The sequence below is a fragment of the Allobosea sp. LC85 genome, assembly GCF_000735605.1.
GTDB lineage: Bacteria > Pseudomonadota > Alphaproteobacteria > Rhizobiales > Beijerinckiaceae > Allobosea.
Genome location: NZ_JPKG01000055.1, coordinates 1 through 57,671, shown reverse-complemented (window position 1 = coordinate 57,671; position 57,671 = coordinate 1). Strand labels below are relative to the sequence as shown.

Sequence of the window (57,671 nt, the reverse complement as noted above, 5' to 3'; positions counted from 1 at the left end):
AGGCAGAAGATCCAGTCGGCGTGCTGCCCCAGCGTGGTCCAGGTCTTCTGGCCGTTGACGATGTAATGATCGCCATCGCGCACCGCCCGTGTCTTGAGCGAGGCGAGATCCGAACCCGCGCCGGGCTCGGAAAAGCCCTGGCACCACCATTCGTCGAGATTGGCGATGCGCGCGAGATGCTTCTCCTTCTGGCTCTGGGAGCCGAAGGCCGCGATCACCGGCCCGACCATGTAGCAGTTGAACTGCTGCGGCAGCGGCACGGCGGCGAGCAGCATCTCCTCGGTGAAGATATAGCGCTGGATCGGGCTCCAATCCTGCCCGCCCCATTCCCTGGGCCAATGCGGCACGGCCCAGCCGCGCGCGTTCATGATCCGCTGTGAGGTGACATAGTCCTCCCGCGCCAGCCCGAGCCCCTCGGAGACCTTCCTGCGGATCGAAGCCGGGATCTCCGTGCGGAAGAACTGTCTCACCTCGTCGCGGAAGGCGATTTCCTCGGGCGTGAAGCGCAGGTCCATGATGGCTAGCCCTGGTTGATCTCGAACAGCCCCGCGCAACCCATGCCGCCGGCGACGCACATGGTGACGACGGCATAGCGCGCCTTGCGGCGGCGCCCTTCCAGCAATGCATGGCCAACCAGCCGCGCCCCGCTCATCCCGAAGGGATGGCCGACCGAGATCGCGCCGCCATTGACGTTGACCTTCTCGGGATCGATGCCGAGCGTATCGCGGCAGTAGATCGACTGGGAGGCGAAGGCCTCGTTGAGCTCCCAGAGATCGATATCCGAGACCTTCAGGCCATTGCGCTCCAGGAGCCGCGGCACCGCGAAGACCGGGCCGATGCCCATCTCGTCCGGCTCGCAGCCAGCCGATGCGAAGCCGCGGAAGATGCCGAGCGGCGACAGACCGCGCCGTGCGGCCTCCTTCGCCGACATCACGACGCTCGCAGCCGCACCGTCGGATAGCTGGCTGGCATTGCCGGCGGTGATGAACTTGTCTTCGCCGCGCACCGGCTTCAGCTTCGCGAGCCCCTCCAGCGTAGTGTCCGGCCGGTTGCCCTCGTCCTTGGCGAGCGTGACCTGCTCGTTCCGCGTCTCGCCGCTCGCCTTGTCGGTGACCGACATCATTGCGCTCATCGGCACGATCTCGTCGTCGAACAGCCGGCGCTGCTGGGCCGCTGCGGTGCGGCGCTGGCTTTCCAGCGAGAACACGTCCTGCGCCTCGCGCGAGATGCCGTAGCGCTCGGCGACATTGTCCGCGGTCTCGATCATCGTCGTGTAGATCTCGGGCTTGTGCTTCATCAGCCAGTCGTTCTGGGTGAGGTCGCGCCGCACCACCGGCTGCACGAGGCTGATCGACTCGACGCCCCCGCCGATCGCGACCGGCACGCCGTCCATGACGATGCGCCGGGCCGCATGCGCGATCGCCTCGAGGCCCGAAGCGCAGAAGCGGCTGACCGTGACACCGGCGGAAGCGACCGGGATGCCGGCGACGAGCGCGGCATGACGGGCGACATTGCCGCCGGTCGCAGCCTCCGGATAGCCGCAGCCGAGCACGATCTCCTCGATCGCCGTCGGCTCTACCCCCGCCTTCTCATAGGCTGCCTTGATGGCATGCGCGGCAAGATCGGCGCCGCGGGTCTGGTTGAAGGCACCGCGATAGGCCTTGCCGATCGGCGTGCGGGCGGTGGAGACGATGACGGCTTCGGTCATGGATTTTCTCAGGTCCTATGCAGCGGAATCGGGTGAAGCGGGTCTGCCCCGCTTCTCTTGTTCTTCGGCAATCAACACCTTCGCCAGCAGCTTCCCGGCAGCGCTGCGGGGCAGGCTGTCGCGAAATTCCAGCGCGCGCGGCATCTCGTGGCGGCCGAGGCGATCCTTCAGGAAGAGCAGCAATTCGTCGAGCGCGAAGGCGGGCATACCCGCCTTGAGCACGACGAAGGCCTTTGCCGCCTGGCCGCGATAATCGTCGTCGATGCCGATCACGAGCACTTCCTGCACGGCCGGATGCTCGTAGATCGCATTCTCGATCGCCACTGGATAGACGTTGAAGCCGCTCGAAATGATCATGTTCTTGCGCCGGTCGACGATCTGGAACAGCCCGTCTGCATCCATCCGGCCGAGATCCCCGGTCAGGAACCAGCCCTCGTGGAAGGCATCGCGCGTCGCCTCCGCATCCTTCCAGTAACCCTTGAAGACAGTGGGACCGCGAATGGCGATCTCGCCGATCTCGTCAGCCGGACAATCGGCACGCCCGGCATCGAGCGAGACGATCTTCATCTCGAGGCCTGGCAAAGGCACGCCGATCACTCCCGGTCGAGGCTTCGCCTGCTTCGGCAGGCGCGAGCCGGCGGGTGCGGTCTCGGTCATGCCCCAGCCATTGTTCAGCCTGACACCCAATATGCCTTCGAGCCGGGTCTGGACCTCGAAGGGCAGCGGCGCCCCACCCGAGACGCAGGAGCGCAGCGACGAAAAATCGACCGTCTCGACGCCCTTGCGGTTGAGCAGGGCAAACCACATCGTCGGCACGCCGGAGAACATCGTCGCCCGGCGGAACGCGATATCCTCGATCAGGGTTTCGACATCGAAGCGCTGGCGCAGCAGGATGCGATTGCCGTCTCGCAAATGGCGCAGCAGGATCGTGGTCAGCGCGTAGATGTGGAACAGCGGCAGGACCGCGATCGCGGTCTGCGCTCCGGCTTCCAGCGGTTCGCCATCCGTCCAGAGCCGGTAGATATTCACCGCCGAGACGAGATTGCCATGCGTCAGCATCGCCGCCTTTGGCAACCCTGTGGTGCCGCCGGTGAACTGCAGCAGCATCACATCCTCGGGCGAAAGCACCGGCCAGTTCGCCGGGTTTGGCGCCATCATCAGGTCGTCGAGCCAGACGAAATCGCCACCGGGCGGCAGATCCTGCGGCTCGGCCTCCCCCGGTCCACAGCGCGCATCGTCCCCCACCAGCACGCGTTCGATAAAGCCCACCGCATGCAGCGCTTGCACCTGCGGCAGGAAGCCCGGAAGGTTCGTGGTGATCAGGCGGACGGGCTGCGTTGCCTCGAGCTTGTGCTCGAGTTCTCGCAGGGCATCGAGAGCGCTCAGGTGCACGACGGTCGCGCCGCAGCGCGCGACCGCGAAGAAGGCGACCGGATGCCAGGGCGTGTTCGGAAGGAACAGCGCCACCCGGTCGCCCGGCCTGACACCATCGGCGATCAATCCTGCAGCGAGCCGGGTGGCCAGCCGGTCGAGGTCGCCATAGCTCAGCTCGCTCTCGCGGAACGCGATGGCAACCGCCTCCGGGCGCGCCGCGACGGCCGGTGCGAGCAGGTCCGGCACCGTGCCGGTTTCCACCGCCGCGTCCCAGTCGCAGGTCTGCGGAAAGCGCTCCTGCCAGATCGGGCGCGGTGCCCGGCTCACGCCACCCTGGCCTTCAGGTCCGCAAAACCCTTGCGCTCGGCCGTGAGTTTGCGCAGCAGCGGCGCCGGCTCGAGCGTGGCATCGCCGCTTTCCGCAGCGAGCCCTTCCAGCCGCTCGACGATGACATCGAGGCCGACCGAGTCGGCCCAGTGCATCGGCCCACCGCGCCAGGCCGGCCAGTTATAGCCGTTGATCCAGATCGTATCGATATCGCCCGGCCGCGCAGCAATCCCCTCCGCGAGGATCTTCGCGCCCTCATTGACCATCGGGTCGAGCAGGCGCGCCAGGATTTCGTCGGGTTTCATCGCCCGGCGTTCGACGCCCTGCTCCTTGGAAACCTGCGCGATCAGCGCCTCGACCTCCGGGTCGCGCTGCCCGGCGCGGGCACCGTCCGGATAGAGGTAGTAGCCGCGCCCCGTCTTCTGACCAAACCAGCCGCGTTCGCAGATTGCGTCCGCGACCGCTGCGGTCCTGCCGCGCGACTTGCGCGTGCGCCAGCCGATATCGTTGCCGGCGAGATCCGACATCGCGAAGGGCCCCATCTTGAAGCCGAAACCGGTCAACGCCGCATCGACCTCGTGCGGCAGCGCACCGGCGATCAGCAGCCGTTCGGCCGCGCGCGTGCGCTGTTCCAGCATGCGGTTGCCCACGAAGCCGAAGCAGTTCCCGACCACGACCGGTACCTTGCCGAGCCGGCGCCCGAGCGAGATCGCAGTGGCCACCGCATCATCCGCGACGCCCGCCGGCCGCACGATTTCGAGCAGCTTCATGACATTGGCCGGGCTGAAGAAATGTGTCCCGATCACATCCTGCGGCCGCTTCGTCGCCATGGCGATGGTCGCGAGGTCGAGATAGGAGGTGTTCGAGGCCAGGATTGCGCCTTGCTTTGCAATCCCATCGAGCGCGCCGAAGATCTCCTGTTTGACACTCATCTCCTCGAAGGCGGCTTCGATCACGATATCCGCCTCGGCCGCGGCTTCGAGCCCGAGCTTCGGCGTGATCAGCGCCATGCGCTGGTCGCGCGCGGCTTCCGTCAGCGAACCACGCTTGACCGAGAAGCCGTAGGTGTCGCGGATGCGGGCATAGCCCTTGTCGAGCTGCTCCTGCGTCGTCTCGATCACGGTCACCGGAATGCCGGCATTGGCGAAGCACATCGCGATGCCGCCGCCCATCGTGCCGGCGCCGATGACGGCCGCCTGCTTGATCTGGCGCGCCGCCTTGCCCTCGTCGATGCCCGGGACCTTGGCCGCCTCGCGCTCGGCGAAGAAGGCGTAGCGCAGGGCCTTGGAACGGTCATCGGCAACCAGCTTGAGGAACAGCGCGCGCTCGGCAGCAAGCCCTTCGCCGAAGGGCAGGGTGAAGACACCGCGCACCGCCTCGATCAGCGCCAGCGCATTCGGCATGTCGCCGGACCTGGCTGCCGCGTCCCTGGCCAGAACCTCGAACGTCTCGCGGTCGGATTGCGTGAGCATGTCCGCGCGCTCGGCGGTCTTCACTGGCGCACCCTTGGCTGCCAGTTCCTGCGCCAGCGCAATGGCCGCAGCAACGAGGTCGCCCTCGACGATCCGGTCTGCGAGGCCGAACGCGGCCGCCTTCTCCGCAGAGATCGGCTCTCCACCCAGCATCATCGGAAAGGCCTTCGCCGCGCCGATCACGCGTGGCAGGCGTTGCGTGCCGCCGGCACCGGGAATGATGCCGAGCTTGATCTCCGGCAGCCCGAGCTTTGCACCCGGTGCCGCCACGCGGCCATGGCAGGCCAGCGCGAGCTCGAGCCCGCCGCCCAGCGCGACGCCCTGGATGGCAGCCACCACCGGCTTCGCGGAGCCTTCGATGATTGCGAGCACATCGGGCAAGGTCGGCTCGACCGGCGGCCTGCCGAACTCGCTGATATCGGCGCCGGCGATGAAGGCCCGTCCGGCAGCGGCGATCACGATAGCCTCGACCGCGGGGTCGGCAGCCGCGCGCGAAAGCGCATCGACGAGAGCGGCCCGCAGGCTCGCGCTCAGGGCATTTACGGGAGGATTGTCGATGGTCGCGATCGCCACCGAGCCGCGCTGCGAGAGCCGGACGGTCTCCATGGGCATGTTCCTCACGCTTTTAGTCTGCATTGCAGAATTGAGTGCTGCATTTCCTGGACTAGAGAGGCGACTGGCCACAGCTTGTCAAGAATTGAGTGGGGCGCCTCGACAGTGTCATAAAAAGAAAACTGCATTGCAGAATCAACACCCGCAACTTGACCACCGCAGAAGCTGCATGTCATGCCTTGCAGCCATCGACGCTAGGACGGATCGCTCCCGCGAATCCAGTCTTGCCGCGCAGCCTTCCAACAGGCGGAACGCGCTGCTGGGATCGCGTGAAGATGGACAAGGGACAGGCAGGGAATGACCGCGACCGTTCTGACGCAAACCACCGCTCCCGGCGTCCTGCAGATCACCATCAACCGTCCCGATCGACGCAACGCGCTCGACCGCGCCACCTATGGCGGATTGATCGCAGCCATCGCCGCCGGCGAAGCCGATGAGAGCGTCCGCGCGCTGGTGCTCACCGGGGCGGCCGGGTGCTTCACCAGCGGCAACGACATCAAGGATTTCGCCGCGGCCTCCGGCGATGGTGCGCGCATCGCGATCGATTTCCTGACGACGATCTCGACAGCGAAGAAGCCGATCGTCGCCGCCGTCGAAGGCTTTGCCGTCGGCATCGGCACCACCATGCTGTTGCATTGCGACCTCGCCTTTGCCGGGCGCAGCGCCAGCTTCCGCCTGCCCTTCGTCACGCTCGGGCTCTGCCCCGAAGGCGGATCGAGCCATCTCCTGCCGATGATTGCCGGCAGCAAGCGCGCCGCGGAACTGCTGATGCTGGGTGAGGCCTTCCCTCCGGAGGCGGCAGCGGAAGCGGGCCTCGTCAATGCCGTGGTGGCGGAAGGCGAAGCGCTCTCGATCGCGCTCGACAAGGCCCGCGCGCTCGCCGCCCTGCCGCCGCAATCGGTCGCCCTGACAAAGATGCTGCTGAAGCGCGGCAATGCCGCCGTCGTGGCCGAAACGATCGCGCTCGAAGCCAGGCATTTCGGCGAGCGCCTGGTCTCGGCCGAGGCGCAGGCCGCCTTCGCCGCGTTCCTGATGAAACGTTGAGGCTATGGCTGCGGAACTGTCGGACGCCCCCGAACGCGGCGAACTTGCCGGCCCGAAGGAGGACCGGCATTTCGTCACCGCCCTGGCGCGCGGGCTCGATGTGCTCGCCTGCTTCAAGCGCAACGAGGATGCGCTCGCCAACTCGGAAATCGCAGCACGCTGCGGGCTTGCCCGCTCCACCGTTTCGCGGCTGACCTATACGCTGACCAAGCTCGGCTATCTCCATCATGTCCCGCACAGTGGAGCATACCGGCTTGGCACCGCGCTGATCGCGCTCGGCGCCACCGCACTTGCCGGGCTCGATGTCCGCCAGATCGCCCGGCCCGGCATGCAGGAACTCGCCGATTTCGCCAAGGCCTCGGTCGGCCTCGGCGTCCGCGACCGGCTGAGCATGCGCTATATCGAGTGCTGCCGCGGCGAGGTCGCAATCGCGCTCAACATCGATACCGGCTCGCGCATCTCGATGGCGCGCAGCGCCATGGGCCGGGCCTATCTCGCGGCCTGCGACCCGGCCGAGCGCCAGGCCATCCTGGACGACTTCCGCTCTGTCGACGACGCCGCCTGGCCGAGCCTGCGCGAGGGCATTGAACAGGCGCTCGAGGAGTATCGCCTGACAGGCTGCGTCCGCTCCTTCGGCGACTGGCAACCGACGGTGAACGCGATTGCGGTGGCCTTCCGCCCCGGTGGCGGCCTGCCGCCGATGACGATCAACTGCGGCGCGCCGACCGTCATCCTCGATCCCGGCTTCCTGCTCGAGGACGTCCGGCCGCGCCTGATCGCGCTGGCGGCCAGCCTTGAAGGAGTGATGGGTCCGTGACCGCCTCCGACCTTCCGCTCGCCGGCATTCGTGTGCTCGATCTCTCGCGCATCCTCGCCGGCCCCTGGTGCGGCCAGGTCCTGGCCGATCTCGGAGCCGATGTCATCAAGGTCGAGCATCCCCAACGCGGCGACGATACGCGCGACTGGGGCATGCGGCTCGGCGAGCGCAACACCTGCTATTTCAACAGCGTCAACCGCAACAAGCGTTCGATCGGCATCGATCTCGGTCAGCCCGAAGGCCTCGCCATCATCCTCGATCTCGCGCGCAAGAGCGACGTGCTGATCCAGAATTTCAAGACCGGCGGCGCCGACAAGCTCGGCCTTGGCTATGCCGCGCTCAGCGCCGAAAACCCCGGCCTGATCTACTGCTCCATTGCCGGCTACGGCTCCGAGGGACCTGAGGCCGCACGACCCGGCTACGATCTCGTCATCCAGGGCGAGTCCGGCCTCATGGCCATGAACGGCAATGACGACCAGCCCCCGCTGAAGTTCGGTGTGGCGATCGCCGATCTCTTCACCGGCCAATATGCAGCGCAGGCCGTGCTCGCGGCGCTCGTCCAGCGCGGGCGCACCGGCAAGGGCAGGCATGTCGAGATGGCGCTGTTCGATTGCGGCCTCTCGGTCACCTCCTATTACGGCCTGGAGGCCCTGGCGCTCGGCGAGGATCCGCCGCGCTACGGCAACGCCCATCCCTCGATCGTGCCCTATGGCGTCTTCGATGCAGCGGATGGCGCACTCGTCCTCACCGTCGGAAACAACGCTCAGTATGATCGCTTCTGCCGCATGGTGATCGACCGGACCGACCTCGCCGAGAACCCCTGCTACGCCACGAATCTCCAGCGCACCATCCACCGTTCCGAATTGCTGCCACTCATCGAGGCGGAGCTGCGCGCCCGCCCGCGCGCCGAACTGCTCGCGAAACTGGCGGCGAACGGCATTCCCTGCGGCGAGGTGCTCGGCCTCAACCGCGCCTTGCGCTCGGAGCGGGCCGGACGGGCCGGCATGCTGGTGGAGGACAGGGACAATGCCGGCGCACCCGCCGTACTCGCCCCGCCCTACCGCCTCGACGGTGAACGGCTGCCGATCCGCCATATGCCGCCAGCACTGGGCCATGACACGAGGGCGGTACTCGAGGAAGAGCTCGGCCTGCCGGCCGAGCGCCTGGACGCGCTAAAGGCACGTGATGTTATCGCCTGACGCCGCGCCCGGCCTTACGCGGCGACCGCCCGCCTCGTCCGCAGCTTCTCCATCGACCACATGAAGACCGGCCAGAGCAGGGCGGCAATTGTCATCGAGGAAAGCACGATCGAGACCGGCCGGCTGAAGAAGGGCAGGATGCTGCCATCCGACTTGATCAGCGAGGTCACGAAACTCTGCTCGACCATCGTGCCCATGACGATGCCGAGCACCAGGGCCGCAACCGGATAGCCGTTCTTTTCCATCACGAAGCCGATCAGGCCGAAGACCGCGACGCACCAGACCGCAAACAGATTATTGCCTGCCGTGGCGAAAGCGCCGACCGCGCAGAAGATCATGATCACCGGCATCACCGCCGAGCGCGGAGCGCCGACGACGCGGCTCGCGAGCCGGATCATGATGATGCCGAGCGGAATCATGATGATGTTGCCGAGCAGGAAGATGATGTAGAGCGCATACATGCTCGAGGCCTGTTCGGTGAACAGGGTCGGACCGGGGTTGAGCCCCTTCATGTAGAGCACGCCGATGGCGATCGCCGTGATCGTGTCACCGGGAATGCCGAAAAGCAGCGCCGGCACCCAGCCTGAAGCCAGGCTTGCATTGTTGCTGGCGCCAGCCTCGATCAGCCCTTCGGGATGGCCGGTCCCAAATTTCTCCGGGGTCTTGGAAAAGCGCTTCGCCATCGCATAGCTGACCCAGGCAGCCATGTCGGCACCCGCGCCCGGCAGGACGCCGATGATGATGCCGACGATGTTTCCGCGCGCCTGCTGCTTCGGATATTTCCTGGTGAGCTCGATCTGGCCCTTGAGGATGCTGCCGAGACGCCGGTGCTCGAGCTTCGGCGGTTCGCGCTCGCTGAGGGCGCGCATGACCTCCGCCAGCGCGAAGACGCCGACAAGCGCCGGAATCGGCTCGATGCCACCGAGAAGATCCGTCGAGCCGAAGGTGAAGCGCGCGACGCCACCGGGATTGTCGATGCCGATACAGGTGATCAGCAGCCCGAGCAGCATTGCCGCGATCGCCTTGATCGGCGAGGAGCGCGCGACCAGCGTCGCACACATCAGGCCGAGCATCGCGAGCCAGAAATTCTCGTAGGTCGAGAAGGACAGTGCGAACTCGGCCAGGATGGGCGCAAGCACCATCAGCGAGAGCGTGCCGGCGATGCCGCCGAGCGCCGAAAACCACAGGCAGATGCCGAGCGCTGTTTCCGCCTGCCCCTTGCGCGTCATCGCATAGGCTTCGTCGGTATAGGCCGCCGAAGCCGGAGTGCCGGGAATACGCAGCAGGCAGCCCGGAATATCGCCGGAGAAGATCGCCATCGCCGAGGCGGTGATGATCGTCGCAACCGCGGCGATCGGCGAGAGATAGAAGGTCACGGGCACCAGCAGCGCCGTCGCCATTGTGGCGGAAAGGCCGGGCAAGGAACCGACGACCAGCCCGTAGATCGCCGATGCGAAGATCGCGATGAGAACGTCCGGCGCAAAGACGAGCCCGAAGGCCTGGATGATCGTGTTCATCGGCTCACCACGGGAACGGCAGCAGACCGGCAGGCAAGGGCACCCGCAGCAGCTTCAGGAAGATCAGGTTGATGACGAAGGGTGCGATCACTGCGAGCGGGATCGAGAGCTTCGGCTTCGCACCGAAGGCCGTCGACATGATCACGACCATGATCGCCGCCGTCGGCAGGAAGCCGAGCGTCTCGGAGAACAGCGCGTAGAACATCAGCAGGGCGGGCGGCAGCAGGGCGAGCCATGCGCGCCAGGCCGGCGGCTGAACCAGGTCTTCGGGTGCGGAATGGCTGGCAACGTCAGCCTCCGCCACCTCCTCGAAATGGCGCCCGACGCCGAGCACGATCAGCGCGCCGCACAGCGCGAGCCCGGTGCCAACCACCATGGGAAAGGCGGACGGGCCGACCTGCTGCCCGGGAACCGGGGGCAGTTTCGATCCATAGAAGAATGCGCAGGCTCCGAGAAAGGCGATGGCGGAGCCCGACAGGCGATCGGCAAGTGGCGTCACAACGAATTCTCGACGACAAGGAGGATCGGGACAGCGAAAGCCGGAGCCGCCATGCGGCGACCCCGACATCTCGCGCAGGCAGATCAGGCCTTGGCCAGACCGGCCGCCTTCATCGCGGACGCCATGGCCTTGTCTCCTTCCGCCATGAAGCTGGCGAAGCCTGCCGGATCGGCGAACTTCATGCCGAAGCCACGGGCGTTCATGAAGTCCTTGTATTCCTTGGAATCGAAGGCCTTCTTCAGCGCGGCGGCGAGCTTGCCCTGGATATCGGCCGGAAGCCCCTTGGGCGCGCCGATGCCGCGCCAGGCGCCGACCGAGTAGTTGATGCCGAGCGTCTCGTTCAGCGTCGGGACGTCCTTGAACTGGGGATTGCGCTCGGTCGCCATGATGGCAAGCGACCTAGCCTTGCCGGCATCGATCATGGCCCGGGCTTCAGGCACCGAGCAGGTGACGATGTCGATGCCGCCGGCCGCAAGGTCCTGCATGCCGGGGGCAGCACCGTTCGACGGCACCCAGGCAACGTGATCGGGCTTCAGCCCCATCGCGACCAGCCAGCCGACCAACGCCAGATGCCAGATGCCGCCCTGGCCAGTTCCCGAGGCCTTGAGCTTGCCGGGAGGCGCAGCCTTGATGGCCTCGGCAAGGGCCTTGATGTCCTTGTACGGGCTCGAGGCGCTGACCTGGACGCCTGGCGGATCCTCGTTCATCAGGGCCAGCGCGGTGTAGCTTGCCGGCGTGAGATCGGTGAGCCCTTGATGATGCATCATCGAGATCTCGACCGTCAGCATACCGATAGTGTAGCCGTCGGGAGCCGCCGTCGCGATCGCCGAATGACCGACGACACCCGAGCCGCCGGTGCGGTTGACGACATTGCAGGGCTGGCCAAGATCCTTCTCGAGGAGCGAGGCGACGATGCGCGCCGTTGCGTCCGTGCCGCCGCCTGCGCCCCATGGGCAGATCATCGTCAGGGGGCGGCTTGGCCATTGCGCCTGCGCGATCGCCGGCTTGGCGATCAGGCCCGCCGCGCCCGCGGCTGCCGCGCCCTTCAAAAGCTTACGTCTGCTGATGCTGTCGGTCATTCCCACATTCCCTCCGCTTAATCGATTTAGTTCCGGGATGCTTCTCCGCGGATGCGGGGTTCCCTTGTCAGTCCGACGCTATCTGAGCCGATTGTCACGGCGGAAACAACTGCTCTTTGAAGGCCAGTTCACAGTCCGCATGCGACGGGCAATGCGGCCTTTCCGACTTTCTCGACCACCGCTCCGGTGCTGATTTCCGGCCCGGACGGCACGGCCTGAAGCGTCACGCCTGCCTTGCCCAGGAACGACTGCATGGCAGTCCCGGCGGCAATCGCATAGGTACGCTGCGGCGCGACGCCTGCAATCAGCACCTTGTCCGAGGGGTTGGCCGTCACCAGAGCGGCAAGACGGCCCTGGCGATCGAAGACCGGGCTGCCGGCCTGGCCGGGTTGCAATGGCGCGAACACGGTCTCGCCAGCGCCGCCCAGGCGCACAGATAGTCCCGGCAGCGCCATCGCCGTGCGCTGGCCGCCGGAATCGCCGAAGGCCATCAGCACGACACTCTCCTGTGCGCCCAACGCCTCGCCCCTGAGGCCTGGAGGAGCTCCGGCTACGGCGCCATCGACATCCAGCAAGGCAAGGCCGCTCGAATCATCCTTGATGCGCAGCCGCGCCGGCCGACCGGAAACCTTGAGCGATTTGCAGGGGTCGATCACCGCTGCCGCCGTCAGGACGAGCTTGTCCGAGACAGCGAGGCCGACACCGAAGCGCTCCGTCGGCCTTGCCGCGACCGCGACCGAAGGTGCCGCGCCTGGCGTCGCCGCGTTCGCGACAGCAGGACCCGCCGTCGCAGGCGCAGGCCCGGTCGGGAAGGGTTCGAAGCTGCTGGCAATGGCGATGACAAGCTTGTCGATACTCGGTGCCAGGGCCTTGTCGTAGCCGATCGAGAATCCGCGCAGGCCGCCGGGCCCGGACGACAGGCGCCGGTAGAACCGTCCCGACGGCGTCTCGCCGGTGACCACGAAGAAATCCGGCCGCAGCAGCTTGTAGGTGATTTTTCGCCCGGGAACGGCTGCGCTTGTTGCCTTCTCGAACAGCGCCTCGATGGTATCTCCTGACGGTGCCGTGCTCGTGTCGAGCGTTACCCTGCCGTCCTCGCTCTGCCAGCGACCACCGCCGGTCGAGGTCGCATCGCGGCGCGGCAGCAGCTTGGTCGGAATGCCGATGCGTATACCGGTGCGTTCGTCGGTGATGACGCGAAAGCCCGCCGCCTCTCGCGCCGCCCCCGCCGCCTGCGCCAGTGCCCGGCGCTCGACGGGCGTCAGGATGCCGTCCGGAGCCCCGCGCGAACCGGCCTTCAGCGCGTTGATGCCACGAAAGGTCAACGGCCCGAAGGAGCCGCTCACCGCGCCGTTGAAATGCCCCGCCCAGATCAGGTCGTTCTGGATCGCCTTGCGTTCGACCTCGGGCAGGGCATCGAAGGCGACCTGCGCCGCGGCCAGCTGCGGATTCGCCGCAGGTTGCGGCTGGGCTTGCGCGAACACCGGCAAGAACAGCAGCCCGGCAGCGACGAACAGCCCCCTTGTCCCAAGCGAAGACCTCAACCCTGTCGCCATCGCGCGCTCCCCTGCAGTCGGCAGCATTGAAGCGTCATTGCCGGCGCATCCGCAACTGGTCTCGTCAGGCGAGCATTTCGCGGACCAGCGGCATGACCCGGCGTCCATAGAGCTCGACGCAGTGCATGAGCTTGTCATGGCCGAGAGGCCCGGCGCTGTATTTCATCTGGAAGCGCGCCACATCGAGCGCCTTGACCGTCGCAGCGATCTTGCGCGCGACCGTCTCCGGCGACCCGACATAGAGCGAGCCGAAGTTGATCTCCTGATCGAACTCGGCGCGGTTCATCGGCGGCCAGCCGCGTTCGCCGCCGATCCGGTCTCGCATCCGCTTGTAGTCCGTGAAGAACTCCTCGCGCGCCTGCTCATCCGTTTCGGCCACATAGCCCGGCGAATGCACCCCGACCGGCGGCACGGGTTTCTCCAGCTGTGCAAAGGCACGATGGTAGAGATCGACATAGGGCCGGAACCGTTTCGGATCGCCGCCAATGATCGCGAGCATCAGCGGCAGGCCGTAGCGGGCCGCGCGAACGACTGATTCAGGGCTCCCGCCAACCCCGATCCAGGTCTTCAGCACCCCGGTTTCCAGCGTGGGAAAGACGCTCTGGTTCTTGAGCGGCGGCCGCGTCGTGCCGGACCAGGTCACCGTATCCCGGCTGATCAGCGCCGCGAAGAGATCGAGCTTCTCCTCGAACAGGGTTTCGTAGTCGCGCAGCTCATACCCGAACAGCGGGAAGGACTCGGTGAAGGAGCCACGGCCGAGAATGACCTCCGCCCGTCCACCTGACGCCGCGTTGAGCGTCGAGAAGCGCTGGAACACCCGGATCGGATCGTCCGAGCTCAGCACCGTGACGGCGGAGCCGAGGCGGATCCGCTCTGTCCGTCCGGCAATCGCCGCAAGCACGACCTCCGGTGAGGAAATGGCGAAATCGGCGCGATGATGCTCGCCCACGCCGAAGAAATCGACCCCGACATGATCGGCCAGCACGGCCTCGTCGATCAGGTTGCGAATGACCTCTGCATGCGGCAGCGGCTGGCCACCCGGCCCGGCAGTGACATCGCCAAACGTGTCCAGGCCCAGTTCGAGAGGCTGTGTCATGCACATGTCCGTTCAGGCTTGCTACGGTCGAGGGAGATTGTGCCGAGGTCAGCCTCGGCGGAGCACATCCGCACCAATTGAGGCGCAGGACACGTGCTTTCAAGGAGGCCCGCCATGCGCACCGGTTCAGAGCCTCAGGCAGCAGATGCGCGGCTGGCTCCGCCGGTGCTGTGAGACGCTCCCCGTCAGCTTTCTCGTTGCACCGGCGAGCACGGATGCTAGCCTTTGGCCATACCCCGCCGCCCTTGCGGCAGCGCGGCATCGATGACGACAGGCCGGACCGGCCGAAGGGACTGATCATGACCTTGCTCACCCGGCTCGCGCTGCTTCTCGGTCTTGCCCTCGCCGCCACCCCGGCCCTCGCCCAGAAGGCCTATATCCGCAACGATCTCCAGGCTGACGGGCAAAGGCTCGAGGAACGCCTGAAGCGTGACGTCTCGGCCAGCTCACGCCCAGCAGTGGCCGCCCTGCGCGACGGCGAGGCTGCGCTCTCGCGCGGCGATGCCCGCGCCGCCCTGCCCCAGGCCAATGCCGCGGTCGTCGCCGATCCCCAGAACTCCGCCGGCTGGCGCCTGATGGCGCGCGCCGCCAATGCCGTCGAGCCGCGTGACTATCGCGAGCGCTGGGAACTGCGCGAACGCGCGATCAGCGCCGCCTACCTCGCCTATCAGCGCGCGACCTCTCGCCCGGACGAAGCAGCCTCGCTCGCAGTGCTCGCCCGCACCTTCGAGCGTAACGAACTCTGGCGCCCGGCCCTGACCACCTATCGTCTCAGCCTCGATCTTCAGGATAATGCACAACTGCGCACCGCATATGAAAGCCTGCGTGAGAAGCGCGGCTTCCGCCTGCTCGCCAACAAGGTCGATGCCGATGCGGCGAGCCCGCGCGCCTGCTTCGAATTTTCAGAGCCGCTCGCACGTGGGCGTGTCGATTTCGCGCCCTATGTCGCGATTTCCGGCGGCAGGGGTGATTTCGCCGTCAGTGCCGAGGAGCGCCAGATCTGCGTCGACGGCCTGCGCCACGGCGAACGCTATGCTTTCGTCATTCGCCAGGGCGTGCCTTCCGCACTCCCCGACGAGAAGCTGCTGAAATCCGCCGATTACGAGGTTTATGTCCGCGACCGCACGCCCTCGGTGCGCTTCACCGGCAAGAACTACGTCCTGCCGCGAACCGGCCAGCAAGGCATCCCGGTCGTCTCCGTCAATGCCGACAAGCTCGACCTCGAGGTCATGCGCATCGGCGACCGCAATCTGATCAACTCGGTCCATTCCGAGGATTTCCTCAGCCAGCTCGGCAGCTACAACGCGGGCCAGATCGCGTCCGACAGGGGCCAGCGCGTCTGGGCCGGCGCGATGGACGTCAAGTCCGAGCTCAACAAGGACGTGATCACCGCCTTCCCGGTGCTGGAGGCGGTCGGGCAGCTCAAGCCCGGCGTCTACGTGATGTTTGCCAAGCCGACGGGCGGACAGGCCGCGCAGCCCTCGGGCGACGGCGACTATGACGACGGCTCGACCCGCGCGACACAATGGTTCGTCGTCTCCGATCTCGGCCTGACCTCCTTCTCCGGCCCCGATGGCGTGCATGTGCTGGCGCGCTCGCTTGCCGATGCGGCGCCGATCCCGAACGCGGAGCTTCGCCTCATCGCCCGCAATAACGAGGTCCTCGCCACCGCCCGCACCGATGCGAAAGGGTATGCCCGCTTCGATGCCGGCCTCGCCAAGGGCCAGGGCGGCAATGCGCCGGGCCTCGTCACCGCCCTGCTCGGCGAGGACTACGGCTTCCTCGACCTGAAGCAGACCGCCTTCGATCTCTCGGATCGCGGCGTGAAGGGGCGCGTCGCCCCGGCCGGGCTTGACGCCTATCTCTATACCGAACGCGGCGTCTATCGCTCCGGCGAGACGGTCTATCTCACCAGCCTGCTGCGTGATTCCGCTGGCGCCGCCGTCACCGGCCTGCCGCTGACGCTGGTGGTGAAGCGGCCGGACGGAGTCGAGTATCGCCGCCGCCAGGTCGAGGATCAGGGTGCCGGTGGGCGGTCTCATTCCATCCCGCTGATCTCCGGCGCGCAGACCGGCACCTGGCGCGTCCAGGCCTATGCCGACCCGAAGGGCGCAGCAATCGGCGAGGTTTCCTTCCTCGTCGAGGATTATGTCCCCGAGCGTCTCGAGCTGACGCTCGCGCCGAAATCTCCCGTGCTCCAGGCCGGCGAACCGGCCGAGATCGATGTCAATGCGCGCTATCTCTACGGCGCGCCGGGCTCCGAGCTCGACGTCAATGGCTCGACCACGATCCGCGCCGCCGCGAAATCCGCCATCCCCGGCTTCGCCGACTTTCAGGTCGGACTCACCGACGAGGCTTTCGAGGCGATCCAGAGCGACCTGGAGGAGAGTGCGACCACCGACGCCGCAGGCAAGGCGACCATATCGGCCGGTGTGCAGCAGCCCGAGACCAACCGTCCGCTCGAGGTCGAGATCACCTTGCGCGTCGGCGAGCCGGGCGGCCGCGCCATCGCCCGCTCCGTCACCTTGCCGATCGTGCCGAAGGGCGCTGCTATCGGCGTGAAGCCGCTGTTCAGGGACGGTGAGCTCGGCAACAGCCAGACCGCGGGTTTCGACGTCATCATGGCCAATGGCGACGGCCGCCGCCTCGCCAGGCCGGGCGTGAAATGGACGCTGTCCAAGGTCAATCGCAACTATCAGTGGTTCTTCCAGGACGGCCGCTGGAACTATGAGGGTGTGAAGACGACGCGTCGCGTCGCCGATGGCGAGATCGCCGTCAGCGAGACGACCGCAGCCCGCATCGCGGCCCCGGTTCAGTGGGGCAATTACCGGCTCGACGTCGCCTCCGACGGCTCGGACGCGACCGAGACCAGCGTCTCCTTCACCGTCGGCTATGAGAGCGACAAGACGGCCGACACGCCCGATGTGCTGGAGGTCGCGCTCGACAAGCCATCCTATGCGATTGGCGAGACCATGCAGGTCAGGCTCTCGCCGCGCTTCGCGGGCAAGGCGACGCTCGCAGTCGTCGGCGACAAGCTGAACGAGATCCAGACGATCGACATCGCTCCCGGCGGCAGCACAGCCTCGATCCCGGTCAAGGCGGAATGGGGGGCAAGCGCCTATCTCGTCGCCCTGGCCCACCGCCCGATGGACACCGCCGCCCAGCGCCTGCCCGGGCGCGCCATCGGCCTGTCCTGGTTCTCGATCGGCAAGGAACAGCGCACGCTCCAGGTCGACCTCGGCGCACCTAATCTGGTGCGCCCGCTCTCGACCCTGTCTCTGCCGGTCAAGGTCAGCGGGGCGCGTGCCGGCGAGGAGGTTTTCGTCACAGTCGCGGCGGTCGATGTCGGCATCCTCAACCTCACCCGCTTCGAAAGCCCGGACGCCAGCAAGTACTTCTTCGGCCAGCGCCAGATCGGCCACGAACTCCGCGACCTGTACGGCTATCTGATCGACGGCATGCAGGGCGTGCGCGGCACCATCCGCTCCGGCGGTGACGCAGCGCCTGTATTGCAGGGTGAGGCGCCAACGCAGGAGCCGCTCGCGCGCTATTCCGGGGTGGTCAAGCTCGGTCAGGACGGCACCGCCAAGATCGACTTCGAGCTGCCCGCCTTCAACGGCTCGGTCCGCGTCATGGCTGTCGCCTGGTCGCAAGGCCGCACCGGCCAGGCCAGTACCGACGTCATCGTGCGCGACCAGATCATCGCCCAGGCGACGCTGCCGCGCTTCCTCGCGATCGGCGACCAGTCGCGCTTCCATCTCCAGATCGACAATGTCGAGGGACCCGCGGGACCCTATCTCGTCGACCTCGACGTGAAGGGCCCAGTCCTCGTCGCCGCCGACGCGACGCGGCGCACGCTGACGCTCGCTGCCGGCGCCAAGAGCCAGATGACGATCCCCGTCACGGCGGCCGGGCTTGGCCGCGCCGAGTTCGACGTCCGGATCAGCGGCCCGAACGGCGTCGGCACCGTGCAGAACCTCGCCGTACGCGTGCAGCCCTCGGCCAACACGATCGCGCGCCGCATCGTCCGGCCGATCCCGGGCAATGGCGGCTCGATCACCGTGTCGTCGGACCTCCTCGCCGATCTCGTGCCGCGCTCCGGCCAGGTCTCGGTCTCGGTTTCGCCGCTGGCCGCGCTCGACGTGCCGGCGATCCTGAAGGCGCTCGACCGCTACCCCTACGGCTGCACCGAGCAGACCGTCAGCCGCGCCCTGCCGCTGCTGCATGTCAACCGGCTGGCCAGCCTCGAGCAGCTCGCGCTCGACGCCAATGCCGACGAGCGCGTCAACGGCGCGATCGAGCGCGTGCTCGCCCGTCAGGGCGGCAACGGCTCCTTCGGGCTCTGGGGCGTCGGCGGCGAAGACCTCTGGCTCGATGCCTTCGTCACGGACTTCCTGACCCGCGCCCGCGAGCGCCAGGTCAACGTCCCGCAGATCGCCTTCAATCTCGCGCTCGACCGGCTGCGCAATCAGGTCGTCAACACCAGCGAGATCAACAAGGAGGAGGCCGCCGGCATCGCCTATGCGCTCTATGTGCTCGCCCGCAACGGCCGGCCGGTGATGGGCGACCTGCGCTATCTCGCCGACAACAAGCTGGGCGAGTTCGCCTCGCCGCTGGCACGCGCGCAGATTGGGGCGGCGCTCGCGCTGCTCGGTGATCGCGGTCGTGGTCGCGCCGCCTTCACCAGCGCGCTCGCAGGCCTCCAGGAGGCGCGCGACGACGGCCTGTCGCGGCCCGACTACGGTTCGCGCCTGCGCGACGGCACCGCGGTCCTGACCCTGATCGCCGAAACCAATGGCGAGCGCGCCGACATCGCCCGCGCCTCCTCGATCGTCGAGAGCGCACGCGGCTCCGCCCGCTACACCTCGACCCAGGAGAACATGTGGATGGTGCTTGCGGCACAGGCCATGGCCAAGGAGGCCGAGGGCATGGCGCTGACCGTCGACGGCACCGAGCGCAAGGGCGCCTTCTACCGCACGCTTTCAGACGAGACGCTGGAAGCGAAGCCGCTCACCATCGCCAATCCCGGCGCTGCCTCTGCTCAGGCCGTGATCACCGTTGCCGGCATTCCGACCACAGCCGAGCCTGCCCTGAACCAGGGCTTTGCGCTGGAGCGGACCTACTACACCAGGAAGGGCGAGAAAGCTGATCCGGCGCGTCTGCGCCAGAACGAGCGCTATGTCGTCGTGCTGACGGTGACCGAGCCCTCCGTCCGCTACGGGCGGCTGCTGCTGGTCGATCCGTTGCCCGCCGGGCTCGAGATCGAGAATGCCAATCTCACCGAGGGAGCATCGACGCAGGGATTGAGCTGGCTGAAGCAGGAGGTCACGCCGGTCCACACCGAGGCACGCGACGATCGCTATGTCGCAGCCTTCGAACGGCCCGGCTCCTCCAACCAGCCACTCTCGTTCACAGTCGCCTATCTCGCGCGCGCCGTCTCGCCCGGCCGCTATGTCGCGCCCGCAGCCGCGATCGAGGACATGTACCGTCCCGACCGCTTCGGCCGCACCGCCTTCGGCACGGTCGACATCACCTCGGCCAGGTAAGGACGCGTAGGCTCGTGATCGTGCAGGACGAGCAAGGCGGCGTCGCACCTCCCTCCGCTTCGCGGGGCGGATGGGGTCGACGTCGCTGGCTGAAGCCGGTTGCGCTGGCGTCAGCGCTCGGGCTTGCGCTCGTGGGTTTGGCTGCCGGCTCCATCGCCTACTACGCCTCGACCCTCCCCCCTCTCGACATCTCGGCCGCGCATGACCGCTCGATCGTGGTGCTTGATCGCGAGGGCAAGCTGCTGCGCCCCTTCCTCACCGCCGATGGTCGCTGGAAGCTTCCGGTCGGAGTCGAGGATGTCGACCCGCGTTATCTCGCAATGCTGAGGGCTTTCGAGGACAGACGCTTCGACAGCCATTCCGGGATCGACCTGTTCGCGATGCTGCGTGCCGCCGGGCAGATGCTGATCAATGGCCGCATCATCTCCGGCGGCTCGACACTGACCATGCAGGTCGCGCGCCTGCTCGAACCGCGCGAGGAACGTTCGCTTGCCGCCAAGCTGCGCCAGGCCGTGCGTGCGATTGAGCTGGAACGCCGCTTCAGCAAGGACCAGATTCTTGATCTCTACCTGGCGCTCGCCCCCTTCGGCGGCAATCTCGAAGGCCTGCGTGCGGCGAGCTTTGCCTATTTCGGCCGCGAGCCGAAACGCCTTTCCACTGCGGAAGCCGCCCTGCTCGTCGCCCTGCCGCAAGCGCCGGAGCAACGCCGTCCCGACCGCTTCCCCGAGATCGCTCGCAAGGCGCGCGACCGACTGCTCGCCCGCATCGAGACAGCAGGTCTTGCGACGCATTCCGAAGTCGCGGCCGCGCGTGATGAGCCGGTTCCGACCGCGCGAAAAGCCTTTCCCAATCTGGCGCCACATGTCGCCGAGCACGTCGTCGCCGAAGCGCCGACCGTTCGCCATCACCATCTGACCATCGACGCACGGCTGCAGGCCAATCTCGAACAGCTTGCCCGCGAGCGCAGCCTCGGGCTCGCGCCCCAGGTCTCGATCGCCGTTCTCGCCGTCGACAACGAGACCGGCGAAGTCCGCGCCTCGGTCGGCGGCGTCGATTATTTTGCCGCCGAGCGCGCCGGCTCGCTCGATCTCACGCGGGCCCTGCGCTCGCCCGGGTCGGCCCTGAAACCCTTCATCTATGCACTCGCCTTCGATAACGGCCTCGCCCATCCCGAGACCATGCTGGAGGATCGGCCGGCGCGTTACGGGCTCTATGTGCCGGAGAATTTCGATCTCGGCTTCCAGGGCATGGTCAGCGCGCGCAAGGCCTTGCAGCTTTCGCTGAACGTTCCGACCGTGGAATTGCTCTCGGCACTCGGTCCGCAGCGCTTCCTGTCGCGACTGCGCGATTCCGGCGTCGCGATCGCGATGCCGAAGGAAGGCGGTGCGCCGGGGCTCGCGGTTGGCCTCGGTGGCCTCGGCATCACCTTGTCCGACCTGACACGGCTCTATGTCAGCCTCGCCCGCGGCGGCGAGATGCTGCCGCTCAAGGCCAAGGCCAGCGATCAGCCGGCCGGAGAGGCGCCTCGCCTCGTCGATGCCGTCGCGGCCTGGTATGTCGCGGACACCCTGCTCGGCGCTCCGCCGCCGCTCAATGCCGCGCCGGGGCGCATCGCCTACAAGACCGGCACATCCTATGGCTATCGCGATGCCTGGGCCGTCGGCTTCGACCGCAAGCACACGATCGGCGTCTGGGTCGGCCGCGCCGATAACGGGGCCGTGCCGGGGCTGGTCGGGCGCGTCGTCGCGGCGCCGATCCTGTTCGATGCCTTCGCCCGCCTCGGCCATGATCCGCGGCCATTCCTGCAGCCGCCGAACGCCATCATCTCCTCGACATCGAACCTGCCGCCGCCGCTCCGCCATCTCCGGCAGGACGTGCCCAAGACGCTGACCGCACTGGCCCGGCCCGGCCTCACGCTGGCCTTCCCGCCGGAAGGCGCGCGCATCGATCTCGCGGCGTCGGCCGTCGACGGGCACGCGCTGCTCAACCTCAAGGTCGCCGGCGGCGCCCCGCCCTATACATGGCTGGTTGACGGCGCGCCGGTGACCGCACCGACCCGCCGCCGCGAGACCGCCTGGCAGCCCGGCGGCAAGGGCTTTGTCCGGATTTCGGTGATCGACGGCGCGGGCGCGAGCGAGAGCGTCTCGGTCAGGCTGCAGTAACGCAACGCATCGTTGGGATCGGGGCAACCAGATCCCAACGTCGGTAAAGCGGCCCCGGATCCGTTTGCCCCTCAGTTCACTCCGCAGGCTGGACCTGCGTCTGGCCATGCGCCTTGTCGTCGCCGTGCACGGGCCGATGCGCCCGCGCCAGATAGCTATAGGCGACCGGCACCACGTAGAGCGTCAGCAAGGTGCCGAACGTCATGCCGCCGACGATGACCCAACCGATCTGAGAGCGGCTTTCGGCGCCGGCGCCATGGGCGAGCGCCAGCGGCACCGCACCAAGCACCATCGCGCCCGTCGTCATCAGGATCGGCCGCAGGCGCAGCTCCGCGGCCTCGACCAGCGCATCGACGAGTTCCCTGCCCTCCTCGCGCAACTGGTTGGTGAACTCGAGGATCAGGATGCCGTGCTTGGTGATCAGGCCGACCAGCGTGATCAGGCCGATCTGGCTGTAGACGTTGAGCGTGCCACCGCTGAAATACAAAGCCGCCAGCGCGCCCGTGATCGAGAGCGGCACCGAGACCATGATCACCACGGGGTCGATGAAGCTCTCGAACTGCGCCGCCAACACCAGATAGATGAAGCCAAGCGCCAGGAGGAACACGATCGCGATCGAGGAGCCAGCCTGCTTGAACTCGCGGCTCTGGCCGGAATAGTCGATCTGCACCGACTTCGGCAGCACCTTGGCGGCAGCCTGCTCCAGGACGGTCAGTCCATCGCCGAGCGAATAGCCGGGCGCCGGCACCGCCGTGATCGTCGCGGAGCGCAGCTGGTTGAAGCGGATCAGCTCCTTGGGCGCGACATTCTCCTCGATGCTGACAAGGCTGGAGAGCTGCACCACCGTGCCGTTGCGACCACGCAGATAGATCGACTGCAGCGCCTGAGGCGTGTTGCGATCCTCCCCGGCGACCTGCAGCATCACATCATACTGCTCGCCGTTCATGTTGAAGCGCGTCACCTGCCGCCCGCCGAGCAGAGTCTCCATCGTCCGGCCGATGATATCGACGCCGACGCCAAGATCGCTCGCGCGCTGCCGGTCGATCGAAACCTTGATCTGCGGCTTGTCCAGGATGAGGTTGGATTCGAGATTGGTCAGCACCGGCGAGGCGGACGCCTCCGCGATGACCGCATCGACATAGCTCTTGATCTCGGCATAGGAATCCGAAGAGCGCAGCACGAACTCGATCGGCTTGCTGTTGGCGCCGCCGCCGCCGAGCGAGGGCGGATTGACCGCGAAGAGGCGGATACCCGGAATCTGCGACAGTCCGCGATTGATCTCGGCAACGAGATCCTGCTGCTTGCGGTGGCGCTCTTCCCAGGGTTTCAGCCGCGCGAATGCGATGGCGCGCGTCACGTCGGGGAAGCCGGTGATGACGAGATAGCTCTCGACCTCGGGAATATTCTTGAAATACTCCTCGACCTGCCGCGCATAGCTCGCCGTGAAGCTCAGCGTCGCGCCCTCCGGCGAGACGCCGATGGCATTGATCGTGCCACGGTCCTCCACCGGAGCCAGTTCCGAGCGCAGGTTCGTGAAGAAGTAATAGCTGCCGCCGGCGACGCAGAGCGCCAGCAGCACGATGACCGGGCGCATCGAAAGCGCCCCGCGCAGCGAACGGCGATAACCACTGGAAAGCGCATCGAAACCGCGCTCCAGCAGGTTGTAGAGCCAGCCATGCGACTCGTGCGGCTTCAGCAGCTTGGCGCACATCATCGGCGTCAGCGTCAGCGCGACGAAGCCGGAAACGAGCACCGCGCCTGCCAGCGTCAGGGCGAACTCGATGAAGAGCTTGCCGGTGCGCCCGGTCGAGAACGCCATCGGCGCATAGACCGCAACCAGCGTCAGCGTCATCGCAACGACTGCGAAGGCGATCTCGTTGATGCCGCGGATCGCCGCCTTGCTTGGTTCCATGCCGTTCTCGACATGGCGGTGCACGTTCTCCAGCACGACGATGGCATCGTCGACGACGAGGCCGATGGCGAGCACCATCGAGAGCAGCGTCAGCGTGTTGACCGTGAAGCCGAGCGCATACATCAGCGCGAAGGAGCCGATCAGCGAAACCGGGATCGTGACCAGCGGGATCAACGTCGCGCGCAGCGAGCGCAGGAAGACGAAGATGATCAGCACGACAAGAACGACCGCCTCGCCGATCGTGGTGTAGACGGCCTGGATCGAGCGATCGATGAAGATCGAGGTGTCGTAGGAGGTCGCGATCGCCATGCCGTCCGGCAGATCATCGGTGATCTCCGGCAGCGCCGCACGGACGCCGGAGGAGACATCGAGCGGGTTTGCCGTCGCCTGCTTGACGATGCCGATCGTCACCGAAGGGCGGCCGGCGAACCAGGCGGCATTGCGCTCCTCACGCGCGCCGAGCTCGACCTTCGCGACATCGCTCAGCCGCACCGGAAATGCGCTGACATCCTTGATCACGATCTGCTGGAATTGCTCGGCCGTGGTCAGGCTGGTCTGCGACAGAACCGTGAACTCACGGTCGTTGCTCTCGATACGGCCGGACGGGATCTCGACATTCTGCGCCCGCAGCGCCGCCTCGATCTCCTGCACCGTGATGTTATAGGCGGCCATGCGGGCACGATCGAGCCAGATGCGCATCGCATATTGCCGCTGGCCGAGAATGCGCACTTCGGCGACGCCGGTGATGTTCTGCACCCGGTCGGCAATGAAGCGGTCGGCGAAGTCTGTCAGCTCCAGCGGGCTGTGCCGCGTGCTGGTCAGCGACAGATACATCACCGGCTGGGCGTCGGCCTCGACCTTGGCGATGATCGGCTCGTCGATCTCGTCCGGCATGCGTCCACGCACGCGGCTGACGCGGTCGCGGACGTCGGAGGCCGCGACATCCGGATCGACGTCAGGACGGAAACGCACCGAGATGCTGCTGCGCTCCTGACGGCTGTTCGACGTGATGATCTCGATGCCCTCGATGCCCGCGATCGAGTTCTCCAGGATCTGCGTGACCTGCGATTCGATGATCTCGGCGCTGGCGCCGCGATAGGTCGTGTTCACCGAGACGATCGGCTCGTCGATATTCGGGTATTCGCGCACCGTCAGCCGGCCATAGGAGACGATGCCGATGAGAACGACGAGCAGGCTCAGGACGGTTGAGAGGACCGGCCGGCGGACGAACAGCGCAAACAGGCTCATCGTGCGTTGCTCGTCTGCACCGGAGCCAGAGCATTCTTGACGGCGACGGTCGAGCCGTCGCGCAGGCGCATCTGGCCGGCCGTGACGATCTGCATGGCCGGGGTCAGCCCCTTCACGATCTCGACCTTGCCCGGCAGGCGCTTGCCGAGTTCGACCGGCACGCGCTTCGCCTTGCCGTTCTCGACCACGAAGATCATCTTGCCGGTGCCGTCAGGCACCACGGCCGTCTCGGGCACGACGAGCGCATTCTCGCGCTGGTCGACGATGATGTTGATCCGCGCGAACAGGCCGGGTTTCAGGATGCCGTCGCCGTTCGGGATCGTGGCGCGCAGCCGGATTGCACGGCCGTTGACATCGACGATCGGATCGATCGCGAAGATCGTGCCGGTGAAGCTGCTGTCGGGCAGCGCATCGACCTTGAGCTGGATGGTCTGCCCGACCTTGACCCGCGTCAGGTAAATCTCGGGAACACGAAAATCGACCTTCATCGGGTCGGTTGCCGTAAGTGTGATCAACTCCTTGCCGACCGAGACATAGTCTCCGACGCTGACCGAACGCAGACCGACAACGCCGGTGAAGGGCGCGATGATGGCGGTCAGAGCGCGGCGCGAGGTCGCGAGCTGTAGGCGAGCCTCGCTGGAGGCCAGTTGCGCCGTCGCCTGCTCGAGCGCGACCTGCGTGCCTGAGCCCCGGTCGACCAGCGCCCGGTTGCGCTCATAGGTGTCGCGCGCCAGCCGCAGGTCCGCTTCGGCCAGTCTCACCTCGGCATCGAGGATCGCCTTGTCGAGCTTGACGAGTTCCTGGCCCTTGGTGACGCGCTCGCCTTCCTTGAATCCCAGTGCGACGACCCGGCCGGCGATTTCGGGAGCGATGACCACGGTCTCATTCGCGGTCAATGTGCCCAGCGCCTGGACCTCTTCATTGACCGTCACGGCCTCGGCCCGGCTGACCTCGACCGGCACACCGGCGGCCTGCGGGTTCGTCGCGGCGCGCGCCTGCGCAGGCTGCGCGCCAGCCTTGAAGCTGCGGTAGCCGTAATAGCCGCCGCCAGCGACGCCGGCGATCAGGAGGACAAGGACAAGCCGCTTCATAGGTCAGGGTGCTCCGGTATCGTCGCAAGCCCTATGGGACTGGACGATGCAGTTCAAATTACAAATCCGTAAGTGTGGTTTCATGACGACCGCGACGATTTTGTGAACCATCCGGTTTTTCGCATGCAAGACCGGAACCAGGACGCGAAACAAGCCCGAAACGGGCCGCCAGCGACAGATTTCGCGGCCCCGTGGCCGAATTGAGCCGTCAATGAAAGTCCCGCGAGCGCGGCAGCACCCTGACATTGCGCGGGTGGGTGTGCTGGCGCGGCGGCAGGCGGCTGTCGGCTTGCGGGCGCTGCACCTCGTCGGCTCGCGCCAGGGTTCGGTGCAGCAGCCCGTCAGCCAGCCGTGCCAGTTCCTCCGAGCGATCCTCGATCCTGTCGACCACGAGATGGACGATGCCCTCCGAGCTGCGCTGCAACTGGCCTGCGAGCAGGACGAGCCGCGCGCCCATCGCCTGCCGGCGGTAACGCTCGAAGGTCTTTGGCCAGAGCACCGCATTGGCGATACCGGTCTCGTCCTCCAGCGTCATGAACATCACCCCCTTGGCGCTGCCCGGCCGCTGGCGCACCGTGATGATGCCCGCCAGTCGGCAGCGCGTGCCGTCAGGGGCTGCCAGAACCTGCTCGCAGCTCAGGGCCCGCTCACGTGCAAAAAGCGGGCGCAGGAACTGCATCGGATGCCCCTTCAGCGACAGGCGCAGATGCTGGTAATCCGCGATGACCTGTTCGGCATCCCGCATGCGCGGCAGCAGGGTCTCGGGCTCTCGGGCCAGCTCGGCGCTCTCGCTTGCTGCAAAAAGCGGCAGCGGCCTGTCATCCGGGAGCCGCCGCACCTCCCAGAGCGCCTCGCGCCGGCTGAGGCCGAGTGAGCCGAAAGCATCGGCATCGGCCAGCGCGACTAGTGCACGTGTCGGCAGCCTCGCGCGCCGCGCCAAGGCTTCGACACTGTCATAGCGCTGCCCGCGCGCCTTCACGAGCGCCTCGCCAAATGCCTCCGAGATCCCGTCGATCTGGCGCAAGCCGAGCCGCATCGCGAGTGCGCCGTCCTCGCGCCGCTCCAGCGTGTTGTCATGATCGCTCAGATTGATGTCGGCCGGCCGGATCTCGACCTTGTTGTCCTGCGCCGCCCGGATGATCTGCGCCGGAGCATAAAAGCCCATGGGCTGCGAGTTCAGCAGCGCCGCGGTGAAGGCGGCAGGATGATGGTACTTGAGCCAGGCCGAGGCATAGACCAGCAGGGCGAAGGAGGCCGCGTGGCTCTCCGGGAAACCGTATTCGCCAAAACCCTTGATCTGGTTGAAACAGGCGCTCGCGAAGGCACGGTCATAACCGCGCGCCACCATGCGCTCGACCATCATCGTCTCGAAATTCTGGATCGTTCCGACATGGCGGAAGGTCGCCATGGCACGCCGCAGGCCATTGGCCTCATCCTCGGTGAATTTCGCCGCCTCGATGGCGATGCGCATCGCCTGCTCCTGGAACAGAGGCACGCCGAGCGTCTTTTTCAGAACCTGTTCGAGCTCGTCGGGAGGCCCATGTTCCGGTGCGGGCTTGGGGTAGACGACCTCATCCGGGTTTTTCCGCCGCCGCAGATAGGGATGGACCATATTGCCCTGGATCGGGCCCGGCCGGACGATCGCGACTTCGATGACGAGATCATAGAACTCCTTGGGCTTCAGCCGCGGCAGCATGTTCATCTGCGCCCGGCTCTCAACCTGGAAGACGCCGATCGCATCGGCCCGACACAGCATGTCGTAGACGCGCGGATCCTCCTGCTCGATCGTCGCCAACTCCCAGCGTTTACCTCCGTGCAGAGCGATCAGGTCAAAGGCCTTGCGAATGCAGGTCAACATGCCGAGCGCCAGCACATCGACCTTCATCATCCGGAGCGCGTCGATATCGTCCTTGTCCCACTCGATGAAGCTGCGGTCCTTCATGCCGCCCCAGCCGATCGGCACGCATTCGTCGAGCCGCCCGCGCGTCAGCACGAAGCCGCCGACATGCTGCGAGAGATGGCGGGGAAAGCCGATCAGTTCGGTCGCCAGCGCGGCCGCACGCGCGATCATCGGATTGGCGGGGTCGAGCCCTGCCTGCCGGACATGGTTCTCCGGCAAACCGTCGCCCCAGCTGCCCCAGACCGTGTTGGCGAGTGCGGCCGTGACATCCTCGCTCAGGCCCAAGGCCTTGCCGACCTCGCGAATGGCGCTGCGCGGCCGGTAGCAGATCACCGTGGCGCAGATGCCGGCGCGCAGCCGACCATAGCGTTCGTAGATATACTGCATCACCTCCTCGCGCCGCTCATGCTCGAAATCGACATCGATATCGGGCGGCTCCTTGCGCTGTTCGGAGAGGAAGCGGGCAAGGAGCGAATTGCCCTCCATCGGGTCGACCGCGGTGACCCAGAGGCAGTAGCAGACCGCCGAATTCGCGGCCGAGCCCCGCCCCTGACACAGGATCGGCGGCTCCTGCGCACGGGCAAATTTCACGATGTCGTGGACGGTCAGGAAGTAGCGCGCATAGCCAAGCCGCGCGATGAGCGAGAGTTCCTTGCGGATAAGATCCTGGACTTTGTACGGAATCCCCGCGGGATAGCGTCGCCACGCTCCTTCCCAGGCGAGGTGCTCCAGATGCTCCTGCGGGGTGCTTCCGGGCGGCACCGGTTCGTCCGGATACTCATATTGCAGCTGGTCGAGCGAGAACCGGCAGCGTTCGAGGAAGCGCACCGTCTCCGCCACTATCTCCGGCGCGTGACGGAACAGGTGAGCCATCTCGCGCGGCGATTTGAGATGGCGCTCGGCATGAGCCTCCAGCATGCGCCCGGCCCGCTCGATCGGGACATGCTCGCGGATGCAGCTGACGACATCCTGCAAGGGCCGCCGCTCGGGCGCATGATAGAGCACGTCGTTGACGGCGAGGCAGGGCACGCCCGTCCTGGCCGCAAGCAGCGCCAGTGCCTCGGCGCGGCGTCGGTCGTCGCCGCGATGCGGCATGTCGATGCCCAGCCAGAGCCGACCGCGCGCAAACTCGGAAACACTGGCGAGAGCCGCGGCGATCTCGCTGTCCGGCCGCCGTTCCGGCATCAGGATCAGCAGCAGGCCTTCCGCGCATTCGCGCAGGTCGGAGAGCGTGAGGATGCATTCGCCCTTCTTCTCGACCTTCATCTTGCCCTGGGTCAGCAGGCGGCAGAGCCTGCCATAGGCGTCGCGATCCTGCGGATAGGCGAGCAGATCGGGCGTGCCGTCGGACAGCACGAGGCGAACCCCGACCGCGAATTTCAACGTCGTGGCGGCGATACCCGCCTCGCGCATCGCCGCGTGGGCCCGCACCACGCCGGCCAGGGAATTGCGGTCGGCAAGTCCGATTCCGGCAAGGTCGAGTTCGGCGGCCCGGCCAACCAGTTCCTCCGGACTCGAGGCTCCGCGCAGGAAGGAGAAGTTGGAGGTGACCGCAAGCTCGGCATAGCGCGAGGCCGATCCTCCCAGGGCAGTCTCCACCGGGCGATTGTCATTGAGCCCGCTCATGCGAAAAGCCCATGCATGAACCAGGGCGGATGCGCGGCCTCGCGGCCATAGAGCCCGTCGCGATAAAGCCAGAAGCGTCGTCCGCCCGGCTCTTCGACACGGAAATAGTCGCGGGTCGGCGCGATCCTGCCCGTCGTCGCCCACCATTCGGCAGCGATCCGCTCCGGTCCTTCGGCCTTGGCGACCTCGTGCATGACACGCCGCCAGCGGAAACGCGTCGGCGGCCCGTCCGGGATTTCGGCCAGCACCTCGATCGGCTCTGGCCGCGACAGCAGCCGCAGGGGCCGTTCCGGGACAGCGCTCGGAGCCGGCCAGTCCGGGGAAAGGCCGAGCCGTGCCATCTCGCCATGACGCAGGGCGGGCACCGCTAGCGCCGCGCGCTCGGGATCATGGCTGTCCTGCGCCAGGAAACGCCGCACGCGATCCGGGCCGATCCGGGCCGCAATCGCATCGGCGACCTCCGTCAACGCCCGCTCGGCGGCAGCTTCGTCGGGCTCCTCCTTCCCACCGGAGGCAAGTGTTGCCTGATCGGCGGCGAAAGGCTCGGTCGCCCCGGCCGAGAGCCGGATCAGGTCGAAACCGAAGCCGGGATCGAGCGGGTCCGCCAAGGCATCCAGCTTCAAGGCGAAGAGCCGGTCGATCGCAGCCGGATCGCGCAACGGCATCCCGGTCTCGATGCCGAGACGGCGCACGGCCCCGTCACTGCGGAAAAAGCTCGCCTCGAACAGTCTTGCGCCTTCGCCGCGCGCCTCCAGCAGGCCGGCGAGACTCTCCTCCAGGCCGGCCAGGGCAGCCCGGATCCCGGCTTCATGCGCCAGCGGCTCGGCGAAACGCCGCTCCGCCATGCAATCCGGCAACGGCCGCCGCGGGGACAGCGCCTGCGGCAGGCGGCCGAGCGCCTGGTCGAGCCTGTCGAGCAGGTCGCGGCCGAAACGGGCGGCCAGCGGTGCGCGCGGTCGCGTCTCCAGATCGGCGATATGCGTGAGGCCCATGCGCGCGAGCCCGTGCTGCCGTGCAGCCTCCAATCCGAGCGCCGCCGTCGGCAAGGGCCAGAGGGCCTCGCCCTCCCCGCCCGGCGGCACGATGCCGCCGCGCCCATAACGCGCGACGCCCCAGGCGGCGCGCGCCGTCCCGGCAATGGCGGCGCGCAGCGTAAAGCCCTGTCGTTTCAGATGAAGCAGGCAATCGCGGCCAAGCGCGGCTTCGCCGCCGAAGAGATGGGTGCAGCCCGAGATATCGAGCAACAGGCCATCCTCGCCATCGAGCGCGACCAGCGGCGTATAGCGGTCGCACCAGTCGGCAATGGCGCAAAGCAGGGCTGCATCGGCCGCCCTGTCCTCCTCGACCACGACCAGTCGCGGGATCATCGCCCGCGCATCGGCCAGCGCCATGGTCGCATGCAGGCCGAGGCGTTCGGCTTCGGCATCGAGGCTCGTCAGCCGGAAGGCGCCCTTCGCCTTGCCCACCACAACAAGAGGACCAGGATCATCCGCTTGCCCGCCGGGCTGCGGGCCAGGCCTCTGCGACATTGCCCGAACGGATGCGTCCTGGCTGCGCCTGATCCGGTCGATGGGCAGGCGCGGGAACCAGAGCGACAGGAAGCGGCTCGCGGAAACTATACGCATGACTGTCCCACTCCATCACCCATTGCCCTGTCGCCCCATGCCGGTTGCGCAGCACCGTGACCGCGAAACCCGGCCGGCCCGGCCCATGCGCTCTCACCCGCCCCTCCGAAGGCGCCGCCGAAACTGACCAGCGGATCGTCGCCGCACTCGGAGCAGGACTGCTCCCCAGCCGCAGGAGAAAAGCCGTCGCGCCGGCATCCCGCGCCGCCAGAACGAGACGCCGGCTGGCCGTGAGATCGAGGCAGGCCGGCGCACCTTCGAGCTCGATCACCACCGCGCCGATGCCTGAGCGCTGGTCATTGACGCGCGGAAAGGCGTCGCCCGCCGCCTTCAGCACGGCAAGCGGATCTCGCCCCCGCACCGCCAGCACCCGGTCGGGATCGAGCCCGAACGCCGCAAGCCCCGGCGCATAGAGCTCACCGCCCTCCGCGCCGGCGGAATCCTGCCGCAGCCAGACGAGCGGCCGCCGCCCCAGCCGCGCGATCAGCCCGGCGACGAAGCCCGTCGCCGCCGGAGCCTGATGCGCCGCCGCCACGATCTCGTGCAGGGCGTGGCGGCGCAGCGGCCCCAGCGCCGCATCGGCCGCCGCGTGGCCAAGGCTGAAGCTCGCCTCCCCGCCCAGCGAGACGGAGACGCTTTCCAAACCGGCAATGTTTCGCCGCAGCGCGGCGACGGCATGATCGCTCACGTCTTGGCACTCCAAATGTTCCTATTTTGTTCTTTATGACTCCGCACCTTTAGACGAGTCAACAGCCTCCGTGACAGCCCGCTCCACAGCCCGGAATCCTGCTGTCACGGCCCTGTCATCTGTCGCCGATACCGGTTTGCGCACTGCAAGAGAGCATGAGCTCCGGACGGCGCCCCGCCCATGTCCGGATGTCGCCATGCTCGCTCCTCGATGGGAAGACCATTCATGCTGCGTATCGAAGGCCTGACCAAGCGCTTCAGCGGCAAGGCCGCCGTGGACAATGTCTCGCTGTCGATTCCGAAGGGCGAGATGGTCGGCGTCATCGGCCGCTCCGGCGCTGGCAAGTCGACCCTGCTGCGCATGATCAACCGCCTCGCGGAGCCGAGCTCCGGCCGCCTGATCAGCGAGGAGCGCGATGTCACCGCATTGAAGGGCGCCGAACTGCGCGCCTGGCGTCGCGACACCGCGATGATCTTCCAGCAGTTCAATCTTGTCGGCCGTCTCGACGTGCTGACCAATGTCCTGCTCGGCCGGCTCAATCACCGCTCGGCCTTCCTGACGCTGGTGAAGAGCTTCTCGCAGGACGACAAGATCCGCGCCATTGCCGCGCTCGAGCGCCTCGACATGGGCCATCTGCTGGCCCAGCGCGCCGAGACCCTCTCGGGCGGCCAGCAGCAGCGCGTCGCGATCGCCCGTGCCCTGGTCCAGGAGCCGAAGGTCATCCTCGCCGACGAGCCGATCGCTTCGCTCGATCCGCGCAACACCCAGGTCGTGATGGATGCGCTCTTCCGCATCAATCGCGAGGACGGCATCACCGTGATCTGCAATCTGCATGACCTCGATATCGCGGCGAAATATTGCGACCGGCTGATCGGCATGGCCGCCGGCAAGGTCGTGTTCGACGACGTGCCGCAGGCGCTCACCCGCGAGATCGCGGCCGAGCTCTACGGCATCGAGGCCAAGGATGCCGGCGCCGAGGCGCTGGACGCGCTCGATGCCATCGCCATCGCCGAAGCCAAGCGCGCCAAGCAGAGCGCAGCCTGAGCCGGATTTGAGCCCGGCCAGGGCCGCTTATGCCTGAAAAGACCACCTACAGCCTTCAACAGGAGCAAACCATGCTGACCCGTCGTCATACCCTTACGCTCGCCGCCGCCGGCCTTGCCGCGACGCTCGCCGCTCCCGCCTTCGCGCAGGACTGGAAGGCCAAGTATCCGGAGCTGGTCTTCGCCATCATCCCGTCCGAGAACGCGTCTGGCGTCGTCGAGCGCTACACCCCCTTCGTCAGCTACCTCGCGAAGGAACTCGGCACCAAGGTGACGCTGCGCATCGCCAACGACTATGCCGCGATCATCGAAGGCCAGCGCGCCGGCAACATCCATATCGGCATGTACGGCCCCGCCTCCTTCGCCCGCGCCCGCATGACCGGCGCCAAGGTCGATGCCTTCGCGATCGAGACCAATCTCGACGGCACCAAGGGCTATCACTCCGTCTTCTACGTGAAGAAGGACTCGCCCTATCAGAAGATCGAGGACCTGAAGGGCAAGAATCTCGGCCTCGTCGATCCCAATTCCACCTCCGGCAACAATGTGCCGCGCTTCGTGCTCGACGGCATGAAGATCGAGCCCGAGACCTTCTTCGGCAAGGTCGTCTACACCGGCAGCCACGAGAACGCGGTCATCGCGCTCGGCCAGGGCACCGTCGACATCGCCGCCAACTGGTGGAACGACGAGCAGGAATCCAACCTGCAGCGCATGGCCCGCAAGAACATGGTCAAGGCCGACGATTTCCGGATCATCTACAAGTCCGAGCAGATCGTGAACTCGCCGATGGCCTATCTCTCCGACCTGCCGGAGCCGCTCAAGGCCTCGATCCGCGACGCCGTCCTCAACCTCGCCACCAAGGACAAGGTCGCCTTCGACAAGATCTATGAAGGCAAGCAGGGCCCGCTCGTCGCCGTCGACAACAAGGCCTACGACCCGATCATCGAACTGAACAAGTTCGTCGACGCGCTCCGCAAGAAGAAGTCCTCGTAAGCGCTTACCCACCGACCGTCATGGCCGGGCTTATCCCGGCCATGACGGAGTGGCGTCCCGCCGCGACTGGCGAACCCCGCGACGGAACCATCATGACCCTGACGATCGATCGCAACGACCCCGCCATTCGCGGCCACGCCGATCTCTATCGGCGCGAGATGGGCGCAAAGCGCCGCCAGGCCCTGCTCGGCGCCGCCATCTTCATCGCCTGCGTCGCCCTCTCCGCGATCGGCTCGGAGGTCGATCTCGCGAAATTCGCCGCGAACGCCTGGCGCTTCCCGAAATACATCCTCGAGACCCTGCCGACCCTGCACCTCGCGACACTCGGCGCCGATCTCAAGGAATGGTACTGGGGCCTGAACGGCTGGCTGAAGCTGCTCTGGCAGACCCTGCTGATTGCCTATGTCGGCACCGTGCTGGGCGCTGTCGGCGGCTTCCTGCTCTGCTTTTCCGCCGCCGCCAATCTCGGCCGTGCCGGCTGGCTGCGCTGGGCCACCCGCCGCTTCCTCGAATTCTGCCGCACCGTGCCGGAGATCGTCTTCGCGCTGATCTTCGTCATCGCCTTCGGCCTCGGCCCGCTGCCGGGCGTGCTCGCCATCGCGATCCACACCATGGGCACGATGGGCAAGCTCTTCTCCGAGGTGGTCGAGAACATCGACATGAAGCCGGTCGACGGCCTCGCCGCGACAGGCGCGGGCTGGTGGCAGACGATCCGCTTCGCCGTCGTCCCGCAGGTGCTTTCCAATTTCGCCAGCTACGCGCTGCTGCGCTTCGAGATCAATGTCCGCGGCGCCTCGATCATGGGCTTCGTCGGGGCCGGCGGCATCGGCCAGGATCTGATCGAGGCGATCCGCAAATTCTACTTCACCGATGTCAGCGCCATCCTGCTGCTGATCATCGTCACCGTCATGCTGATCGACTACGGCACCGAGCGCCTGCGCCACGCCCTGCTCAGCCTGGAGCACCGCTCATGAGCCTCGCCCTCACCGCCACCGAGCGCACCGATCTCGTCCGTCGCCATCAGGGCGCCATCGACGGCTCGCTGAAGACGCGCCTGACCACCATCGCGGTCGTTGCCGGCCTGCTCGGCCTCTTCTTCTACGGGCTGACGACACTGGAAGTCTCGCTCTGGAAGATCCTCACCGGCATCGGCAATCTCGGCACCTTCGTCGTGCTGATGCTGCCGCCGGACCCCGGCTCCGCCGCCCGCGCCGTGATCTTCGTGAAAGCGCTGTTCGAGACCATCGCCATCGCCTTCCTCGGCACGATCCTCGCCGCGATCCTCGCCTTCCCGCTGGGCTTCCTCGCGGCCAAGAACGTCGTCACCAACCGCGTCATCCATTTCCTGGCGCGCCGCTCGCTCGACACCGTGCGCGGCGTCGATGCGCTGATCTGGGCCCTGATCTGGGTCAATGTCGTGGGCCTCGGCCCCTTCGCCGGCATGCTCGCGATCATGACCAGCGATCTCGGCGCCTTCGGCAAGCTCTATTCGGAAGCGATCGAATCCGCCGACCGCAAGCCCGTCGAGGGCGTGACCTCGTCTGGCGGCGGCAAGCTCCACGAGATCCGCTTCGGCCTGATCCCGCAGGTGCTGCCGGTCATCGCCAGCCAGGTGCTCTACTACATCGAGTCGAACACCCGCTCCTCGACCATCATCGGCATCGTCGGTGCCGGCGGCATCGGCCTCTATCTCGCCGAGACCATCCGCACCCTGGAATGGCAGCAGGTCTCGTTCCTGATCCTGCTCGTGCTTGCCGCCGTGACCGCGATCGACTTCCTGTCCAGCAAGCTGCGCTTCGCCATCATCGGCAAGCGCGCGGTGTGACCGACCTTCCCTTCTCCCCTTGCGGGAGAAGGTGGCTCGGCGCAGCCGAGACGGATGAGGGGTCGCGCTGTCCTCTCCGCTCTCCGCTCATCACAAGCGCAACTCAAAAGCCGTCGCGCGACCCCTCATCCGGCGCTACGCGCCACCTTCTCCCGCAAGGGGAGAAGGAAAGTCCGCAAACGGCTCGACCACCATTTCCATCCGTTCGCCGGCAAAGATGCCGTCGATCAGGTGGATCGGGGTCAGGTCAGGCAGCGCATCGACCGCTGTGGAGAGCATGACAGCGGCGCCGGGCTCGATCCTGAGCAGCAGCGCCTCGCGCTCGCTGGCGAGCCGCGCCGAAAGCCGTGTCGAGAGCCGCACATAATCCGGGATGCCGCAGGCGGCGAAGGCTGCGGTGATCGACGAGCCGGCCCGGCTCAGCATCTTGTCGAAATCCGGGAAGCGCTTGGCCGAGAGCAGATGCACGCCGGTGCTCACCGGCACACCACCGGCCAGACTCAGCGTCTCGATCCGCCAGAGCGGCGCCCCATCCTCCAATCGCAGGGCCGCGCAGGATTCCGCCTCGCCCCTGACGATCTCTGCACCCAGGATCGAGCCAGCCACAGCGATGCCGGCCGCGCCGAAATTGGTCCGCATGCTGACGCGCCGGCCGATGCGATAGGGAAAGCGCGGCGCCGTGACCTGCGTCCCGCGGCCGCGCGAGACGCTGACCAACCCCCGATCGGCGAGATGCCGAAAGGCCTGCCGAACCGTGTGCCGGTGCACGCCATAGCGCTCGGCCAGCGCGAGCGAAGAGGGCAGCGTCGCGCCCGTCTCGTATTCGCCGCGCCCGATCGCCGCTTCGATCTCGTCCGCGATACGCCGCCATGCCGTGGCGGCTTCGCCGGCCTGGCTGGCTGCATGGGCATCCGTCATCAAAGCTTCATCCAAAATGTATAGACCTTTCCTCGCAACACTCCTATCATAGTCTAGACATTAAGCCCTGACCAGAGAGCGACCTGAGATGAGCGGGACAACTCCACGACAGCACTGGCTGGCAATCCTCGCCCGGGCCTCTCGCGCCGAGATCGAGAGCCTCGCCGGCGGGCTCAGCGCCCTGCCCGACCATGACGTGCTGAAGGCACCCGAAACCGGGACCGTGATGGTCGAGGGTCGCGCCGGCGGCGCGGGACGCCGCTTCAATCTCGGCGAAGCCACCGTGACGCGCTGCGTCGTGCGCCTTGGCGACGGTACGATGGGTTTTTCCTACGCTCTCGGTCGCGACGGCCGGAAAGCGCGATTAGCCGCGGTGATCGACGGGCTGCTGCAGCGCGAAGGCGAAGCCGGGCCGCTCCGCAGCGGCGTCGCCGAGCTTGCAGCCCGCCAGCAGGCAGCGCGCACCCTCGCCTCGCGCAAGGCTGCAGCCACCAAGGTCGATTTCTTCACTCTGGTCCGGGGCGCGTGATGCAGGACGACACACACATTGGCACGGGCTTTTCCGACCCGGTCTTCCAGTCCCAGACCGCCTTCCGCGCCCTGCTCGGCGCCTTGTCGGAGCCCGGTCTCATCCAGGACGTCGCAAACGGCTTTGCCGCACCTGCCGGATTGGAACCGGCAACCGCCATCGGCCTGCTGACCCTCGCCGATTACGAGACGCCGATCTGGCTGCCGGCCGATCTGCGGGCGGGGCCTGCCGGGGCCTGGTTGCGCTTCCATTGCGGCGCGACCTTGGTCGATAGCCCGGCTGAAGCCGCCTTCGCCGTGCTGAACGGCACCAGCACCGCTCCGGCGCTTTCCGCATTCAGCCCCGGCAGCGACCAGTTCCCGGATCGCTCGACCAGCGTGATCGTGCAATGCGCCAGCCTCGCGGGCGGCGAGGCCGTGACGCTGACCGGCCCGGGCATCGCCGGACGCTGCGCGATTGCACCGAAGGGACTGCGCCCCGGCTTTTGGGCCGAGGTCGCGGCCAATGCCGCGCACTACCCCCTCGGCATCGACCTTATCCTGAGCCATGGCGAGACGATCATCGGCCTGCCGCGCTCGACGCAGATCCTGGAGGCCCGCTGATGTATGTCGCCGTCAAGGGTGGCGAAGCTGCCATCCTCGCCACACATGATCTCATCGCGGAAGCCCGCCGCGGCAACGAGGCCGTGCCCGAGCTGTCCGTCGCGCAGATCCGCGAGCAGATGGGGCTCGCCTGCGCCCGCGTGATGAACGAGGGCTCGCTCTACGACGCCGATCTCGCCGCGCTGGCGCTGAAGCAGGCGCAGGGCGACGCGATCGAAGCCGCCTTCCTGATGCGCGCCTACCGCACCACCCTGCCGCGCTTCGGCTCGTCGGAGCCGGTCGACACGGCGCAGATGGCGATCCGCCGCCGCGTCTCTGCCACCTACAAGGATCTGCCCGGTGGCCAGGTGCTTGGCCCGACCTATGACTACACCCACCGCCTGTTCGATTTCGCGCTGATGGAAGAAGAACCGCGACGCGCCCCCTCTCCCCTTGCGGGAGAGGGTCGGGGTGAGGGGTCGCGCGACGCTGCCGACGCGTTGCTTGCTAAACCCGCCAACGAGTCAGACCAGTGCGCCCCCTCATCCGCCCCTTTGGGGCACCTTCTCCCGCAGGGGGAGAAGGAGAGGGCGCCGCTCGATACCACCATGCCGCGCGTGCCCGACATTCTCGGCGCCGAAGGCCTGATGGAGGCAGAGGAGCCGCCGGAGGGCGATCCCCGTCCTTTCGATCTCACCCGCGAGCCGGTCTCCTTCCCCGCCGATCGCGATGTCCGGCTCCAGGCCATGGCGCGCGGCGATGAGGGTTTCATGCTCGGCCTCGGCTATTCCGTGCAGCGCGGATACGGCAATTCGCATCCCTTCGTCGGCGAGGTCCGCGTCGGCGAGGTCAGCGTCGCATTCGTGCCCGAGGAACTCGGCTTCGCCGTCGATCTGGGCGAGATCACCCTGACCGAATGCCAGATGGTCAACCAGTTCAACGGCACCAAGGATGTGCCGCCGCAGTTCACGCGCGGTTATGGCCTCGCTTTCGGCCATGCCGAGCGCAAGGCGATGTCGATGTCGCTGGTCGATCGTGCGCTCAAGGCACGCGAGTTCGGCGAGGCGGCAGAGTATCCCGCGCAGCAGGACGAGTTCGTGCTCTACCACTCGGACAATGTCGAGGCGGCCGGCTTCGTCGAGCATCTCAAGCTGCCGCACTATGTCGACTTCCAGGGCGAGCTCGAACTGATCCGCCGAATCCGCCGCGAGCGCGAACAGCGCCTGGCGCGCGAGACCCAAGAGACCCAGGTCCAAGAGACCCAGGCCCAAGAGACGCAAGACACCCTGCCGGAGGCCGCGGAATGACCCTGCATCAGATCGTCCCCGACGAGGATACGAAGCCGGCTTATAATTATGCCTATCTCGACGAGCAGACCAAGCGGATGATCCGCCGCGCCCTGCTCAAGGCTGTCGCGGTACCGGGCTATCAGGTTCCGTTCGGCTCGCGCGAGATGCCGCTGGCGCGCGGCTGGGGCACGGGCGGCATTCAGATCACCGCCGCGATCATTGGCCCGGACGATGTGCTGAAGGTCATCGACCAGGGCGCGGACGACACCACCAACGCCGTCTCGATCCGCCGCTTCTTCGAGCGCACCGCCGATGCGAAGACGACCGAGGCGACGGACGAGGCCACGATCATTCAGACCCGCCACCGCATCCCGGAGGCGCCGCTGAAGGCCGGGCAGATCATGGTCTACCAGGTGCCGCAGCCCGAGCCCCTGCGGAAGCTCGAGCCGCGCGAGGCCGAGACACGCAAGATGCACGCCTGGGCCGAATATGGGCTGATGCAGGTCAAGCTCTACGAGAATATCGCTCGCTTCGGCGAGGTGACGACGACCTATGACTATCCGGTCGACGTCAATGGCCGCTATGTGATGGCGCCCTCGCCGATCCCGAAATTCGACAATCCGAAGATGCATATGTCGCCCTCGCTCCAGCTCTTCGGAGCCGGCCGCGAGAAGCGCATCTATGCGGTGCCGCCCTATACCAGCGTGCGCAGCCTCGATTTCGAGGACCATCCCTTCCGCATCCAGAGCTGGAACGAGCCCTGCGGGCTCTGCGGCGCGACCGATTCCTATCTCGACGAAGTCGTCACCGACGACCACGGCGGGCGCATGTTCGTCTGCTCCGACAGCCACCATTGCGAGACACGGCGCGCTGACGGCCATCGCGGCGCGATGCTGGCCGACGCATCGGCCCTCCATCTCGTCGACGACAAGCAGGCCAAGGACGAGGTTTCGAAGTCATGACCCAGCATGTCTCTCCGCAGGATCTCGGCATAGATCCCGATCCGCTGCTCTCGGTCTCCGGCGTCAGCCGCTTCTATGGCGAGCGCATCGGCTGCGCCGATGTCTCCTTCGATCTCTGGCCGGGCGAGGTGCTCGGCATCGTCGGCGAATCCGGCTCGGGCAAATCGACCTTGCTCCGTTGCCTTGCCGGCATCGACCCGCCGGACGAAGGTGAGGTGCTGTTCCGCGGCTCGGGCCAGCCGCTCGACATCTATTCGGTCGCCGAGCAGGATCGCCGCCGCCTGATGCGCACGGCCTGGGGCATCGTGCACCAGAACCCGCGTGACGGCCTGCGCATGGATGTCTCCGCCGGCGGCAATGTCGGCGAGCGCCTGATGGACCGCGGCGACCGGCATTACGGCAAGATCCGCGAGCGCGCGCTCGACTGGCTCACCCGCGTCGAGATCGCCGAGAACCGCATCGACGATCGCCCGCGCCAGTTCTCGGGCGGCATGCAGCAGCGCCTGCAGATCGCCCGTGTTCTGGTCTCCGAGCCGAAACTCGTCTTCATGGACGAGCCGACCGGCGGCCTCGACGTTTCCGTGCAGGCCCGGCTGCTCGATCTGCTGCGCGTGCTGGTCCGTGATCTCGGTCTGGCCGCCATCATCGTCACGCATGACCTCGCCGTCGCGCGCCTGCTCACCGACCGGCTGATGGTGATGAAGGACGGCCGTGTCGTCGAGCAGGGGCTGACCGATCAGGTCCTGGACGACCCCCATCACGCCTACACGCAATTGCTCACCTCGGCCGTGCTGAGCGTATGAGCGTCACAATCGCGTCACCGGAACCGCGCAAGGCATCCCGATCATGACCACGATGATTCACGTCGAGAACGTCGCCAAGGCCTTTACCCTGCACAACCAGGGCGGGGTCCGGCTGCCTGTCTTCGACAATGTCAATTTCAGCGTCGAGGCCGGCGAGGCGCTCGTCCTGGCCGGAGCCTCGGGTGCCGGCAAGTCGAGCCTGCTGCGCATTCTCTACGGCAACTACCGGCCGAGCTCCGGCCATATCCACATCACCCATGCCGGCCGGGCCATCGACATCGTCGCGGCCGTGCCGCGCACGGTGCTCGATATCCGCCGGCGCACGCTCGGTTTCGTCTCGCAGTTCCTGCGCGTGATCCCGCGCGTTTCGGCGCTCGACATCGTCCGCGATCCGCTGCTGGCGCGCGGCGTCTCCGCTGATGAGGCGAGCGCACGCGCCAAGGCGATTCTCGCCCGGCTGAACCTGCCCGAGCGGCTCTGGCATCTCGCGCCCGCCACCTTCTCCGGCGGCGAGCAGCAGCGCGTCAACATCGCCCGCTCCTTCGTCGATCCGGCGCCGATCCTGCTGATCGACGAACCGACCGCCTCGCTCGATGCCGCCAATCGCGACGTCGTAGTTGACCTGATCGGCGAGGCGCGCGCAAACGGGGCCGCCATCGTCGGGATCTTCCATGACGAGGCGGTGCGCGAGCGCGTCGCCACCCGCTATCTCGACATCACCGCATTCCGGAAGGCCGCCTGATGCAGACCGTTCTCACCAATGCCAAGCTGATCCTGGAGAACGAGGTCGTCACCGGCACGATCGCCTTCGACGCGACCGGGATCACCGCTGTCGACCAGGGCCGCTCGCAACTGCCCGGCGCGATCGATATCGGCGGCGACTATGTCGCGCCCGGCCTCGTCGAGATGCATACCGACAACATGGAAAAGCACTTCATGCCCCGGCCCAAGGTGTTCTGGCCGAACGGGCTCGCAGCGGCGCTGGTCCATGACGCCCAGATGGCGGCATCCGGGGTCACCACCGTCTATGACGCGGTCTGCGCCGGCACGCCCTTCTCGGCCAAGGACTACCGCAAGGACATCTTCGCCGACGTGATGAAGGCTCTGCGCGAAGGCAAGGCCGAAGGTGTCTTCCGCATCGACCACCGCATCCACATGCGCTGCGAACTGACCAGCCCGGACCTGATGCGCGACATCGAGCCCTATCGCGAGGATGATCTCGTCCAGCTCGTCTCCCTGATGGACCACACGCCCGGCCAGCGCCAGTGGCGCGACATCCAGCACCTGCGCACCTATGCGCTCGGCAACGGCAAGACCGAGGTCGAGTTCGAGGAGGACGTCGCCGTCCGCCAGTCCGAGGGCAAGGCCAATGTGCCGCGCAACTGGAGCGCAGTGGTCGAGATGTTCCAGGCGCGCGGCATCCCGATCGCAACCCATGACGACACCACAGTCGATCATGTCGAGGCCGGCGTCGCGTCGGGCGCCGTGATCTCGGAATTCCCGACCACGATCGAGGCGGCGGCGGCCGCGAAGCAGCGCGGGCTTGCCACCATCGCCGGCGCGCCGAACGTCGTGCGCGGCGGCTCGCATTCCGGCGGTGTCTCGGTCTCCGAACTGGCCGAGAAGGGCCTGCTCGACGGCCTCTCCTCGGATTACGTTCCGGCAAGCCTGCTGCAGGCCGTGCTGAAGCTCCATGCCAGCCATGGCATCACGCTGCCGGAGGCCATGGGCATGGTGACCTGGAAGGTCGCCGACATCCTCGGCCTGAAGGATCGCGGCCATCTCAAGACTGGCCTGCGCGCCGACCTGGTGCGCTTCAAGGCACTCGGTGCGACACCGGTGATCGCCGCCGTCTGGTCGAAGGGCGAGCGCGCATTTTGAGCACGCCGCGCTACGCTCTCTACTACGCCCCCGCCGCCGACAGCGCCCTCTGGCGCTTCGGCAGCGCCGTGCTGGGCTATGACGCCGTCACCGGCGCGGAAATTCCCGCCCTGGTGCCGCCCGGCTGCGATGACAGCCAATGGCCGACCCTGACGGAGGAGCCGCGCCGCTACGGTTTCCACGCCACGCTGAAGGCACCCTTCGAGCTGGCTGCCGGTCGCAGCGAAGGCCAGTTGCGCGCCTTCGCCCATAATTATGCCGCAGGCCTCGAGAGCGTCCGGCTCGACGGCCTGAGCATCACCGCGCTTGGCTCCTTCATCGCGCTGACCCCCTCGGCCGAAAGCCCGGCGCTGCAACGCTTCGCCTTCACCCTCGTCCAGGCCTTCGAGCCGTTTCGCGCTCCGCTGGCCGAGGCCGACATGGCGCGGCGCCTCAAGCACCCGCTGACCCCGGCCCAGCGCGCCTATCTCGAAGCCTATGGCTATCCCTATGTCGGCGACGCCTTCCGTTTCCACATGACGCTGACCGGCTCGCTGCCGACTGCTCTCGGTGCCCCGGTGCAGCTCGCCCTCAGCGCTGCGTATGCACAGGCCGTTCCGGCGAAGCCCGCCGTGATCGACCGCATCGCGCTCTTCAAGCAGGATACACGGGCAGGCCGCTTCCGCCTGCTCGACAGCTTTCCGCTGGCCTGATCAGCGATGCGGGCTGAGCGCGGTCAGCACGGCGACGAACTCGCCAGCCGCCTCGGCCACGGTCCGGTCGTTCTGGATCGAGACCAGTTGCGCGCGCTCGGTCGTCAGCGGCACCTCGCGGGCAAGCCTGGCCCGGATATCGGCCTCGCTTTCGCGTCCGCGCGCTGCCAGCCGCCTGGCAAGGACCCCGTTCGGGGCGGTGATGTTGACCACCGTCACCCGCCCGGCGAGACGCTCGGCCGCCGGAACGGCACGACGCGAGCCATTGGCGATGACCACCTGCCCGCCCGCGATGCCGGCCAGCGCCACGGCTGGAATGCCGTAGCAGAGGCCATGGGCCCGCCAGCTCAGCGCGAGTTCGCCGCGCGCTTCGGCCGCGTCGAATTCGGCCGCGCTGCAGCTGTCATGGTCCTCGGCTCCGGCCATGGCCTGACGGGTGATCAGGCGGCGCACGAAGGCGAAGCGGCCATCGCCCGCCAGCGCGGCACGGGCGGCATCCATCAGCGTGTCCTTGCCCGCTCCGGACGGGCCAACCACCAGCACCAAGACACCCGATCCTGCAGCCGCCACGGCTGCAGAGGGGTCCAGCAGATCTTGAGAGGATGATGACATGGCGGGCAAGAAACTCGGACTTGAACCTGTGATCGACCCGACCGCTCACGTGCGGCAGGCGACGCTCGGGCGCTACACCGAAATCGGCGCGCGCACCTCCTTCGTCGAGTCGACGATGGGCGACTACTCCTATGTCGTGAACGACTCGAATGTCATTTACACGACAATCGGCAAATTCTGTTCGATCGCGGCGATGACCCGCATCAACCCCGGCAACCACCCGATGCAGCGGGCAAGCCAGTCGCATTTCAGCTACCGCGCCAGTGCCTATTTCGACGATGCCGAGGACGACGCGCCCTTCTTCGCCTGGCGGCGCTCGACGCCGGTAACGATCGGCCACGATGTCTGGATCGGCCATGGCGCGATCGTGCTCGCCGGCCGCTCGATCGGCACGGGTGCCGTCGTGGCCGGCGGCGCCGTCGTCACCAAGGACGTGCCGGCCTACACCATCGTCGCCGGCAACCCGGCCAGATCGATCCGCCGGCGCTTTCCCGAAGACATCGCCGAGCGGCTGATCGCGCTGTCCTGGTGGGATTGGGATCACGCCGCCTTGCGCGCCGCGCTTGACGATTTCCGGACGCTGCCCGTCGAAGCCTTCCTCGAGCGCTACGAAGGCCTGCGGCGGGCCGCTTGCAACCAAGACCCGCGCCTGTCGCGGGCGTCGGCGTAACGAACGGTCCTGCGGCATAGGACCACAGACGCTCCGGACCGCAGGGGAGCGCCGCGATCGTTCTTCGGTTGTTAACCAGCCATCGCCGAGTTTCCCTCAGGCGTGCCGAGGGGGCTCGGCGCATCAGGCTTGAGTAAACGGCTATGGCACCATCCGACGATCTCGCCCGGCGGCGCGACTTCATGAAGCTCGGTCCGGACGCGTTGCGGCGCATCCACGATGTCGAGGAGACGCTGCTCGAGGCCCTGCCGGATGCGCTCGGCGCCTTCTATGCGCAGGTCCGCGCCTTCCCCGAAACCCGCGTCTTCTTCGGCAGCGACGCCCATATCGAGCACGCGAAGAGCAAGCAGCTCGGTTACTGGGACCGCATCGCCAGGGGCCAGCTCGACGAGGATTATGTCGCCGCCGTCACCACGGTCGGCAAGGTCCACGCCAGGATCGGGCTGGAGCCGCGCTGGTATATCGGCGGCTATGCCCTGCTACTGGAGCAGCTGATCGGCAAGGTGCTGGAAGCGCGCTGGCCGAAGGGCCGCTTCGGCGGCAAGATCGAAGGCGCCGAAGAGCGTGCCGCCGAGATCACCGCCATCGTCAAGGCGACCCTGCTCGACATGGACTATGCCATCTCGGTCTATCTCGAAGCCTCCGAGGCTGCCCGCCTCAAGGTCGAGGCGGAAGCCCGCGCCGTCGAGCAGGCCAAGGCGGCCGAACGCGACAGGGTCGTCAGCCTGGTCAGCGAGGGCATGGCCGCGCTCGCCAAGGGCGACCTGACCTTCCGCATGGATGCGGAGATGCCGCCCGAATACGCGCTGCTGCGCAGCCATTTCAATCACGCCATGGAACAGCTCGGCGAGATGGTCACGACCATCAAGGCGACATCGGGCGCGATCGCCACCTCCTCGCAGGAGATCGCGTCCGGCGCCGACGACCTGTCGCGGCGCACCGAAGAGCAGGCCGCCGCGCTCGAACAGACGGCTGCCACCACCGAAGAACTCGCGGCATCCGTGAAAACCTCGGCCCAGTCTTCGCGTGATTCGGTTGCGCTGGCCGACGACGCCGCCGCCGTTGCCCGCACCGGCGGCACCATCGTCAGCGACGCGATCGAGGCCATGACGCGCATCGAGCAGGCCTCGAAGAAGATCTCGGAGATCACCACGGTGATCGACGGCATCGCCTTCCAGACCAATCTTCTCGCCCTCAACGCCGCGGTCGAGGCGGCGCGTGCGGGTGATGCCGGGCGCGGCTTTGCGGTGGTTGCAGCCGAGGTCCGGGCGCTCGCCCAGCGCTCGGCGGAAGCCGCTAAGGACATCACCGGGCTGATCGGCTCCTCCGATGCCGAGGTCGCCGAGGGCGTCCGGCTCGTCCGCCTCGCCGGCGGCACGCTGGAAAAGATCGTCGACGCCTCCATGCGTGTCTCCGGCACCGTCAACGAGATCGCCGTCGCCTCCGGCGAACAGGCCAATGGCATCGACGAGATGAGCCAGACGGTCAGCCACATGGACGAGATCACCCAGAGCAACGCGGCGCTCGCCGAACAGAGCGCGGCCTCGGCCCGGACCCTGCTCAGCCAGATCGAGCGGCTGAACCAGCTCGTCGCGGCCTTCCGCACGCAGGAGCAGCGCGCAGCGGCGGCCCGGCATCGGGCGGCCTAAAGCATCGACCCGAAAAGTGGATTGCGGTTTTCGGGGCAAAGCCGATGCAAACACGGAAAGGTTAGATCATCGGACCGGATACGAAATCCGGTCCGATGATCTAGAAACCTGGGCTATCTCCGGACGAGGGCGACGAGATAGACGCTCTCGCCCGCGCCCGGGTTGAAGAAGGACGAATCCGCCGGCGGCCCGAGCTGCAGGCAGTCGCCCTGCTGCAGGGCGTGGGTGACGCCGCCTTCGCGGAATTCGAGCTGGCCTTGCAGCACCCAAATCTGCTGGCGCTGGAACAGGAAGGCGGCGGCCGGATACGGCACCCGCACACCGGGCGGCAGCGAGATCTGCAGCAGCTCGAGGATATCTCCGGAGGGCGGCGAGATCGTCCGGCGGACATAGCCGGTTTCCGGATCCTGCCAGACCGGCTGATGGCCATGGCGGCTGATCCGGTCCTCCGAGCGCTCGGCCAGCGCCAGCAGCACCGAGAGCGACAGGCCGAAAGCGCCCGACAGCCGCCCGAGGACCGTCGCCGTCGGACTCGCGTCGCCACGCTCGATCTTGCTGATCATCGCCTTCGAGACACCTGAACGCTCGGCAAGATCGGCCAGCGACCAGCCGCGCGTGTCCCGCTCGATCCGGATGCGGGCGGCGATAGCCTGGTTGGGGTCGTCTGGGCTCTGGGAACGCATGGCCTCTCAGTGACCTGCTTTCGAGGCGGGACTTAAGCTCTTCCGGCGTCTCGCCTATCCGCTCAAGAGGCTCGAACCGAAAAAATGACGCGCCAGGCCCGAGTCGTCTTCTATAGAAGTCATACGTATACTATAGGAGACGGAAAGGCGCCGCCGGATGGTTCTGTCGGGCGCAGAAGGCCGGTGAACGATGCATCCTGGACTCCGGACTCTCGGCGGCACCGCCACCCCGCATGCGGCGAAGACGCGCGGGTTGGCCCTTCTCCTCCTGGCCGAAACCCTGGCGATGGCGGCCTGGTTCGCCTCGGCCGCGGCTATCGCGGCGATCCGGCGGGAGCAGCCGCTCGAACCGCTGAGCGAAGTGCTGCTCACCAGCTCCGTCCAGGCCGGCTTCGTCCTCGGCACGCTCGCGAGCAGCTTGCTCGGCCTGGCCGACCGCTTCGACCCGCGCCGCCTCTTCGCCCTCTCCGGGGCGGTGGCGGCCGCGCTGACCGCGTCGCTGGCGCTGCTGCCCCCGGTCGAGCCGGTGACGATCGCCCTGCGGGTCCTGACCGGCTTGTGCATGGCCGGCATCTACCCGGTCGGCATGCGCATCGCCGCGACCTGGGCGAACCGGGACCTCGGTCTGCTGATCGGCCTCCTGGTCGGCGCCCTCGTCATCGGCTCGGCGAGCCCGCATTTGCTCGGAGCCTTCGAGGGCATCGGCTGGCGCGGCATCTATCTCGGCGCCGCCGCCTCGACGCTGTGCGGCGCTCTTCTGATCCTGCCCGCCGGGCTTGGGCCCCATCTCGTCCGGCGCGCCGGCCTCGATCTCGGCCAGTTCGCCCATGCCTGGCGCAATCCGGCGCTGCGGCTCGCCAATGCCGGCTATTGCGGCCACATGTGGGAGCTCTACGCCATGTGGGCCTGGCTCGGCGTGTTCCTGCAGCAGAGTGCCGCCGGCCGCGACCCGCAAGCCGGGCACGGCTCCGCCGCGCTGCTGACCTTCTTCGCCGTCGCCTCCGGTGCGCTCGGCGCCTGGCTCGGCGGCTGGCTCGCCGACCGGCTCGGCCGCACCGCGGTCACCATCGGCGCCATGGCGCTGAGTGGCACCTGCGCGCTGGCAATCGGCTGGCTCGCGGCAGCCCCTGTCATTCTGGCTCTCGTCGCGATTCTCTGGGGCATCTCGGCCGTGGCCGACTCCGCCCAGTTCTCGGCCAGCGTCGCCGAACTCGCCGAGCCCTCACTGGTCGGCACGATGATCACGGCGCAGACCTGCGCCGGCTTCCTGGTGACGCTTGCCTCGATTCACCTGGTGCCGCATCTCGTCTCGGCCTTCGGCTGGACGGCGGCCTTCTCGGTGTTGGCGCTTGGCCCCGCCGCCGGCTGCTGGGCCATGTGGCGGCTGCGCCGGCATCCCGACGCAAGCAGGCTCGCGGACGGGAACCGCTGAGGACGCCTACCCCTCCGTCGCCCGCGCCACCGCCTGGCCCAGCCGCGCGATCGCCTCGGCGGCACCCGCCTTCAGCGTGACGTCCTGCGCCTCGGCATCCCTGGAGAGCTGCTCGGTCAGCGCCGCGAGGCTGATCTCGTAGCCGCTCGCTGCGAGCTTCAGCACCGCGTTCGCCAGGACATTGGGCCAATAGGCAGCACCGCCCTTGGCCAGCCCCTTCGCCTTGCGGCCCTCGAACTCCTTGGTGAGTTGCTCCGGCGTCTTCCTGGCCATGTCCGTCTCCGGTTCCGAATGCTGGTTTGGCCCCATGGACGAGACGGAAGCGGCGCGGTCAAGCCTGTTGGCGGTACGACAGGCCGCGACGCCCCTGCCTTCTCCGTGCGGGAGACGGTGGCGTGGAACACTGGGGGACTTTCCCCGACATGCCCGGCCTCGTGCCGGGCGCCGCCATACCGGACGTATGGGCAGCCAAGTTCAGAACCGTGATCGACGGCGCCAGAATCCCTCATGGACCGTTCATTTTCCGAGGAATAATCTCGTTTCCGGAGGCCTGACCGGGATGGGATGCGCTCGCCCGGCCCAGGTTCCGCCGACGGGCATGCCCCGTCAGGAGACGATGACCATGACCAAGACCAGCACTGCGCTTGCCCTCGGCCTGTTTGCGCTCGCGGGCGGCTTCGTCCTGCCGGCGGCGACTCCGGCCCAGGCCCTGACGATGAAGGAATGCAGCACAAAATATAACACCGCCAAGTCCGCCAACACACTGGGCGGCCAATCCTGGAACGACTTCCGCAAGAGCCAGTGCAGCGACGCCGCCCCGGCTGCCGCGACGCCGGCTGCTGCCCCGGCCGCCCAGCCGAAGCCGCCGATGGCAGCGCCCGCCGCTGCGCCGGCTCAGGCGAAGCCAAGCGCCGCCACACCGGCCGCCATGGGCAACGCTGTCTTCCCGACCAAGGTCGACCCGAAATACGCCTCCGAGACCGCCGGCAAGCAGCGTTTCAAGACCTGCAACGACCAGTACAACCTCAACAAGGCCAGTGGCGGCAATGGCGACCTGAAATGGATCCAGAAGGGTGGTGGCTATTACAGCCAGTGCAACGCCAAGCTGAAAGGCGTCTGAGCCAGGCGCACGGCGCCCGCTTCCCCCTCGCTCTGATCTCGGTCCTGCCCGAGATCAGCTCCCAGAAGCATCGAAGTCGGGAACACCCGACTTCGATCAGGGCGAGGGATTCCCTGCATCTCCCCGGGAAGGAATTGCCCGGCAGTTTCTTCCCGCCTGCCGGATTTTCGCGCGTGGCGGCGAGGTGGCCAGCCATTAGAGCATTGAAAAGTAACGACTTCTCCGGAACCGCCGTTGGCCCGCCCCTTGCGTGAGGCGTGCAACCAGTCCGGAGGTTGCCATGTCGATTTCAATCTCGTCGTCCCAGCCGGCGACATCGCTTGCCGATGCCTTCAAGACCGTTGCCAAGGTTGCCGACAAGTCCGCGGCGCAGAAGACGGCGGAGACGGATTTCCTCAAGCACGCCCAGATGACGCCGGCCGAGCGCATGCATACCGCGATGCTCGCCAAGTTCGGGCTGACCAAGGAACAGTTCGACCAGCTCGATCCCAAGGCCAAGGGTGAGATCGCCGACAAGATCCGCGACGAGATCAGGAAGCAGCTGGAAGCCAGCGGCACGATGCGGACAGGCGTGATCACCGACAAGAAGGTCTGAACGGGCGCGAGCCCCTCCCCGCGCCGGGAAGGGTCAGCGCCGCGCTTTACAGCGCCACTGCCGCCGCATCATCCTGCCCCTCCCCGGTCGGCAGGATGACGCCATGTGTGGACGCTTCAGCCAGGCCTTTACCTGGGAGGAGATCGTCGCCTTCAGCCAGCCGCTGGCGGTGCCGGCCGAGCGGGCCAATCTCCAGCCGCACTACAATCTCGCGCCGACCGACACGGTGCGGATCATCGTCAAGACGCCGCTCGGCCGCGAGCTCATCCCGGCGCGCTGGGGGCTGATCCCGCCCTGGCACAAGGGCAGGCCGAACGAGGCCGGTGCCACCTTCAATGCCCGCGTCGAGTCGGTGGCGACGAAGCCGGCCTTCCGCTCGGCCTTCAGGAGCCGGCGCTGCATCATCCCGGCCAGCGGCTTCTTCGAATGGACCGGCCCGAAGGGCGAAAAGACCCCGCATTTCATCAGCGCCGCCGACGGCGCGCTGCTCGCCTTCGCCGGGCTCTGGGAACGCTGGAAGGACCCGGAGACCGGGCAGGAGATCATCAGCTGCACGATCATCGTGCGCGATCCGGTCGCCGGCATTGCGACGCTGCATGACCGCATGCCCTGCATGCTTCACCCCAGCGATTTCGGCGCCTGGCTCGACGGCTCCGCCGGCGAAAAGCTGCTGACGGATCCGCCGCCGGCGCTGCGCGACTGGATCGTCGACCGCCGCGTCAACAAGAGCGGCGTCGGCGATGACGATCCGGCGACGATCACGCCGGTCGATTAGCCGGCTGGCGCAGAGATCCTTCGCCTTCTGCGATGCCCTGTCTGCAGGCCAGGGCGTCGGTCAGCGTCGTTGCGCAGCACGGCCGAGCAGTGCAGGAGCGGCGCCAAAGGGCCGCATGGCCCGGCCGTTCAGGACAACCATCATGCCTCTCCCTTCCCGCGCACTTGTCGCGGTCTTCGCCTGCCTCCTCCTCACCTCCCCGGCATCAGCCGCGATCACCGACCCGGAGATGACCTGCGCCGCCTATCTCAGGAGCAGCGGCCACAAGCCGCCGGCCGGCCATGCCGCCAGGGACAGGACGCCCGCCGATGTCGCAGCCAGGATCAGGGCTTTTTGCGCCGCGAACCCGAAGATGAAGGCAATGGACGCGGAGATGACGATGACGGGGGATTGAGGCGGACTGGCGTGACCGGTGCTCCGTCATCCGCACACCTTCCACCGACGTGCTCGGGCTTGTCCCGAGCACGTCTTGGGAGTTTCTCGCCGAAAACTCTCGCGCGGAGGGAGAGATGCAGGAATACCGAGTACGATCCGCTCGCACTCGACGTTGGATTTGCCCTAGTGGGCAGAGCGTCGAGACCCACGGGCGAAAACACCATGCCCATCAGAGGCACCAGTAATAAGAGGACCTTATGAATCAAGATGCCGTCAAGCACCCTAAGCTCTTCATTTCTTATAGCTGGACTTCCGCGGCTCATGAAGAATGGGTTCTGGAACTGGCACATGAACTCGCAAGTAATGGCATTGAAGTTATTCTAGACAAATGGGGTCTGCGGGAGGGCCACGACGCTAACGCGTTTATGGAATCCATGGTGTCCGACCCGACTGTCACCAAGGTGGTCCTGATATGTGATAAAACCTACGCGGAAAAATCAGACGCCCGCAGAGGCGGTGCCGGAACAGAAGCGCAGATTATCACGCCAGAGCTTTATGCAAAAAGGGATCAGAGCAAGTTTGTGGCCGTGATCCGTGAGAAAAATGAGGATGGCACGCCGTGCCTGCCGATCTATTACAAGGGCCGTATCTATATCAATCTTGCCGACGATAGTGATTATGCCCAGCAGTTTGAACGACTTGTTCGTTGGGCTTGGGACAAACCTCAGTTCGTAAAGCCAAAAATCGGCGACATGCCGCTATTCCTCGCACAAGCAAATGCGCCGAAGCTCAACACAACAATTGCGTTTCGCCGGGCTCTCGATGCTGTCCGGAGTGGGCGCGAGAATGCCGCTGCGGCGCTGTCGGACTACTTCGATGTGGTTGTGCGGGAACTCGAGAATTTCAGGCTCGTCCCCGGCTCGGGCGACTTCGATGAACAGGTGACCGAAAACATTGAGCAGTTTGTCCCGTATCGGAACGAGTTGATTGAGATTTTTCTGTCCATCGCGAAGGCAAGCCCATCGGAAGACAGTACGAAATCACTTCACAGATTTGTCGAGGCACTGATCCCTTACCTAGACCGCCCAGAGAATATGAATTCATACAAAACGGATCAATTCGACAATTTCAAGTTCATTGTTCATGAAATATTTCTTTATATCATCGGAACTCTACTGAAATACGAGCGCTTTAATGCGGCACAATATCTTCTAGATACTGAGTACTATCAAGCAATCACGCGCGCCGGTGACGACATGGTTCCCTTCACTAGGCTGTACAACCATATGGAATCATTTGAAGCCCGCAGCCGTCGGCTCGGCCGCACCTCTGCGCGGGCGGATATTCTCAAAGCGAGGTGCCAAGCGGTCGGCCTGGACTTTCGCCATCTGCTGTCGGCCGACTTCGTTTTATATCTACGCGCCGCCATGACCAGCTCTTGGGCTCCCTGGTGGCCGGAAACTCTCATATTCGTCTCGCCCGGCTCGGCAACGATGGAAATCTTCGCTCGGGCCAGATCTGCGGCTTACTTCGAGAGAATTCGTGGGATGCTGGGCACACCGAGCGTGGGCGATTTCAGAACTAGGGTAGCAGAGATGAGCAAAGATCAGCGCGGAGCAATCGGCTGGCGGTACCACCGGGTGAGCGTGAGCAACCTCGCGCGCATCGAAGAGCTTTGCACTCGACCCTAAATGTCCAGCCGTGGTTCTCTGGCCCTGTTAATCCCGGCTACGCCCTGGCATTGCCATATTGCCCTCCGTTTCACACACCACGTCACCCTTGACTCCCCCCGCCCTGATCCCCTACCCCCATCGACGGGACACGCCGCCCCAACGCGGCGCGCCCATCTGTAAGGATGGAGACATCGATGGCGAATACTGTTCCGGCTGCGCGTCCGCGCGTGCCGCATTTCTCGTCCGGCCCCTGCGCCAAGCGCCCCGGCTGGTCCCTCAAAGCCCTGTCTGACGCGGCGCTCGGCCGCTCGCACCGTGCCAAGATCGGCAAGGACAAGCTCAAGCTCGCGATCGACCTGACGCGTGAGATCCTGCAGGTGCCGGCGGATTACCGCATCGGCATCGTGCCCGCGTCCGATACCGGCGCCGTCGAGATGGCGATGTGGTCGCTGCTCGGAGCGCGCGGCGTCGACATGCTCGCCTGGGAGAGCTTCGGCGAAGGCTGGGTGACCGATGTCGCCAAGCAGCTCAAGCTCAGCGACGCCCGCATCTTCACCGCGCCCTATGGCGAGCTGCCGAACCTGAAAAAGGTCGACACGAAAAATCGCGACGTCGTCTTCACCTGGAACGGCACGACCTCCGGCGTGCGCGTCGTCGACGCGAGCTGGATCGCCGATGACCGCGAGGGCCTGACGATCTGCGACGCGACCTCGGCCGCCTTCGCCCAGCGCCTCGACTGGCCAAAGCTCGATGTCACGACCTTCTCCTGGCAGAAGGTCCTGGGCGGCGAGGCGGCGCATGGCATGATCGTGCTCTCGCCGCGCGCCGTCGAGCGCCTCCTGACCTACAAGCCGGCCTGGCCGCTGCCGAAGGTTTTCCGCATGACCTCCGGCGGCAAGCTCTCCGAGGGTATTTTTGTCGGCGAGACGATCAACACGCCCTCCATGCTCGCGGTCGAGGATTATCTCGATGCGCTCGCCTGGGCGAAGAAGGTCGGCGGGTTGGACGGGCTGGTGAAGCGCGCTGACGGCAATGCCCGCCTGCTCGCTAAATTCGTGCGCGAGAACGACTGGATCGATTTCCTCGCGGTGAAGCCGAAGACGCGCTCGAACACGAGCGTCTGCCTGAAGTTCACCGACCCGGCGGTGACGGCGCTGCCGGCCGACGCGCAGGCGGCGTTTGCCAAGCAGGTGGTGTCGATCATCGAGAAGGCCGGGGCCGGCTTCGATCTCGGGCATTATCGCGACGCCCCTCCCGGCCTGCGCATCTGGTGCGGCGCGACCGTGCAGAGCCGCGACCTCAAGGCGCTGCTGCCCTGGATCACCTATGCCTTCAACGAGGCCAAGGCCGCGCTGAAGAAGGCGGCGTAAGCGCCGCCGCGCCGACCTCACGATCATGGTCGGGCTTGGCCCGACCATCCCGCCTTGCAACGCCGATGGCATGCAGGACGATGACCTTGAGGTCGGCCCGGCCGTTTTGCCCAGGTGCGGGCCTGTACCCCGCGCGAAGACGTGGATGGTCGCCGCAAGGGCGGCCATGACGACCTTCCCCTTTCGGCCCGCCCTGATGCGCGGGCAACCGAGGTATTCCCCATGACCGCGCCCAAGATGACCGCCCCCAAAGTCCTGATTTCGGACGCTCTTTCTCCCGCCGCCGTGCAGATCTTCAAGGATCGCGGCATCGACGTGACCTTCGATCCGAGCCTCGGCAAGGACAAGGACAAGCTCGCCGCGATCATCGGCGAGTATGACGGCCTCGCCATCCGCTCGGCGACCAAGGCCACCGCCAAGCTCCTGGAGCAGGCAAAAAACCTCAAGGTCATCGGCCGCGCCGGCATCGGCGTCGACAATGTCGAGATCCCGGCCGCAACCGCGCGCGGCATCATCGTGATGAACACGCCCTTCGGCAATTCGATCACCACCGCCGAGCACGCCATCGCCATGATGTTCGCGCTCGCCCGTCAGATTCCCTCCGCCGATCTCTCGACCCAAGCCGGCAAGTGGGAAAAGAACCGCTTCATGGGCGTCGAGATCACCGCCAAGACGCTCGGCCTGATCGGCTGCGGCAATATCGGCTCGATCGTCGCCGAGCGCGGCATCGGACTGAAGATGCGCGTCATCGCCTTCGACCCCTATCTCTCGCCGGAGCGGGCCGTGCAGCTCGGCGTCGAGAAGGTCGAGCTCGACGAACTCTTGAAGCGTGCGGACTTCATCACCCTGCATGTGCCGATGACCGAGAAGACCAAGAACATCCTCTCGGCCGAGAACCTCGCCAAGACCAAAAAGGGCGTGCGCATCATCAACTGCGCCCGCGGCGGGCTGGTCGACGAGGCAGCACTCGCCGAGCTGATCAAGTCCGGCCATGTCGCCGGCGCGGCCTTTGACGTGTTCTCGGCGGAACCGGCCGAGACGAACCCGCTCTTCGGGCTGGAGAACGTCGTCTGCACGCCGCATCTCGGCGCCTCGACCAACGAGGCGCAGGAGAATGTCGCCCTCCAGGTCGCCGAGCAGATGTCGGACTATCTGCTCAAGGGCGCGATCACCAATGCGGTCAACTTCCCGTCGATCTCGGCCGAGGAAGCGCCGCGGATCAAGCCCTTCGTGGCGCTGGCCGAAAAGCTCGGCTCCTTCCTGGGGCAGCTCACCGAGGCCGCCGTCAAGGGCATCCGCATCGAGTACGAGGGCGCGGTCGCCCATCTCAACCTGAAGGCGATCTCGGCCGCGGCGATCACCGGCGTGCTGCGGCCCTTCCTGCCCGAGATCAACATGGTCAACGCCGCGATGATCGCCAGGGAGAAGGGCATCATCGTCGAGGAGATGACCCGCGAGGTCGCCGGCAATCTCGAAAGCGTCATCCGCATCGTCGTCGAAGCCGAGGACATGCCGCGCCATGCCTCCGGCACGGTGTTCCAGGACGGCAAGCCGCGCATCGTCGAGATCCGCGACATCGCCATCGACGCCGAGTTCGCTCCGCACATGCTCTATGTCCGCAATGCCGACAAGCCGGGCTTCATCGGTCAGTTCGGCTCGCTGCTCGGCGAGGCCGGGGTCAATGTCGCGACCTTCAATCTCGGCCGTGACAAGCCGGGCGGCGATGCGATCTGTTATGTCGCCGTCGACGAGGCGATCTCGGATGAGCTTCTCGCCAAGATCCACGAGATCCCGATGGTGAAGCGGGCACGCCGGCTGAAGTTCTGAGGCCGCCTGCATCGCGCCCAAACGGCGCCGCAATCCCGATCCCCTGTGGCCCCGCCACAGGGGATTTTTCATGTCGCGATTCGCCGCTCTCGCCCTCGCCTGCCTCATCGCCACGCCAGCCCTCGCCGACTGGGACAGGGCGAGGCTAGACAGCGGCATCAAGGCCATCGAACAGGAGGCGAGAGGCCGTCTCGGCGTCGCGCTGATCGACCTAAAGGACCGCAAGAGCTGGCGCATCGCGGGCAGGAGCGCTTCCCGATGCAGAGCGTCTTCAAGCTGCCGCTCGCGGTCGCGGTGCTGCAGTCGATCGAGGCCGGCAAGCTCAGGCTCGACCAGGAGATCCGGGTGAAGCGCAACGAGCTCGCGCTCTATTGGAGCCCGATGAAGAAGGGCTTCACGGGCGAAGAACAGGGCTACACGGTCACGGATCTTCTGACCCGCTCGACCGGCGCAAGCGACAACAGCACCGCCGACGTGCTGATGAAGCGAATCGGCGGGCCGAAGGTCGTCACGACAATGCTGAGCGAAGGCGGCATCGCCGGAATCTCCGTCGACCGCTATGAGCGCGAGTTCCAGCCCGAGATCGCCGGGCTGCCGGCCTTCGCCTGGGACGAGGTCATCGACGACGAAGCTTTCGAGGCCGCGATCGCGGCCATGCCGAAGGAGACGCGGCGCGTGGCGCTGGAACGCTATATCAAGGGCGAGGTACGGGATTCCACTACGCCCGAGGCCTCGATCGCCTTTCTCGAAGGCCTCGCCAGGGGCAACTGGCTGCGCGAGCCGGCGCATGACCGGCTTCTGACCGAGATCCTCGTGAAATCACCAACTGACGCCCAGCGTGTCCGGGCCGGCCTCCCCACTGGAGCAACCTTCGCCCACAAGACCGGCACCGGCGACACGCTCGACGGCATCAACAGCGCCACCAACGATATCGGGATCGTCGCCCTGCCCGACGGGCGGCGCTTCGCGATCGCGGTCTACCTTGCCGGAGCGAAAGTCGACGCCAAGGGGCGCGAAGCGGCGCATGCAGCGGTGGCGAAGCTCGCGGTAGAGAGCCTGAAGTAAGGCATCGACCCGAAAAGTGGAGTGCGGTTTTCGGGAAAGCCGATGCAAATACAGGAGGTTAGATCATCGGACTATGATATCCGGTTCGATGATCTAATACCAAGTCTCGTTGATCAGAACCGATAGGCCCAGTCACGGATGCCGATGGACATAATGCGCCATGGCTGGTCGATGAGCTTGTTCCAGGCGTAGCAGCAGTGATCGACGATATCCT

Annotated in this window: 46 protein-coding genes (1 of these 46 running past the window's edge); 28 read left to right on the top strand and 18 right to left on the bottom strand. The window is 66.6% G+C overall.

The window, feature by feature from the left end; all coding sequences use genetic code 11:
• The 4 genes in view from FG93_RS24515 to FG93_RS24500 are tightly spaced (at most 15 nt apart) and all read right to left on the bottom strand, a layout consistent with a single transcriptional unit that may run on beyond the window.
• Nucleotides 1–515: the beginning of an acyl-CoA dehydrogenase family protein gene (locus FG93_RS24515; protein WP_043239701.1), read on the bottom strand. 685 nt of this gene lie to the left of the window's left edge; 515 of the gene's 1,200 nt are visible here — the first part of the coding sequence; the start codon lies at nt 513–515; its stop codon lies off the left edge, out of view.
• A gap of 5 nt (nt 516–520) precedes the next feature.
• Nucleotides 521–1,708, bottom strand: a complete 1,188-nt coding sequence (locus tag FG93_RS24510; protein ID WP_043239700.1) for an acetyl-CoA C-acyltransferase — start codon at nt 1,706–1,708, stop codon at nt 521–523.
• Between the two features lie 15 nt (nt 1,709–1,723).
• A complete protein-coding gene (locus FG93_RS24505; RefSeq protein WP_052514154.1) occupies nt 1,724–3,409 on the bottom strand; it encodes an AMP-binding protein in 1,686 nt (561 codons plus the stop codon).
• Entirely contained in the window at nt 3,406–5,487 is a 2,082-nt protein-coding gene (locus FG93_RS24500) for a 3-hydroxyacyl-CoA dehydrogenase NAD-binding domain-containing protein (protein WP_043239698.1), read from the bottom strand. The genes FG93_RS24505 and FG93_RS24500 overlap by 4 nt, the downstream gene beginning before the upstream one ends.
• A 303-nt stretch (nt 5,488–5,790) precedes the next feature.
• Between FG93_RS24500 and FG93_RS24495 the strand changes: the two genes are divergently transcribed.
• Genes FG93_RS24495 through FG93_RS24485 form a run of 3 tightly spaced genes read left to right on the top strand, consistent with a single transcriptional unit; the run spans nt 5,791 to nt 8,553 of the window.
• Nucleotides 5,791–6,537 (top strand): enoyl-CoA hydratase-related protein, encoded by a 747-nt coding sequence (locus FG93_RS24495; RefSeq protein ID WP_043239696.1) that lies wholly within the window; start codon nt 5,791–5,793, stop codon nt 6,535–6,537.
• A gap of 4 nt (nt 6,538–6,541) precedes the next feature.
• Complete coding sequence (locus tag FG93_RS24490) at nt 6,542–7,354, top strand: IclR family transcriptional regulator (protein WP_043239695.1); 813 nt, start codon at nt 6,542–6,544, stop codon at nt 7,352–7,354.
• Nucleotides 7,351–8,553 (top strand): CaiB/BaiF CoA-transferase family protein, encoded by a 1,203-nt coding sequence (locus tag FG93_RS24485; protein WP_043239692.1) that lies wholly within the window; start codon nt 7,351–7,353, stop codon nt 8,551–8,553. The genes FG93_RS24490 and FG93_RS24485 overlap by 4 nt, the downstream gene beginning before the upstream one ends.
• A gap of 14 nt (nt 8,554–8,567) precedes the next feature.
• On the opposite strand, the gene FG93_RS24480 is transcribed toward FG93_RS24485, so the two are convergent.
• The 5 genes from FG93_RS24480 to FG93_RS24460 all read right to left on the bottom strand — a co-directional run bounded on the left by FG93_RS24480 (nt 8,568) and on the right by FG93_RS24460 (nt 14,300).
• Complete coding sequence (locus FG93_RS24480) at nt 8,568–10,070, bottom strand: tripartite tricarboxylate transporter permease (protein WP_043239690.1); 1,503 nt, start codon at nt 10,068–10,070, stop codon at nt 8,568–8,570.
• A 4-nt stretch (nt 10,071–10,074) separates the two neighbouring features.
• Nucleotides 10,075–10,569, bottom strand: coding sequence for a tripartite tricarboxylate transporter TctB family protein (locus FG93_RS24475; protein ID WP_043239688.1), 495 nt, complete (start codon nt 10,567–10,569; stop codon nt 10,075–10,077).
• An 83-nt stretch (nt 10,570–10,652) separates the two neighbouring features.
• Nucleotides 10,653–11,648, bottom strand: coding sequence for a tripartite tricarboxylate transporter substrate binding protein (locus tag FG93_RS24470; RefSeq protein WP_043239686.1), 996 nt, complete (start codon nt 11,646–11,648; stop codon nt 10,653–10,655).
• 128 nt (nt 11,649–11,776) lie between these two features.
• Nucleotides 11,777–13,204: a trypsin-like peptidase domain-containing protein gene (locus FG93_RS24465; protein ID WP_152579606.1), complete on the bottom strand. Its 1,428-nt coding sequence runs from the start codon at nt 13,202–13,204 to the stop codon at nt 11,777–11,779.
• Between the two features lie 64 nt (nt 13,205–13,268).
• Nucleotides 13,269–14,300 carry an LLM class flavin-dependent oxidoreductase gene (locus FG93_RS24460; protein ID WP_043239744.1) on the bottom strand — a complete coding sequence of 344 codons (1,032 nt, stop codon included), beginning with the start codon at nt 14,298–14,300 and terminating at the stop codon, nt 13,269–13,271.
• A 215-nt stretch (nt 14,301–14,515) separates the two neighbouring features.
• Between FG93_RS24460 and FG93_RS24455 the strand changes: the two genes are divergently transcribed.
• On the top strand, nt 14,516–19,846 hold the full coding sequence (locus FG93_RS24455; RefSeq protein WP_244448721.1) for an alpha-2-macroglobulin: 5,331 nt from the start codon (nt 14,516–14,518) through the stop codon (nt 19,844–19,846).
• An 89-nt stretch (nt 19,847–19,935) separates the two neighbouring features.
• Complete coding sequence (gene pbpC / locus FG93_RS24450; RefSeq protein WP_043239740.1) at nt 19,936–22,008, top strand: penicillin-binding protein 1C; 2,073 nt, start codon at nt 19,936–19,938, stop codon at nt 22,006–22,008.
• Between the two features lie 76 nt (nt 22,009–22,084).
• Here the strand turns inward: pbpC and FG93_RS24445 are convergent, their stop codons facing one another.
• The 5 genes from FG93_RS24445 to FG93_RS24425 all read right to left on the bottom strand — a co-directional run bounded on the left by FG93_RS24445 (nt 22,085) and on the right by FG93_RS24425 (nt 32,098).
• Nucleotides 22,085–25,168 carry an efflux RND transporter permease subunit gene (locus FG93_RS24445; protein WP_052514153.1) on the bottom strand — a complete coding sequence of 1,028 codons (3,084 nt, stop codon included), beginning with the start codon at nt 25,166–25,168 and terminating at the stop codon, nt 22,085–22,087.
• On the bottom strand, nt 25,165–26,259 hold the full coding sequence (locus tag FG93_RS24440; RefSeq protein ID WP_052514152.1) for an efflux RND transporter periplasmic adaptor subunit: 1,095 nt from the start codon (nt 26,257–26,259) through the stop codon (nt 25,165–25,167). Before FG93_RS24440 ends, FG93_RS24445 begins: the two co-directional genes overlap by 4 nt.
• Before the next feature lie 208 nt (nt 26,260–26,467).
• Nucleotides 26,468–29,785, bottom strand: a complete 3,318-nt coding sequence (locus FG93_RS24435; protein WP_052514151.1) for an error-prone DNA polymerase — start codon at nt 29,783–29,785, stop codon at nt 26,468–26,470.
• Nucleotides 29,782–31,314 carry a DNA polymerase Y family protein gene (locus FG93_RS24430; protein WP_152579605.1) on the bottom strand — a complete coding sequence of 511 codons (1,533 nt, stop codon included), beginning with the start codon at nt 31,312–31,314 and terminating at the stop codon, nt 29,782–29,784. The genes FG93_RS24435 and FG93_RS24430 overlap by 4 nt, the downstream gene beginning before the upstream one ends.
• Complete coding sequence (locus FG93_RS24425; RefSeq protein WP_043239679.1) at nt 31,271–32,098, bottom strand: ImuA family protein; 828 nt, start codon at nt 32,096–32,098, stop codon at nt 31,271–31,273. Before FG93_RS24425 ends, FG93_RS24430 begins: the two co-directional genes overlap by 44 nt.
• A 225-nt stretch (nt 32,099–32,323) precedes the next feature.
• On the opposite strand from FG93_RS24425, the gene phnC reads away from it, so the two are divergent.
• From phnC to phnE (FG93_RS24405), 4 genes are all read left to right on the top strand, one after another.
• A complete protein-coding gene (gene phnC / locus FG93_RS24420; RefSeq protein ID WP_052514150.1) occupies nt 32,324–33,142 on the top strand; it encodes a phosphonate ABC transporter ATP-binding protein in 819 nt (272 codons plus the stop codon).
• Nucleotides 33,143–33,213: 71 nt separating this feature from the next.
• Nucleotides 33,214–34,131, top strand: coding sequence for a phosphonate ABC transporter substrate-binding protein (gene phnD, locus FG93_RS24415; protein ID WP_043239730.1), 918 nt, complete (start codon nt 33,214–33,216; stop codon nt 34,129–34,131).
• A gap of 92 nt (nt 34,132–34,223) precedes the next feature.
• On the top strand, nt 34,224–35,105 hold the full coding sequence (gene phnE, locus FG93_RS24410; RefSeq protein ID WP_043239729.1) for a phosphonate ABC transporter, permease protein PhnE: 882 nt from the start codon (nt 34,224–34,226) through the stop codon (nt 35,103–35,105).
• Nucleotides 35,102–35,956 (top strand): phosphonate ABC transporter, permease protein PhnE, encoded by an 855-nt coding sequence (phnE, locus tag FG93_RS24405; protein WP_043239677.1) that lies wholly within the window; start codon nt 35,102–35,104, stop codon nt 35,954–35,956. Before phnE (FG93_RS24410) ends, phnE (FG93_RS24405) begins: the two co-directional genes overlap by 4 nt.
• Nucleotides 35,957–36,091: 135 nt before the next feature.
• On the opposite strand, the gene phnF is transcribed toward phnE (FG93_RS24405), so the two are convergent.
• Nucleotides 36,092–36,874, bottom strand: a complete 783-nt coding sequence (gene phnF, locus FG93_RS24400; RefSeq protein ID WP_052514149.1) for a phosphonate metabolism transcriptional regulator PhnF — start codon at nt 36,872–36,874, stop codon at nt 36,092–36,094.
• An 88-nt stretch (nt 36,875–36,962) separates the two neighbouring features.
• On the opposite strand from phnF, the gene phnG reads away from it, so the two are divergent.
• Genes phnG through FG93_RS24360 form a run of 8 tightly spaced genes read left to right on the top strand, consistent with a single transcriptional unit; the run spans nt 36,963 to nt 43,611 of the window.
• Nucleotides 36,963–37,403, top strand: a complete 441-nt coding sequence (phnG, locus tag FG93_RS24395; protein WP_043239675.1) for a phosphonate C-P lyase system protein PhnG — start codon at nt 36,963–36,965, stop codon at nt 37,401–37,403.
• Nucleotides 37,403–38,005 carry a phosphonate C-P lyase system protein PhnH gene (gene phnH / locus FG93_RS24390; RefSeq protein ID WP_043239673.1) on the top strand — a complete coding sequence of 201 codons (603 nt, stop codon included), beginning with the start codon at nt 37,403–37,405 and terminating at the stop codon, nt 38,003–38,005. The genes phnG and phnH overlap by 1 nt, the downstream gene beginning before the upstream one ends.
• Nucleotides 38,005–39,291 carry a carbon-phosphorus lyase complex subunit PhnI gene (locus FG93_RS24385; RefSeq protein ID WP_081881815.1) on the top strand — a complete coding sequence of 429 codons (1,287 nt, stop codon included), beginning with the start codon at nt 38,005–38,007 and terminating at the stop codon, nt 39,289–39,291. Before phnH ends, FG93_RS24385 begins: the two co-directional genes overlap by 1 nt.
• Complete coding sequence (locus tag FG93_RS24380; RefSeq protein WP_052514148.1) at nt 39,288–40,235, top strand: alpha-D-ribose 1-methylphosphonate 5-phosphate C-P-lyase PhnJ; 948 nt, start codon at nt 39,288–39,290, stop codon at nt 40,233–40,235. Before FG93_RS24385 ends, FG93_RS24380 begins: the two co-directional genes overlap by 4 nt.
• A gap of 29 nt (nt 40,236–40,264) precedes the next feature.
• Nucleotides 40,265–41,038 (top strand): phosphonate C-P lyase system protein PhnK, encoded by a 774-nt coding sequence (gene phnK / locus FG93_RS24375; RefSeq protein ID WP_043239721.1) that lies wholly within the window; start codon nt 40,265–40,267, stop codon nt 41,036–41,038.
• Between the two features lie 43 nt (nt 41,039–41,081).
• Entirely contained in the window at nt 41,082–41,780 is a 699-nt protein-coding gene (gene phnL, locus FG93_RS24370) for a phosphonate C-P lyase system protein PhnL (RefSeq protein WP_043239672.1), read from the top strand.
• Nucleotides 41,780–42,919, top strand: a complete 1,140-nt coding sequence (locus FG93_RS24365; RefSeq protein ID WP_043239670.1) for an alpha-D-ribose 1-methylphosphonate 5-triphosphate diphosphatase — start codon at nt 41,780–41,782, stop codon at nt 42,917–42,919. Before phnL ends, FG93_RS24365 begins: the two co-directional genes overlap by 1 nt.
• A complete protein-coding gene (locus tag FG93_RS24360) occupies nt 42,916–43,611 on the top strand; it encodes a DUF1045 domain-containing protein (RefSeq protein ID WP_244448720.1) in 696 nt (231 codons plus the stop codon). The genes FG93_RS24365 and FG93_RS24360 overlap by 4 nt, the downstream gene beginning before the upstream one ends.
• Here FG93_RS24360 and phnN read toward each other — a convergent pair whose 3' ends face one another.
• The gene (gene phnN / locus FG93_RS24355; RefSeq protein ID WP_052514145.1) at nt 43,612–44,157 is read right to left on the bottom strand and encodes a phosphonate metabolism protein/1,5-bisphosphokinase (PRPP-forming) PhnN; all 546 of its coding nucleotides are present in this window, start codon (nt 44,155–44,157) and stop codon (nt 43,612–43,614) included.
• Nucleotides 44,158–44,221: 64 nt separating this feature from the next.
• Between phnN and FG93_RS24350 the strand changes: the two genes are divergently transcribed.
• Nucleotides 44,222–44,893 carry a chloramphenicol acetyltransferase gene (locus FG93_RS24350; RefSeq protein WP_043239666.1) on the top strand — a complete coding sequence of 224 codons (672 nt, stop codon included), beginning with the start codon at nt 44,222–44,224 and terminating at the stop codon, nt 44,891–44,893.
• 143 nt (nt 44,894–45,036) lie between these two features.
• The gene (locus FG93_RS24345; protein WP_043239664.1) at nt 45,037–46,542 is read left to right on the top strand and encodes a globin-coupled sensor protein; all 1,506 of its coding nucleotides are present in this window, start codon (nt 45,037–45,039) and stop codon (nt 46,540–46,542) included.
• 113 nt (nt 46,543–46,655) lie between these two features.
• Here the strand turns inward: FG93_RS24345 and FG93_RS24340 are convergent, their stop codons facing one another.
• Nucleotides 46,656–47,225 (bottom strand): XRE family transcriptional regulator, encoded by a 570-nt coding sequence (locus tag FG93_RS24340; protein ID WP_043239662.1) that lies wholly within the window; start codon nt 47,223–47,225, stop codon nt 46,656–46,658.
• 190 nt (nt 47,226–47,415) lie between these two features.
• On the opposite strand from FG93_RS24340, the gene FG93_RS24335 reads away from it, so the two are divergent.
• The gene (locus tag FG93_RS24335; RefSeq protein WP_052514144.1) at nt 47,416–48,657 is read left to right on the top strand and encodes an MFS transporter; all 1,242 of its coding nucleotides are present in this window, start codon (nt 47,416–47,418) and stop codon (nt 48,655–48,657) included.
• Between the two features lie 6 nt (nt 48,658–48,663).
• Here the strand turns inward: FG93_RS24335 and FG93_RS24330 are convergent, their stop codons facing one another.
• Nucleotides 48,664–48,930 carry a hypothetical protein gene (locus FG93_RS24330; protein ID WP_043239660.1) on the bottom strand — a complete coding sequence of 89 codons (267 nt, stop codon included), beginning with the start codon at nt 48,928–48,930 and terminating at the stop codon, nt 48,664–48,666.
• A gap of 349 nt (nt 48,931–49,279) precedes the next feature.
• Between FG93_RS24330 and FG93_RS24325 the strand changes: the two genes are divergently transcribed.
• From FG93_RS24325 to bla, 8 genes are all read left to right on the top strand, one after another.
• Nucleotides 49,280–49,777, top strand: a complete 498-nt coding sequence (locus FG93_RS24325) for a hypothetical protein (RefSeq protein WP_052514155.1) — start codon at nt 49,280–49,282, stop codon at nt 49,775–49,777.
• Nucleotides 49,778–50,057: 280 nt separating this feature from the next.
• Nucleotides 50,058–50,372 (top strand): hypothetical protein, encoded by a 315-nt coding sequence (locus FG93_RS24320; RefSeq protein ID WP_043239658.1) that lies wholly within the window; start codon nt 50,058–50,060, stop codon nt 50,370–50,372.
• A 103-nt stretch (nt 50,373–50,475) separates the two neighbouring features.
• Nucleotides 50,476–51,147 carry an SOS response-associated peptidase gene (locus tag FG93_RS24315; protein ID WP_043239656.1) on the top strand — a complete coding sequence of 224 codons (672 nt, stop codon included), beginning with the start codon at nt 50,476–50,478 and terminating at the stop codon, nt 51,145–51,147.
• A 142-nt stretch (nt 51,148–51,289) separates the two neighbouring features.
• A complete protein-coding gene (locus tag FG93_RS24310; protein ID WP_043239653.1) occupies nt 51,290–51,541 on the top strand; it encodes a hypothetical protein in 252 nt (83 codons plus the stop codon).
• Nucleotides 51,542–51,779: 238 nt separating this feature from the next.
• Nucleotides 51,780–53,213, top strand: a complete 1,434-nt coding sequence (locus tag FG93_RS24305; protein WP_043239652.1) for an SEFIR domain-containing protein — start codon at nt 51,780–51,782, stop codon at nt 53,211–53,213.
• Nucleotides 53,214–53,389: 176 nt separating this feature from the next.
• Entirely contained in the window at nt 53,390–54,565 is a 1,176-nt protein-coding gene (locus FG93_RS24300) for a phosphoserine transaminase (RefSeq protein WP_043239713.1), read from the top strand.
• Between the two features lie 237 nt (nt 54,566–54,802).
• Nucleotides 54,803–56,392 carry a phosphoglycerate dehydrogenase gene (gene serA, locus FG93_RS24290; RefSeq protein WP_043239711.1) on the top strand — a complete coding sequence of 530 codons (1,590 nt, stop codon included), beginning with the start codon at nt 54,803–54,805 and terminating at the stop codon, nt 56,390–56,392.
• 45 nt (nt 56,393–56,437) lie between these two features.
• Nucleotides 56,438–57,457: a class A beta-lactamase gene (gene bla, locus FG93_RS24285; RefSeq protein WP_280114159.1), complete on the top strand. Its 1,020-nt coding sequence runs from the start codon at nt 56,438–56,440 to the stop codon at nt 57,455–57,457.
• The last annotated feature ends 214 nt before the right edge of the window (nt 57,458–57,671 follow it).

Coding starts and splice junctions, on each gene's coding strand:
- FG93_RS24465 (WP_152579606.1), bottom strand. CDS start 13,204: ATGGCGACAGGGTTGAGGTCTTCGCTTGGGACAAGGGGGCTGTTCGTC.
- FG93_RS24340 (WP_043239662.1), bottom strand. CDS start 47,225: ATGCGTTCCCAGAGCCCAGACGACCCCAACCAGGCTATCGCCGCCCGC.
- FG93_RS24460 (WP_043239744.1), bottom strand. CDS start 14,300: ATGACACAGCCTCTCGAACTGGGCCTGGACACGTTTGGCGATGTCACT.
- FG93_RS24300 (WP_043239713.1), top strand. CDS start 53,390: ATGGCGAATACTGTTCCGGCTGCGCGTCCGCGCGTGCCGCATTTCTCG.
- FG93_RS24435 (WP_052514151.1), bottom strand. CDS start 29,785: ATGAGCGGGCTCAATGACAATCGCCCGGTGGAGACTGCCCTGGGAGGA.
- FG93_RS24305 (WP_043239652.1), top strand. CDS start 51,780: ATGAATCAAGATGCCGTCAAGCACCCTAAGCTCTTCATTTCTTATAGC.
- FG93_RS24440 (WP_052514152.1), bottom strand. CDS start 26,259: ATGAAGCGGCTTGTCCTTGTCCTCCTGATCGCCGGCGTCGCTGGCGGC.
- FG93_RS24335 (WP_052514144.1), top strand. CDS start 47,416: ATGCATCCTGGACTCCGGACTCTCGGCGGCACCGCCACCCCGCATGCG.
- FG93_RS24510 (WP_043239700.1), bottom strand. CDS start 1,708: ATGACCGAAGCCGTCATCGTCTCCACCGCCCGCACGCCGATCGGCAAG.
- FG93_RS24490 (WP_043239695.1), top strand. CDS start 6,542: ATGGCTGCGGAACTGTCGGACGCCCCCGAACGCGGCGAACTTGCCGGC.
- FG93_RS24430 (WP_152579605.1), bottom strand. CDS start 31,314: ATGTCGCAGAGGCCTGGCCCGCAGCCCGGCGGGCAAGCGGATGATCCT.
- FG93_RS24330 (WP_043239660.1), bottom strand. CDS start 48,930: ATGGCCAGGAAGACGCCGGAGCAACTCACCAAGGAGTTCGAGGGCCGC.
- phnE (WP_043239677.1), top strand. CDS start 35,102: ATGAGCCTCGCCCTCACCGCCACCGAGCGCACCGATCTCGTCCGTCGC.
- FG93_RS24345 (WP_043239664.1), top strand. CDS start 45,037: ATGGCACCATCCGACGATCTCGCCCGGCGGCGCGACTTCATGAAGCTC.
- FG93_RS24500 (WP_043239698.1), bottom strand. CDS start 5,487: ATGGAGACCGTCCGGCTCTCGCAGCGCGGCTCGGTGGCGATCGCGACC.
- phnL (WP_043239672.1), top strand. CDS start 41,082: ATGACCACGATGATTCACGTCGAGAACGTCGCCAAGGCCTTTACCCTG.
- FG93_RS24325 (WP_052514155.1), top strand. CDS start 49,280: ATGACCAAGACCAGCACTGCGCTTGCCCTCGGCCTGTTTGCGCTCGCG.
- FG93_RS24310 (WP_043239653.1), top strand. CDS start 51,290: ATGCCTCTCCCTTCCCGCGCACTTGTCGCGGTCTTCGCCTGCCTCCTC.
- FG93_RS24495 (WP_043239696.1), top strand. CDS start 5,791: ATGACCGCGACCGTTCTGACGCAAACCACCGCTCCCGGCGTCCTGCAG.
- FG93_RS24320 (WP_043239658.1), top strand. CDS start 50,058: ATGTCGATTTCAATCTCGTCGTCCCAGCCGGCGACATCGCTTGCCGAT.
- FG93_RS24385 (WP_081881815.1), top strand. CDS start 38,005: ATGTATGTCGCCGTCAAGGGTGGCGAAGCTGCCATCCTCGCCACACAT.
- FG93_RS24350 (WP_043239666.1), top strand. CDS start 44,222: ATGGCGGGCAAGAAACTCGGACTTGAACCTGTGATCGACCCGACCGCT.
- phnE (WP_043239729.1), top strand. CDS start 34,224: ATGACCCTGACGATCGATCGCAACGACCCCGCCATTCGCGGCCACGCC.
- phnH (WP_043239673.1), top strand. CDS start 37,403: ATGCAGGACGACACACACATTGGCACGGGCTTTTCCGACCCGGTCTTC.
- FG93_RS24455 (WP_244448721.1), top strand. CDS start 14,516: ATGCTAGCCTTTGGCCATACCCCGCCGCCCTTGCGGCAGCGCGGCATC.
- phnF (WP_052514149.1), bottom strand. CDS start 36,874: ATGACGGATGCCCATGCAGCCAGCCAGGCCGGCGAAGCCGCCACGGCA.
- FG93_RS24315 (WP_043239656.1), top strand. CDS start 50,476: ATGTGTGGACGCTTCAGCCAGGCCTTTACCTGGGAGGAGATCGTCGCC.
- FG93_RS24480 (WP_043239690.1), bottom strand. CDS start 10,070: ATGAACACGATCATCCAGGCCTTCGGGCTCGTCTTTGCGCCGGACGTT.
- FG93_RS24470 (WP_043239686.1), bottom strand. CDS start 11,648: ATGACCGACAGCATCAGCAGACGTAAGCTTTTGAAGGGCGCGGCAGCC.
- FG93_RS24365 (WP_043239670.1), top strand. CDS start 41,780: ATGCAGACCGTTCTCACCAATGCCAAGCTGATCCTGGAGAACGAGGTC.
- FG93_RS24445 (WP_052514153.1), bottom strand. CDS start 25,168: ATGAGCCTGTTTGCGCTGTTCGTCCGCCGGCCGGTCCTCTCAACCGTC.
- phnD (WP_043239730.1), top strand. CDS start 33,214: ATGCTGACCCGTCGTCATACCCTTACGCTCGCCGCCGCCGGCCTTGCC.
- serA (WP_043239711.1), top strand. CDS start 54,803: ATGACCGCCCCCAAAGTCCTGATTTCGGACGCTCTTTCTCCCGCCGCC.
- FG93_RS24380 (WP_052514148.1), top strand. CDS start 39,288: ATGACCCTGCATCAGATCGTCCCCGACGAGGATACGAAGCCGGCTTAT.
- phnC (WP_052514150.1), top strand. CDS start 32,324: ATGCTGCGTATCGAAGGCCTGACCAAGCGCTTCAGCGGCAAGGCCGCC.
- phnG (WP_043239675.1), top strand. CDS start 36,963: ATGAGCGGGACAACTCCACGACAGCACTGGCTGGCAATCCTCGCCCGG.